General features: G+C 68.5%; 43 protein-coding genes and 1 tRNA gene (1 of these 44 running past the window's edge). 25 read left to right on the plus strand and 19 right to left on the minus strand.

What is annotated here, in order from left to right; translation table 11 throughout:
* From ACFLIT_RS08375 to rpsL, 4 genes are all read right to left on the minus strand, one after another.
* The coding region (locus ACFLIT_RS08375; protein WP_007443273.1) for a hypothetical protein at window positions 1–77 on the minus strand (77 nt) is incomplete at its 3' end.
* 48 nt (window positions 78–125) lie between these two features.
* On the minus strand, window positions 126–2,204 hold the full coding sequence (gene fusA / locus ACFLIT_RS08380) for an elongation factor G (RefSeq protein ID WP_479910767.1): 2,079 nt from the start codon (window positions 2,202–2,204) through the stop codon (window positions 126–128).
* A 101-nt stretch (window positions 2,205–2,305) separates the two neighbouring features.
* Entirely contained in the window at window positions 2,306–2,779 is a 474-nt protein-coding gene (gene rpsG, locus ACFLIT_RS08385) for a 30S ribosomal protein S7 (RefSeq protein WP_479910768.1), read from the minus strand.
* Window positions 2,780–2,791: 12 nt separating this feature from the next.
* Entirely contained in the window at window positions 2,792–3,163 is a 372-nt protein-coding gene (gene rpsL, locus ACFLIT_RS08390) for a 30S ribosomal protein S12 (RefSeq protein ID WP_479910769.1), read from the minus strand.
* A 271-nt stretch (window positions 3,164–3,434) separates the two neighbouring features.
* On the opposite strand from rpsL, the gene ACFLIT_RS08395 reads away from it, so the two are divergent.
* Both ACFLIT_RS08395 and ACFLIT_RS08400 read left to right on the plus strand, forming a co-directional pair.
* Window positions 3,435–4,157 carry a hypothetical protein gene (locus ACFLIT_RS08395; protein WP_479910770.1) on the plus strand — a complete coding sequence of 241 codons (723 nt, stop codon included), beginning with the start codon at window positions 3,435–3,437 and terminating at the stop codon, window positions 4,155–4,157.
* A 105-nt stretch (window positions 4,158–4,262) separates the two neighbouring features.
* Window positions 4,263–4,832, plus strand: coding sequence for a hypothetical protein (locus tag ACFLIT_RS08400; protein ID WP_479910771.1), 570 nt, complete (start codon window positions 4,263–4,265; stop codon window positions 4,830–4,832).
* 85 nt (window positions 4,833–4,917) lie between these two features.
* Here the strand turns inward: ACFLIT_RS08400 and rpoC are convergent, their stop codons facing one another.
* Together rpoC and rpoB are read right to left on the minus strand one after the other, a co-directional pair.
* The gene (gene rpoC, locus ACFLIT_RS08405; RefSeq protein WP_479910772.1) at window positions 4,918–9,102 is read right to left on the minus strand and encodes a DNA-directed RNA polymerase subunit beta'; all 4,185 of its coding nucleotides are present in this window, start codon (window positions 9,100–9,102) and stop codon (window positions 4,918–4,920) included.
* Between the two features lie 107 nt (window positions 9,103–9,209).
* Window positions 9,210–13,280 carry a DNA-directed RNA polymerase subunit beta gene (gene rpoB / locus ACFLIT_RS08410; RefSeq protein ID WP_479910773.1) on the minus strand — a complete coding sequence of 1,357 codons (4,071 nt, stop codon included), beginning with the start codon at window positions 13,278–13,280 and terminating at the stop codon, window positions 9,210–9,212.
* Between the two features lie 361 nt (window positions 13,281–13,641).
* Here rpoB and ACFLIT_RS08415 point away from each other — a divergent pair, with 361 nt between their 5' ends.
* The 3 genes from ACFLIT_RS08415 (at window position 13,642) to ACFLIT_RS08425 (ending at window position 18,138) form a co-directional block, all read left to right on the plus strand.
* On the plus strand, window positions 13,642–15,600 hold the full coding sequence (locus tag ACFLIT_RS08415) for a M61 family metallopeptidase (RefSeq protein ID WP_479910774.1): 1,959 nt from the start codon (window positions 13,642–13,644) through the stop codon (window positions 15,598–15,600).
* Window positions 15,601–15,817: 217 nt separating this feature from the next.
* Window positions 15,818–16,255 (plus strand): four-helix bundle copper-binding protein, encoded by a 438-nt coding sequence (locus ACFLIT_RS08420; RefSeq protein WP_479910775.1) that lies wholly within the window; start codon window positions 15,818–15,820, stop codon window positions 16,253–16,255.
* 239 nt (window positions 16,256–16,494) lie between these two features.
* Window positions 16,495–18,138, plus strand: a complete 1,644-nt coding sequence (locus tag ACFLIT_RS08425; protein WP_479910776.1) for an MFS transporter — start codon at window positions 16,495–16,497, stop codon at window positions 18,136–18,138.
* Between the two features lie 188 nt (window positions 18,139–18,326).
* On the opposite strand, the gene ACFLIT_RS08430 is transcribed toward ACFLIT_RS08425, so the two are convergent.
* A complete protein-coding gene (locus tag ACFLIT_RS08430) occupies window positions 18,327–19,217 on the minus strand; it encodes an NAD(P)-dependent oxidoreductase (RefSeq protein WP_479910777.1) in 891 nt (296 codons plus the stop codon).
* A 171-nt stretch (window positions 19,218–19,388) separates the two neighbouring features.
* Here ACFLIT_RS08430 and ACFLIT_RS08435 point away from each other — a divergent pair, with 171 nt between their 5' ends.
* On the plus strand, window positions 19,389–20,258 hold the full coding sequence (locus ACFLIT_RS08435; RefSeq protein ID WP_479910778.1) for a bifunctional regulator KidO: 870 nt from the start codon (window positions 19,389–19,391) through the stop codon (window positions 20,256–20,258).
* Window positions 20,259–20,286: 28 nt separating this feature from the next.
* Here the strand turns inward: ACFLIT_RS08435 and ACFLIT_RS08440 are convergent, their stop codons facing one another.
* Window positions 20,287–20,493: a hypothetical protein gene (locus ACFLIT_RS08440; protein WP_479910779.1), complete on the minus strand. Its 207-nt coding sequence runs from the start codon at window positions 20,491–20,493 to the stop codon at window positions 20,287–20,289.
* 179 nt (window positions 20,494–20,672) lie between these two features.
* On the opposite strand from ACFLIT_RS08440, the gene ACFLIT_RS08445 reads away from it, so the two are divergent.
* The 7 genes from ACFLIT_RS08445 to ACFLIT_RS08475 all read left to right on the plus strand — a co-directional run bounded on the left by ACFLIT_RS08445 (window position 20,673) and on the right by ACFLIT_RS08475 (window position 33,736).
* Window positions 20,673–21,011 carry a DUF2322 family protein gene (locus ACFLIT_RS08445; protein ID WP_479910780.1) on the plus strand — a complete coding sequence of 113 codons (339 nt, stop codon included), beginning with the start codon at window positions 20,673–20,675 and terminating at the stop codon, window positions 21,009–21,011.
* A gap of 110 nt (window positions 21,012–21,121) precedes the next feature.
* Window positions 21,122–26,188, plus strand: coding sequence for an alpha-2-macroglobulin family protein (locus ACFLIT_RS08450; protein WP_479910781.1), 5,067 nt, complete (start codon window positions 21,122–21,124; stop codon window positions 26,186–26,188).
* 143 nt (window positions 26,189–26,331) lie between these two features.
* On the plus strand, window positions 26,332–28,350 hold the full coding sequence (gene pbpC / locus ACFLIT_RS08455; protein ID WP_479911154.1) for a penicillin-binding protein 1C: 2,019 nt from the start codon (window positions 26,332–26,334) through the stop codon (window positions 28,348–28,350).
* 226 nt (window positions 28,351–28,576) lie between these two features.
* Window positions 28,577–29,365: a TSUP family transporter gene (locus tag ACFLIT_RS08460; RefSeq protein WP_479910782.1), complete on the plus strand. Its 789-nt coding sequence runs from the start codon at window positions 28,577–28,579 to the stop codon at window positions 29,363–29,365.
* A gap of 2 nt (window positions 29,366–29,367) precedes the next feature.
* On the plus strand, window positions 29,368–31,131 hold the full coding sequence (locus ACFLIT_RS08465) for a chloride channel protein (RefSeq protein ID WP_479910783.1): 1,764 nt from the start codon (window positions 29,368–29,370) through the stop codon (window positions 31,129–31,131).
* A gap of 72 nt (window positions 31,132–31,203) precedes the next feature.
* Complete coding sequence (locus ACFLIT_RS08470; protein ID WP_479910784.1) at window positions 31,204–32,304, plus strand: NHL repeat-containing protein; 1,101 nt, start codon at window positions 31,204–31,206, stop codon at window positions 32,302–32,304.
* 268 nt (window positions 32,305–32,572) lie between these two features.
* Window positions 32,573–33,736, plus strand: coding sequence for an alpha/beta hydrolase (locus ACFLIT_RS08475; protein WP_479910785.1), 1,164 nt, complete (start codon window positions 32,573–32,575; stop codon window positions 33,734–33,736).
* Window positions 33,737–33,785: 49 nt separating this feature from the next.
* On the opposite strand, the gene ACFLIT_RS08480 is transcribed toward ACFLIT_RS08475, so the two are convergent.
* The 4 genes from ACFLIT_RS08480 to pseB all read right to left on the minus strand — a co-directional run bounded on the left by ACFLIT_RS08480 (window position 33,786) and on the right by pseB (window position 37,622).
* On the minus strand, window positions 33,786–34,139 hold the full coding sequence (locus tag ACFLIT_RS08480) for a PRC-barrel domain-containing protein (RefSeq protein ID WP_479910786.1): 354 nt from the start codon (window positions 34,137–34,139) through the stop codon (window positions 33,786–33,788).
* A gap of 76 nt (window positions 34,140–34,215) precedes the next feature.
* Window positions 34,216–35,265 (minus strand): pseudaminic acid synthase, encoded by a 1,050-nt coding sequence (pseI, locus tag ACFLIT_RS08485; RefSeq protein ID WP_479910787.1) that lies wholly within the window; start codon window positions 35,263–35,265, stop codon window positions 34,216–34,218.
* Window positions 35,262–36,428: a UDP-4-amino-4,6-dideoxy-N-acetyl-beta-L-altrosamine transaminase gene (gene pseC / locus ACFLIT_RS08490; RefSeq protein WP_479910788.1), complete on the minus strand. Its 1,167-nt coding sequence runs from the start codon at window positions 36,426–36,428 to the stop codon at window positions 35,262–35,264. The genes pseI and pseC overlap by 4 nt, the downstream gene beginning before the upstream one ends.
* A 171-nt stretch (window positions 36,429–36,599) precedes the next feature.
* The gene (pseB, locus tag ACFLIT_RS08495) at window positions 36,600–37,622 is read right to left on the minus strand and encodes a UDP-N-acetylglucosamine 4,6-dehydratase (inverting) (RefSeq protein ID WP_479910789.1); all 1,023 of its coding nucleotides are present in this window, start codon (window positions 37,620–37,622) and stop codon (window positions 36,600–36,602) included.
* Window positions 37,623–37,715: 93 nt separating this feature from the next.
* Between pseB and ACFLIT_RS08500 the strand changes: the two genes are divergently transcribed.
* From ACFLIT_RS08500 to ACFLIT_RS08510, 3 genes are all read left to right on the plus strand, one after another.
* On the plus strand, window positions 37,716–38,138 hold the full coding sequence (locus ACFLIT_RS08500; RefSeq protein ID WP_479910790.1) for a hypothetical protein: 423 nt from the start codon (window positions 37,716–37,718) through the stop codon (window positions 38,136–38,138).
* A 329-nt stretch (window positions 38,139–38,467) separates the two neighbouring features.
* On the plus strand, window positions 38,468–38,941 hold the full coding sequence (locus ACFLIT_RS08505) for a hypothetical protein (RefSeq protein ID WP_479910791.1): 474 nt from the start codon (window positions 38,468–38,470) through the stop codon (window positions 38,939–38,941).
* 325 nt (window positions 38,942–39,266) lie between these two features.
* The gene (locus ACFLIT_RS08510; protein WP_479910792.1) at window positions 39,267–41,633 is read left to right on the plus strand and encodes a TonB-dependent receptor; all 2,367 of its coding nucleotides are present in this window, start codon (window positions 39,267–39,269) and stop codon (window positions 41,631–41,633) included.
* Here the strand turns inward: ACFLIT_RS08510 and ACFLIT_RS08515 are convergent.
* Window positions 41,630–41,914, minus strand: coding sequence for a 4a-hydroxytetrahydrobiopterin dehydratase (locus ACFLIT_RS08515; RefSeq protein WP_479910793.1), 285 nt, complete (start codon window positions 41,912–41,914; stop codon window positions 41,630–41,632). The two genes, ACFLIT_RS08510 and ACFLIT_RS08515, sit on opposite strands and share 4 nt — an antisense overlap.
* A gap of 48 nt (window positions 41,915–41,962) precedes the next feature.
* On the opposite strand from ACFLIT_RS08515, the gene ACFLIT_RS08520 reads away from it, so the two are divergent.
* The 3 genes from ACFLIT_RS08520 (at window position 41,963) to ACFLIT_RS08530 (ending at window position 45,681) form a co-directional block, all read left to right on the plus strand.
* On the plus strand, window positions 41,963–42,775 hold the full coding sequence (locus tag ACFLIT_RS08520; RefSeq protein WP_479910794.1) for a heme-dependent oxidative N-demethylase subunit alpha family protein: 813 nt from the start codon (window positions 41,963–41,965) through the stop codon (window positions 42,773–42,775).
* Window positions 42,776–42,812: 37 nt separating this feature from the next.
* On the plus strand, window positions 42,813–43,343 hold the full coding sequence (locus tag ACFLIT_RS08525; RefSeq protein ID WP_479910795.1) for a hypothetical protein: 531 nt from the start codon (window positions 42,813–42,815) through the stop codon (window positions 43,341–43,343).
* Between the two features lie 214 nt (window positions 43,344–43,557).
* A complete protein-coding gene (locus tag ACFLIT_RS08530) occupies window positions 43,558–45,681 on the plus strand; it encodes an AsmA family protein (RefSeq protein ID WP_479910796.1) in 2,124 nt (707 codons plus the stop codon).
* Between the two features lie 177 nt (window positions 45,682–45,858).
* Here the strand turns inward: ACFLIT_RS08530 and ACFLIT_RS08535 are convergent, their stop codons facing one another.
* A complete protein-coding gene (locus ACFLIT_RS08535) occupies window positions 45,859–46,299 on the minus strand; it encodes a MarR family winged helix-turn-helix transcriptional regulator (RefSeq protein ID WP_479910797.1) in 441 nt (146 codons plus the stop codon).
* A 122-nt stretch (window positions 46,300–46,421) separates the two neighbouring features.
* On the opposite strand from ACFLIT_RS08535, the gene ACFLIT_RS08540 reads away from it, so the two are divergent.
* Both ACFLIT_RS08540 and ACFLIT_RS08545 read left to right on the plus strand, forming a co-directional pair.
* Window positions 46,422–46,847, plus strand: coding sequence for an organic hydroperoxide resistance protein (locus ACFLIT_RS08540; protein WP_479910798.1), 426 nt, complete (start codon window positions 46,422–46,424; stop codon window positions 46,845–46,847).
* Window positions 46,848–46,872: 25 nt separating this feature from the next.
* Window positions 46,873–47,466, plus strand: a complete 594-nt coding sequence (locus tag ACFLIT_RS08545) for a DUF308 domain-containing protein (RefSeq protein WP_479910799.1) — start codon at window positions 46,873–46,875, stop codon at window positions 47,464–47,466.
* A gap of 14 nt (window positions 47,467–47,480) precedes the next feature.
* Here the strand turns inward: ACFLIT_RS08545 and ACFLIT_RS08550 are convergent, their stop codons facing one another.
* From ACFLIT_RS08550 to ACFLIT_RS08560, 3 genes are read right to left on the minus strand one after another with little or no spacing between them, the layout of a single operon-like run.
* The gene (locus ACFLIT_RS08550) at window positions 47,481–48,047 is read right to left on the minus strand and encodes an AAA family ATPase (protein ID WP_479910800.1); all 567 of its coding nucleotides are present in this window, start codon (window positions 48,045–48,047) and stop codon (window positions 47,481–47,483) included.
* A gap of 7 nt (window positions 48,048–48,054) precedes the next feature.
* Window positions 48,055–48,471 carry an ASCH domain-containing protein gene (locus ACFLIT_RS08555; protein ID WP_479910801.1) on the minus strand — a complete coding sequence of 139 codons (417 nt, stop codon included), beginning with the start codon at window positions 48,469–48,471 and terminating at the stop codon, window positions 48,055–48,057.
* On the minus strand, window positions 48,449–49,504 hold the full coding sequence (locus ACFLIT_RS08560; protein WP_479910802.1) for an N-acetyltransferase: 1,056 nt from the start codon (window positions 49,502–49,504) through the stop codon (window positions 48,449–48,451). Before ACFLIT_RS08560 ends, ACFLIT_RS08555 begins: the two co-directional genes overlap by 23 nt.
* Before the next feature lie 307 nt (window positions 49,505–49,811).
* Here ACFLIT_RS08560 and ACFLIT_RS08565 point away from each other — a divergent pair, with 307 nt between their 5' ends.
* Window positions 49,812–51,326: an AlbA family DNA-binding domain-containing protein gene (locus tag ACFLIT_RS08565; RefSeq protein ID WP_479910803.1), complete on the plus strand. Its 1,515-nt coding sequence runs from the start codon at window positions 49,812–49,814 to the stop codon at window positions 51,324–51,326.
* 71 nt (window positions 51,327–51,397) lie between these two features.
* Complete coding sequence (locus ACFLIT_RS08570; protein WP_479910804.1) at window positions 51,398–52,354, plus strand: hypothetical protein; 957 nt, start codon at window positions 51,398–51,400, stop codon at window positions 52,352–52,354.
* A gap of 143 nt (window positions 52,355–52,497) precedes the next feature.
* Here the strand turns inward: ACFLIT_RS08570 and ACFLIT_RS08575 are convergent, their stop codons facing one another.
* Window positions 52,498–53,580, minus strand: a complete 1,083-nt coding sequence (locus tag ACFLIT_RS08575; RefSeq protein WP_479910805.1) for a sugar phosphate isomerase/epimerase family protein — start codon at window positions 53,578–53,580, stop codon at window positions 52,498–52,500.
* Between the two features lie 195 nt (window positions 53,581–53,775).
* Here ACFLIT_RS08575 and ACFLIT_RS08580 point away from each other — a divergent pair, with 195 nt between their 5' ends.
* The gene (locus tag ACFLIT_RS08580) at window positions 53,776–54,894 is read left to right on the plus strand and encodes an SMP-30/gluconolactonase/LRE family protein (RefSeq protein ID WP_479910806.1); all 1,119 of its coding nucleotides are present in this window, start codon (window positions 53,776–53,778) and stop codon (window positions 54,892–54,894) included.
* 57 nt (window positions 54,895–54,951) lie between these two features.
* Window positions 54,952–55,028: transfer RNA gene (locus ACFLIT_RS08585), tRNA-Arg, on the plus strand.
* 168 nt (window positions 55,029–55,196) lie between these two features.
* Here the strand turns inward: ACFLIT_RS08585 and ACFLIT_RS08590 are convergent.
* On the minus strand, window positions 55,197–57,671 hold the 3' portion of the coding sequence (locus ACFLIT_RS08590; protein ID WP_479910807.1) for a TonB-dependent receptor domain-containing protein. It continues 198 nt past the right edge of the window; only the last 2,475 of its 2,673 coding nucleotides appear in the window; the start codon falls outside the window, past its right edge; it ends in the stop codon at window positions 55,197–55,199.

The following is a 57,671-nucleotide window of genomic DNA, read 5'->3' on the forward strand; positions in this document are numbered from 1 at the left end:
GTCTTGCCGTGGTCAACGTGGCCGATCGTGCCAATGTTGCAGTGCGGCTTCGTGCGTTCGAACTTCTCTTTGGCCATTTCAAGCTCCAGCCCTGTTTGGGCTTGTCCTCAGTTAGGGTTGGAAAACTAGGCGTACTTCTTGATCACTTCGTCGGCGACGTGTTGCGGCACCTGCTCGTAGTGATCGTATTGCATCGTGAACTGGGCGCGGCCTTGCGACATGCCGCGCAGGTTGTTCACGTAGCCGAACATGTTGGCCAGCGGCACGAAGGCGTTCACCACCGTGGCGTTGCCGCGCATGTCCTGCCCCTGGATCATGCCCCGGCGGCCGTTCAGGTCGCCGATGACCGAGCCAAGATATTCTTCCGGGGTCACGACCTCGACGGCCATGATCGGCTCGAGCAGCTTCGGGGAGCCCTTCTCGCGCAGTTCCTTGAAGGCCGCGCGGGAGGCGATTTCGAAGGCCAGCACCGAGGAGTCGACGTCGTGGTAGGCGCCGTCGATCAGGGTGGCCTTGAAGTCGATCAGCGGGAACCCGGCCAGCAGGCCGTTGTCCTTCACCGATTCCAGACCCTTCACGACGCCCGGGACGTATTCCTTCGGCACCGCGCCGCCGACGATGGCGCTCTCGAACACGAAGCCCGAACCCGGCTCGCCCGGCTCGAACACCAGCTTCACGCGGGCGAACTGGCCCGTGCCGCCGGTCTGCTTCTTGTGCGTGTAGTCGATCTCCGCCTTGCGGCCGAGCGATTCACGGTAGGCCACCTGCGGCGCGCCGATGTTGGCTTCCACCTTGTAGGTGCGCTTCAGGATGTCGATCTTGATGTCGAGGTGCAGTTCGCCCATCCCCTTGAGGATGGTCTGGCCGCTCTCGTGATCGGTCGAGACGGTGAACGAGGGGTCTTCCGCGGCCAGCTTGGCCAGGGCGACGCCCAGCTTTTCCTGGTCGGCCTTCGACTTCGGCTCCACCGCGATCTCGATGACGGGCGCCGGGAATTCCATGCGCTCCAGGATCACCGGGCTCTTCAACGGATCGCACAGGGTGTCGCCGGTGCGGGTTTCCTTCAGGCCGGCCAGGGCGACGATGTCGCCGGCGTAGGCTTCCTTGATGTCCTCGCGGTTGTTCGAGTGCATCAGCAGCATGCGGCCGACGCGCTCGCGCTTGTCGCGGGTCGAGTTCATCAGGGCCATGCCGGTCTCGAGCTTGCCCGAGTAGATGCGGCAGAAGGTCAGCGAGCCCACGAAGGGGTCGTCCATGATCTTGAACGCCAGGACCGACAGGGGCTCGTCGTCCGAAGCGCGGCGCTCGACGGGCTCTTCGGTCTTGAAGTCGATGCCTTGGGTCGGCGGAATGTCCACCGGCGAGGGCAGGTAGTCGACGACGGCGTCGAGCAGGGGCTGCACGCCCTTGTTCTTGAAGGCCGAGCCGCAGAGGATCGGATAGAAGGCGCCGGTCAGAACCGCCTTGCGCAGGCACTTCTTGATGGTCTCTTCCGACGGCTCGTCGCCGCCGAGGTAGGCTTCCATCGCCTCGTCGTCGAGTTCGACGGCGTTCTCGATCAGGTAGTTGCGGGCCTCGACGGCCTTGTCCATCAGATCGGCGGGGATTTCCTCGTCGCGGAACGACGCGCCGAGGCCGTCGTTGTCCCACAGCACGGCCTTCATGCGGACCAGGTCCACGAGGCCCTTCAGGTTGCTTTCCGAGCCGATCGGGAACTGGATCGGCACGGCCTTGGCGCCGAGACGGTCGCGGATCGATTCGACCGACTTGTCGAAGTCGGCGCCGATCTTGTCCATCTTGTTGACGAACACGATCCGCGGAACCTTGTACTTGTCGGCCTGACGCCAGACGGTCTCGGTCTGCGGCTCCACGCCGGCGTTGCCGTCCAGCACCGTCACCGCGCCGTCGAGCACGCGCAGCGAGCGTTCGACTTCGATGGTGAAGTCCACGTGGCCGGGGGTGTCGATGATGTTGAGGCGCTTGCCGTTCCAGAAGGCGGTCGTGGCGGCCGAGGTGATCGTGATGCCGCGCTCCTGCTCCTGCTCCATCCAGTCCATGGTCGCGGCGCCGTCGTGGACCTCGCCGATCTTATGGCTCTTGCCGGTGTAGTAGAGGATCCGCTCCGTCGTCGTCGTCTTGCCCGCATCGATGTGGGCCATGATTCCGAAGTTGCGGTAGTCTTCGATCTTATGCGTGCGGGGCATAGGGGCGCCTCGATAAAGCGGTGCAGTTTTAGGACGTCAAACGTGCGGCGCGGGCGGTTTAGCCGAAACCGCCCGCGCCTGAAAGGGTCTGGTAAGAGGTCTTACCAGCGGTAGTGCGAGAAGGCGCGGTTGGCTTCAGCCATCTTGTGGGTGTCTTCGCGCTTCTTCACGGCGGTGCCGCGGTTGTTCGAAGCGTCGAGCAGCTCACCGGCCAGCTTCTCGGTCATGGTGTTCTCGCCGCGCTTGCGGGCGGCGGTCACGAGCCAGCGGATGGCCAGGGCGCGACGGCGCTCCGGACGCACTTCGACGGGCACCTGATAGGTGGCGCCGCCGACCCGGCGCGAGCGGACTTCGATCGCCGGAGCGACGTTGTCCAGGGCGCCGTGGAAGGTTTCCAGGGGGCCCTGGTCCTTGCGCTTGGCTTCCAGGATGTCGAAAGCACCATAGATGATGTTTTCGGCGACGGCTTTTTTGCCTTCATACATCACGTAGTTCATGAACTTAGTGACGATGAGATCCCCGAACTTGGGATCCGGCAGGACTTCACGCTTCTCTGCGCGGCGACGACGGGACATATCTTCTGATCCTTACTTCGGACGCTTGGCGCCGTACTTCGAACGGCGCTGCTTGCGATCTTTGACGCCTTGCGTGTCAAGGACGCCGCGCAGGATGTGATAACGGACGCCGGGCAAGTCCTTCACGCGGCCGCCGCGGATGAGCACGACCGAGTGCTCCTGCAGGTTGTGGCCCTCGCCGGGGATGTAGCAGACGGCTTCGATGCCGGAGGTCAGACGGACCTTGGCGACCTTACGAAGGGCCGAGTTCGGCTTCTTCGGGGTGGTGGTGTAGACGCGGGTGCAAACGCCGCGACGCTGCGGGCAACCCTTCAGGGCCGGCACCTTGTTACGGACCGGTTTCGGCTGCCGCGGCTTGCGGATGAGCTGGTTGACGGTAGGCATTCTGTCTCGCTCTGTGGAGGCGTGTGCCGTTGGGCCGGGGCGCCTCGGAAAATCCAAAAACTCGTTTACTGTCGAGGTTCCGATCAAACAAAACTCGCCGGGACGCGGCTTGTACGCGTTCCGGCGGGCCCATCCGCCCTTCGCAGGGGGACCGTTCATCGGGCCGGAGCGAACCCCGGCCTCGAAAGGAGGGCGGTATTTACTCGCGAGCAAGGGTTGGGTCAAGGGCGGAAAGCTCGACCTTGCAAGGACTTGAGTCGCACGGAAGGGGTTGCGGCGCCCATCGCCCGCGGGCCACCATCCCGCCCCCTCGCCGGTCGATGATCCATCGGCCAAGACGCCCCCAAGGAGCACGCCCCTGACGCCGGCCGCCCACCGACGCCTGTGGTTCGTCCGCGCCGGCCTGTTCGTGCTGGTGACCCTGGCGCACGTCCTGGTTCTGGCCTGGCTAGGCCTGCACGCGCCCCAGACCAACATGGTGGTTCCGCCGGAGCCCCAGGTGGTCGAGGCCTTCCTCGTGCCGCCCCCGCCGCCGCGCCAGCCGCGGGACGGCCGCCCCCCGCCCGGGGTCACGCCGTTCCGGCCCCGCATCGTCCTGCCGGTCGCCCCGTCGAACGTCGCGCCCCTGCCCGCCCCGCCGTCGACCGCCGCGGCGGGCCCGACCGGACCGGTCGCCCCGCCGGCCGTCAACCTGCCCCGGAACGACGGGGTGCGCGGGACCCTGCGCCAGACGACGGGCTGCGAATCGCAGGACCTGCACGCCCTCACCCCGGCCGAGCGCGCCGCCTGCGACCGCAAGTTCGGCCTCGCCGCCGACCGGGCCAAGCCGCTGCCCCTGGCCATCGATCCGGCCAAGCAAGCCGAGTTCGACCGCGCCGCCGCCGCCAACGCCCGGGCGCGCCGCGAGCGCGAGGGCTCGATGGGCAATCCGATGACCACCTGCACCGGCGTGAATTCGAACTTCGGGATCGCCTGCAACCCCAGCCCTCAATAACGGCGTCCGCCACCTTTTCGCCCCCTCCCGTCGTCAGGTTCGCCAGGCTTAGCCGCCGGGGGAGGGACGCCGCTGGTCATCGCCGAGCCGACCCACACCTGGCTGGTGCGCACCGCCGTGTTCACGCTGGTCGCGGCCGGTCACGTCGCCTTGCTGGCCTGGCTCGGCCTGCGCGCGCCGCAGACGACCATGGCGACCCTGGACGAGCCGACCGCGGTGGAGGTCTTCGTCCTGCCCCCGCCCCCGCGCCCGCAGGAGCGCTCGTCCCGCCCCACCTCGGTCTTGCGGCCGCGCGTGGCCCTGCCCCCGCCGGTCGGGGCCGTCGCCGTGCCCGAACCGCTGCCGACCGTCGAGACCCCGCCGCCGCCGATCGCGCCCGGCGCTCCGTCGGAGCAGACCCGCACCGCCCTGCGCCGCAGCCTGATCAATTGTCTGGACACCGCCCGCATCGCGCCGGGGGACCGCGCCTACTGCGAGGAGCGCCGCGCCGGCGTCAGGACCACCGACGCCTCGATCGGTCCCGTCCTGGCGCCCGACAAGCAGGCCCGCTTCGACAACACCGCCGCCGCCAAGGGCGCCGTCAAGGCCTACAAGGACTGTAGGACGATGGCCGAGTGCGAGGCGCTCTACCCGGGGCTCCGGGCCATCGCGAAGGACGCCCTCGGCGCCCAGTGAGGGACGCCGGGCGATAGGAGAATACGAAAACGGCCCGGGATCGCTCCCGGGCCGCTCCTTGGTCCTTCGTCCTGGGCGCTGAGGCCTAGGCTTCCACTTCGGCGGTGATCTCCGCCGGCAGCGGCTCCATGGCCTGCTCGCGCTGGGCCGACAGCACTTCGTCGCGCTTGGCGGCGATGCGTTGCAGGCCGCGCAGGTACGAGCCCGTGCCGGCCGGGATGAGGCGGCCGACGATGACGTTCTCCTTGAGGCCTTCCAGGGTGTCGGTCTTGCCGTGCACCGAGGCGTCCGTGAGCACCCGGGTCGTCTCCTGGAAGGAGGCGGCCGAGATGAACGAGCGGGTCTGCAGCGAGGCCTTGGTGATGCCGAGCAGGACGGGCTGGACGATGGCCGGGCGACCGCCGCGGGCTTCCGCCTTGGCGCTCTCCAGATCCAGGTCCGGCTTGTCCATGTGGTCGCCCTTGATGAGGCCGGTGTCGCCGGGCTCCAGGATTTCCACCTTCTGCAGCATCTGGCGAACGATCACCTCGATGTGCTTGTCGTTGATCGGCACGCCCTGCAGTCGGTAGACCTCCTGGATCTCATTGACCAGGAAGTCGGCCAGCGCCTCGATGCCCAGGATGCGCAGGATGTCGTGCGGATCCGGGTTGCCGTCGATGATGTACTCGCCCTTGCGGATCACGTCGCCGTCGTGGACGGCGATGTGCTTGCCCTTCGGGATCAGGAACTCGACCGCATCCGCCTCGTCGCCGTTCTCCGGCGTGATCTTGATGCGACGCTTGTTCTTGTAGTCTTTCCCGAAGGTGACGCGGCCGTCCATCTCGGCGATGACCGCGCAGTCCTTCGGACGACGGGCTTCGAACAGCTCAGCCACCCGCGGCAGACCGCCGGTGATGTCGCGCGTCTTGGCGCCTTCCGTGGGGATACGGGCCAGCACGTCGCCGGGCTTCACCTTTTCGCCGTCGGCCACCGAGAGAATGGCGCCGGCGGGCAGCAGGTACTTGGCTTCACCCCCGCTGGCGATGCGCTTGTAGGCGCCGTCCTCGCCGAGCACGGCCATGGCCGGGCGCAGGTCGGACCCGCGCGCCGAGGCGCGCCAGTCGGCGATCACGCGGTTGGCGATGCCGGTGGCTTCGTCGACTTCCTCGCGGACGGAGAAGCCGTCCACCAGGTCCTCGGAACGAACCACGCCGCCCACTTCGGTGATGATCGGGGTGGTGTAGGGGTCCCAGTCCGCCAGGCGGGCGCCGCGCTTCACCGCGTCGCCGTCCTTGATCTTCAAGCGCGCGCCGTACGGCGGCTTGTAGGTCTCGCGGTCCTTGCCGTCGACCTGAACGGTGACCGTCAGGTTACGGCTCATCACGATCAGCTCGCCGCTGTCGGTCGTCACGAAGGCGCCGCCGGCGATCTTGGCGATCCCGTCGATGCTGGCTTCGAAGAACGACTGCTCGGCCACCTGGGCGGTGCCGCCGATGTGGAAGGTCCGCATGGTCAGCTGGGTGCCGGGCTCGCCGATCGACTGGGCGGCGATGACGCCCACCGCTTCGCCGATGTTCACCGGGGTGCCGCGGGCCAGGTCGCGGCCGTAGCAGGCGCCGCAGCAGCCGATCTTGGCCTCGCAGGTCAGCACCGAACGCACCTTCACCGACGGCACGCCGGCCTTGTCGATCAGCTCGACCTGGGTTTCGTCCAGATAGGTGTCGGCCGGCACGATCAGCTCGCCCGAGGTCGGATCCTTGACGTCTTCCGCCGCGAAGCGGCCCAGCACGCGCTGGCCGAGCGAGACGAGCACGTCGCCGCCCTCGACCACCGCCCGCAGGGTGATGCCCTTGGTGGTGCCGCAGTCTTCCTCGGTGATGATCGAGTCCTGGGCCACGTCGACGAGACGACGGGTCAGGTAGCCCGAGTTGGCGGTCTTCAGGGCGGTGTCGGCCAGGCCCTTACGGGCGCCGTGGGTGGAGTTGAAGTACTCCTGAACGGTCAGGCCTTCCTTGAAGTTCGAGACGATCGGGGTCTCGATGATCTCGCCGGACGGCTTGGCCATCAGGCCGCGCATCCCGCCGAGCTGCTTCATCTGGGCTTGCGAACCCCGGGCGCCGGAGTGGGCCATCATGTAGATGGCGTTGATCTCGCGCTCGCGGCCGTTGGCGTCGACGTGCTTCTCCTGCAGCTCGGCCATCATCTCGTCGGCGACGCGATCGGTGGCCTTGGCCCAGGCGTCGACGACCTTGTTGTACTTCTCGCCCTTGGTGATCAGGCCGTCGGCGTACTGCTGCTCATATTCCTCGGCGAGCTTCTTGGTCTCGTCGACGATGGCGACCTTGCGCTTCGGGATGATGATGTCGTCCTTGCCGAAGGAAATGCCGGCCTTGGCCGCTTCCTTGAAGCCCAGACCCATGATCTGGTCGGCGAAGATCACCGTCGCCTTCTGGCCGCAGTGGCGATAGACCACGTCGATCAGATTGCCGATTTCCTTCTTCGTCAGGGCCTTGGCGACCAGACGGTGACCCACCGCCGGGTGCTTCGGCAGCAGGGCGGCGATCTTCATCCGGCCCGGCGTCGTCTCGATCACCTTGGTGACCAGCTCGCCCGCCTCGTTCATCTCGGCGTAGCGCGCCTTGATCTTGGAGTGCAGGGTCACGACCCCGGCGCCCAGCGCCTGGTCGATCTCGTTGAGGTCGGCGAACGCCTTGCCTTCGCCCGGCTCGTTCTCACGGGCCTGCGACAGGTAGTAGAGGCCCAGGACGATGTCCTGCGACGGCACGATGATCGGGCGGCCGTTGGCCGGCGACAGGATGTTGTTCGTGCTCATCATCAGCACGCGGGCTTCCAGCTGGGCTTCCAGCGAAAGCGGCACGTGCACGGCCATCTGGTCGCCGTCGAAGTCGGCGTTGAAGGCGGCGCAGACCAGCGGGTGCAGCTGGATCGCCTTGCCCTCGATCAGCTTCGGCTCGAACGCCTGGATGCCCAGGCGGTGCAGGGTCGGAGCGCGGTTCAGCAGAACCGGGTGCTCGCGGATCACCTCTTCCAGCACGTCCCAGACCGCCGGCTGCTCACGCTCGACCATGCGCTTGGACTGCTTGACGGTGCCCGACAGGCCCTTGGCGTCCAGACGCGCGTAGATGAACGGCTTGAACAGCTCCAGCGCCATCTTCTTCGGCAGGCCGCACTCGTGCAGCTTCAGCTCGGGGCCCACCACGATGACCGAACGGCCCGAGTAGTCGACGCGCTTGCCGAGCAGGTTCTGGCGGAAGCGGCCCTGCTTGCCCTTCAGCATGTCGGCGAGCGACTTCAGCGGACGCTTGTTGGCGCCGGTGATGACGCGGCCGCGACGGCCGTTGTCGAACAGGGCGTCGACCGATTCCTGCAGCATCCGCTTTTCGTTGCGGATGATGATGTCCGGCGCGCGCAGCTCGATCAGGCGCTTCAGGCGGTTGTTCCGGTTGATCACCCGGCGATACAGGTCGTTCAGGTCGGAGGTCGCGAAGCGGCCGCCGTCCAGCGGCACCAGCGGACGCAGTTCCGGCGGGATCACCGGGATCACGTTCAGAACCATCCACTCCGGCTTGTTGCCGGATTCCATGAACGCCTCGATGATCTTCAGGCGCTTGGAATACTTCTTCTGCTTGATGTCCGACGGGTTGCCCGCCAGCTCCTCGCGCAGCTTGTCGGCCTCCTTGTCGAGGTCGATGGCCTTCAGCAGGTTCTGCACGGCCTCGGCGCCGATTTCGGCGGTGAAGCTGTCGTCGCCGTACTCGTCCTGGGCGCGGATGTAGTCGTCTTCCGCCAGCAGCTGGTGCTGCTTCAGCGGGGTCAGGCCCGGCTCGGTGACGATGTAGTGCTCGAAGTAGAGCACGCGCTCGATGTCCTTCAGCGGCATGTCGAGCATCATGGCGATGCGCGAGGGCAGCGACTTCAGGAACCAGATGTGGGCGACCGGCGAGGCCAGTTCGATGTGGCCCATCCGCTCGCGACGGACGCGCGCGAGGGTCACCTCGACGCCGCACTTCTCGCAGATGATGCCCTTGTACTTCATGCGCTTGTACTTGCCGCACAGGCACTCGTAGTCCTTCGTCGGACCGAAGATCCGCGCGCAGAACAGGCCGTCACGCTCGGGCTTGAACGTGCGGTAGTTGATGGTTTCCGGCTTCTTGATCTCGCCGAACGACCAGGAGCGGATCTTCTCCGGGCTGGCGAGGGTGATGCGGATCTGGTCGAAGGTCGGCGTGGCCGGGACCGGATTGAAGATGTTCAGGACTTCCTGGTTCATCTTGGTTCCTTCTGCGGGGGTTCCCGCGAAAATCGTTCAGAGCGCCTCGTGGGAGGCGATTGCGAAGGCGTTGGCGGGACCGGCGACGCGGTCCCGCCGAGACGCGATCAGCTGTTCTCGAGTTCGACGTTGAGGCCGAGGGAGCGCATTTCCTTGACCAGCACGTTGAAGCTTTCCGGAATGCCGGCCTCGAAGGTGTCGTCGCCGCGGACGATGCTTTCGTAGACCTTGGTCCGGCCGGCCACGTCGTCCGACTTCACCGTCAGCATTTCCTGCAGGGTGTAGGCGGCGCCGTAGGCTTCCAGAGCCCACACTTCCATTTCCCCGAAGCGCTGACCGCCGAACTGGGCCTTACCACCCAGCGGCTGTTGCGTGACCAGCGAGTACGGGCCGATCGAACGGGCGTGGATCTTGTCGTCCACCAGGTGGTGCAGCTTCAGCATGTAGATGTAGCCGACCGTGACCGGACGCTTGAACTGATCGCCGGTCTGGCCGTCGAACAGGATCGACTGGCCGGTGCGCGACAGGCCCGCGCTTTCCAGGCGGTCCTCGATGTCCACGATGTGGGCGCCGTCGAACACCGGGGTCGCGAAAGGCACGCCCTTCGAGAGGTTGCGGGCCAGTTCGACCAGCTCTTCCTCGTTGTCCGGCAGCTCCTGGTCGGGACCGTAGATCTCGCGCAGGCGGTTGGTCAGCTCGGCCTTCTGGCCGCCGTTCTGCCAGGCTTCCAACAGTCCGGCGATCTGCTTGCCGAGACCGGCCGCGGCCCAGCCGAGGTGGGTTTCGAAGATCTGGCCGACGTTCATGCGCGAAGGCACGCCCAGCGGGTTCAGCACCACGTCGACGGCGGTGCCGTCTTCCAGGTGCGGCATGTCCTCGATCGGCAGGATCTTGGAGATGACGCCCTTGTTGCCGTGACGGCCGGCCATCTTGTCGCCCGGCTGCAGCTTGCGCTTCACCGCCACGAACACCTTGACCATCTTCATCACGCCCGGGGGCAGTTCATCGCCGCGCTGCAACTTGTCGACCTTGTCCTCGAAGCGGCGGTCGAGACGCTTGCGGGCCTCGTCGAACTGACGGCGCATGGCCTCCAGCTCGCCCATGGCCTTTTCGTCGTCGAGGGCGATCTGCCACCACAGGCCCGGCGCGATTTCGGCCAGCTTCTCGGCGGTGATCTCGCCGCGGCCCAGGCCCTTGGGACCCGAGAGGGCGTTCTTGCCGGTCAGCAGCTCGCGCAGACGGCCGGTCATGTTGCGGTTCAGGATCGCGAACTCGTCGTCGCGGTCCTTGCCCAGGCGGTCGATTTCGGCGCGTTCGATGGCCAGGGCGCGTTCGTCCTTGTCGACGCCGTGACGGTTGAAGACGCGGACCTCGACGATGGTGCCGGCCACGCCCGGCGGCAGACGCAGCGACGTGTCGCGCACGTCGGAGGCCTTTTCACCGAAGATGGCGCGCAGCAGCTTTTCTTCCGGGGTCATGGGCGACTCGCCCTTCGGCGTCACCTTGCCGACCAGGATGTCGCCCGGTTGCACTTCGGCGCCGATGGCCACGATGCCGGCTTCGTCGAGGTTGCGCAGGGCTTCCTCGCCGACATTCGGGATGTCGCGGGTGATTTCTTCCGGACCCAGCTTGGTGTCGCGGGCCATGACCTCGAACTCGTCGATGTGGATCGACGTGAACACGTCGTCCCGCACGATGCGCTCGGAGATCAGGATCGAGTCTTCGAAGTTGTAGCCGTTCCAGGGCATGAACGCGACGAGCGCGTTGCGGCCCAGGGCCAGTTCGCCGAGGTCGGTCGACGGGCCGTCGGCGATGATGTCGCCGGCGTTGATCCTGTCGCCCACGCGCACCAGCGGACGCTGGTTGATGCAGGTGCTCTGGTTCGAACGCTGGAACTTCGACAGGCGGTAGATGTCGACGCCGGGCTTGTTCGGATCGGTTTCCGCGGTGGCGCGGATGACGATACGGGTGCCGTCGATCTGCTCGACCACGCCGGTGCGGCGGGCGATGACCACGGCGCCGGAGTCACGGGCGACCACGTCTTCCATGCCGGTGCCGACCAGCGGCGCGTCCGACTGGACGAGCGGCACGGCCTGACGCTGCATGTTCGAGCCCATCAGCGCGCGGTTGGCGTCGTCGTTCTCGAGGAACGGGATCAGCGCCGCGGCGACCGAGACCACCTGCTTGGGCGACACGTCCATCAGGTCGACGTCGGTCTTCTGCAGCAGGCCCGGTTCGCCGTTCACCCGGCCGGGGACCAGGTCGTCGGTGATCTGGCCGCCTTCGAGCTTGATGTTCGACTGGGCGATGAAGTGCTTCGGCTCTTCCATCGCCGACATGTAGATGACCTCGCCCTGCGGCTTGCCATCGGTCACGCGGCGATAGGGGCTTTCGATGAAGCCGTACTTGTTCACGCGGGCGTGGGTGGCCAGCGAGTTGATCAGGCCGATGTTCGGGCCTTCCGGCGTTTCGATCGGGCAGATGCGGCCGTAGTGCGTCGGGTGCACGTCGCGCACTTCGAAGCCGGCGCGCTCGCGGGTCAGACCGCCCGGGCCGAGGGCCGAGAGGCGGCGCTTGTGGGTGATTTCCGACAGCGGGTTGGTCTGGTCCATGAACTGCGACAGCTGCGAGGAGCCGAAGAATTCGCGGACGGCGGCGGCCGCCGGCTTGGCGTTGATCAGGTCGTGCGGCATGACCGTGTCGATATCGACCGAGCTCATGCGCTCCTTGATCGCCCGCTCCATGCGCAGCAGGCCGACGCGGTACTGGTTCTCCAGCAGTTCGCCCACCGAACGGACGCGGCGGTTGCCGAGGTTGTCGATGTCGTCGATTTCGCCGCGGCCGTCGCGCAGGCCGACCAGCACCTTGAGCACTTCAAGCACGTCTTCCTTGCGCAGCACGCGCATCTCGTCGGAGACGTCGAGCTCCAGGCGCATGTTCATCTTCACGCGGCCCACCGACGACAGGTCGTAGCGTTCGCTGTCGAAGAACAGGCTCTTGAACATGGCCTCGGCGGCTTCCACCGTCGGCGGCTCGCCCGGGCGCATCACGCGATAGATGTCGAACAGCGCGTCCTCGCGGACGGCGTTCTTGTCGATGCGCAGGGTGTTGCGCATGTAGGCGCCGACCGTCACGTGGTCGATGTCGAGCACATCGACCGTCTCGAAGCCTTGCTCGGCCAGGGCGGCGATCGAGGCCGGGTCCAGCTCGTCGCCGGCTTCGGCGTAGATTTCGCCGGTCTGGAAGTTGACGGCGTCGCGGGCCAGGTAGCGGCCGGTCAGGGCTTCCGGCCCGAGCAGCAGCGTGGTCAGGCCGTTGTCGGCGAACTTCTTGGCGTTGCGGGCGCTGATCTTGATGCCGGCCGGAGCCACTTCCTCGCCGGTGTCGGCGTTGATCAGGGCGAACTCCGGCTTCACGCCGCGCCAGCGCTCGGGCTTGTAGGGCGTGGCCCAGCCTTCGCCGCGCTTCTCGAACGGCACGACGTCGTAGAAGGTCGTGAGGATTTCTTCGCCGTCCATGCCGAGGGCGTAGAGGAAGGTCGTGGCCGGCAGCTTGCGGCGGCGGTCGATGCGGACGTAGACGATGTCCTTGGCGTCGAATTCGAAGTCGAGCCACGAGCCGCGGTACGGGATCACGCGGGCGGCGAACAGCAGCTTGCCCGAGGCGTGGGTCTTGCCCTTGTCGTGGTCGAAGAACACGCCCGGCGAACGGTGCATCTGCGAGACGATCACGCGCTCGGTGCCGTTGACGATGAACGTGCCCTTGTCGGTCATGAGCGGGATGTCGCCCATGTAGACGTCCTGCTCCTTGATGTCCTTCACGGAGCGGGCGCCGGTTTCCTCTTCGGTTTCGAACACGATGAGGCGCAGCTTCACCTTCAGCGGCGCGGCGTAGGTCATGTCGCGCTGAATGCACTCTTCGACGTCGTACTTCGGCTCTTCGAACTCGTACGAGACGTATTCGAGCACGGCGCGCTCGTTGAAGTCCTTGATCGGGAACACCGACTTGAAGACCGCCTCGATGCCCTCGTCGCGGCGCGTGCCCGTGCGCACTTCGCGCTGCAGGAACTGCTCATACGAGGAACGCTGAACCTCGATCAGGTTCGGCATCTGCACGGCTTCGGGGATGCGGCCGAAAGACTTACGGATCCGCTTTTTGCCGGTGAAGGACTGAGCCATTTATATTTCCCTGGCGCCGGATTGGAGAATCCGGGCGTTGTCGTGTCGCTGCGTCCACCCTCGACGCCAGACACCCAATCAGGGAATCCGCCGTCGGACGCTGACGGCCCCCCGGGAGAGGGAGGCTGGCCCCTTCGCGACTGGTCAGGGCGAGACCAGCGCCATCGGGCCGAACGCGAAAGACGGCGACCGGGCGAGCGCGAGGAATCGCGCCTCAGTCGAACGGAAATTTCGCGAGACGCGCGAGATAGTCCTTTTGGACCCTCAAGGGAAGGGGGCGCCGGTTCTTTTTTCGGATGGCGCGCGAGCCCGGCGGCTGCAAAACTGCCACGCAAGATGTAACCCGTCGGGAAAGCTCCTGTTGAAACGTCAATCCCTGCTTCTGGCCGCCTCGGCCGCGGCCATGCTGGCCTTTTCCGCCCACGCGCAACAAGCGGCCGCGCCCTCCCCCGCCTCCCAGCCCGTCGCCGAACCCGCCGCGCCCAATCCGGCCCATCCCGCCCCGCGCGACGTCGCCTATCCGGGCGTCATCAAGGTCGCCATCGACGCCACCGACATCGACCGCCGCATCTTCACCATCAGACAGAGCATCCCGGCCACGCCCGGCCCGATGACCGTGCTCTATCCCGAGTGGATTCCCGGCAACCACTCCGACAGCGGCCAGATCGAGAAGATCGCGGGGATCAAGTTCTCGGCCAACGGCCAGCCCATCAAATGGCTGCGCGACAGCGCCGACGTCTACGCCTTCAACATCGACGCGCCCGCCGGCGCGACCAGCATCGACGTCGAGTTCCAGTACCTGTCGCCGACCGCCACCGCCCAGGGCCGCGTCACGGTGACGCCCGAGATCAGCAACCTGCAGACCATCTCCCAGGTCATGTATCCGGCCGGCTACTACGTCCGCCGCATCCCGATCTCGGCCAGCATCACCTTCCCGGAGGGCTGGAAGTACGCCACCGCCCTCGAGGCCGCCTCCACCAGCGGGAACACCACCACCTTCAAGACCGTGCCGCTCGACGTCTTCGCCGACAGCCCGCTGATGGCCGGCAAGTACGTCAAGACCATCGACCTCGACACCAGCGGCAAGTCGCCGGTGCGCATCAACTTCCTGGCCGACAGCGCTGAGATGCTGGAGTCCAAGCCCGAGCAGATCGACTCCCTGAAGCGGATGGTGACCCAGGCCGACAAGCTGTTCGGCGCCCGCCATTTCGACCACTACGACTTCCTCGCCGCCGTCGGCGACAAGCTGGGCGGCATCGGCCTGGAGCATCACCGCTCCACCGAGATCGACCTCAATGCCAAGACCTTCGAGAACTGGGCCAACCTCGCGCCCGACCGCAACGTCATCCCGCACGAGTACGTCCACTCGTGGAACGGCAAGTACCGCCGCGGCCAGGACCTGTGGACCGCCACCTACAACACCCCGATGCGCGACAGCCTGCTGTGGGTCTACGAGGGCCAGACCCAGTACTGGGGCTATGTCCTGCAGGCCCGCTCGGGCATGGCCACCAACGAGGAAATCCTCGGCTACTTCGCCAGCGCCGCCGCCCTCTATGGCCCCGGCCGGCCGGGCCGCGTCTGGCGCAACGTGCTCGACACCACCAACGACCCGCCGATCGCCCAGCGCAAGGCCCAGGCCTGGAGCAGTTGGCAGCGCAGCGAGGACTACTATGTCGAGGGCCTGCTGATCTGGCTCGACGCCGACACCCTGATCCGCGAGCGCACCGGCGGCAGGAAGTCGCTCGACGACTTCGCCAAGGCCTTCTTCGGCGTCAACGACGGCCACTTCGACGAGCTCACCTACACCTTCGACGACGTGGTCAAGACGCTGAACGACGTCACGCCCTACGACTGGGCCAAGTTCCTCAAGGACCGGGTGGAGGGCAACGGTCCCGTGCCGCTCGATAGCCTGGCCCGCGCCGGCTACAAGCTGGAATGGCAGGAAAAGCCCACTGTCTGGGGCAAGCAGACGGAAGACATCGCCAACTCGCGCCTGCTCACCTACTCCCTGGGCTTCACGGTCAACAACAGCGCCACCCTGACCTCGATCCTCTGGGACGGCCCGGCCTTCAAGCAGGGCCTGACCGTCGGCGCCACCATCGTGGCCGTCAACGGCGAGACCTACAGCATCGACCGCCTGAAGACGGCGATCACCGCCGCCAAGGGCAATGGCCCCGCGCCCGAACTGCTGATCAAGACCGGCGACCGCTACAAGACCTACCGCTTCGACTACCACGACGGCCTGCGCTACCCGATGCTGGTCAAGACCGATCCCAAGGCCAAGTCGTCGCTGGACGACATCCTGGCGGCGAAAAAATAATCCCTCCCCCTCGATGGGGGAGGGGCAGGGGTGGGGGTGACTGCTGACTTTCCGCGACAACGCGCTCGGCAAGTCACCCCAGCCTCACGCCCCACTCACCGCGAGCCGGACCGCTTCCACCCCCATCCCTACCCTTCCCCCATCCAGGGGGAAGGCGCTTGCTGTCCGGAACCTTGACCGCAGACCGGCGCTTCTAGTTCCAGGAGGAGGCGTCCGGATGACCCAACTGCAAGACATGCTCGCCGCTCACCCGCGCTACGGCGGGTCGGTCTGCGGCGCCGCCGCCAAGGCCGCCACCCTGGCCGCCGAGTGCGCCGCCATCTGCCGCTCCTGCGCCGACGCCTGCCTCGCCGAGGCGATGATCGCCGACCTCATCCAGTGCATCCGCCTGGACCTCGACTGCGCCGACATCTGCTGGGCCTTCTCCGGCGTCGCCTCGCGCTACACCGGCCGCGACGGCCCCCTGCTCGACGTCGCCTCCCAGGCCTGCGAGGCCGCCTGCCGCCGCTGCGCCGTCGAGTGCCGCAAGCACGCCGCCATGCACGAGCACTGCCGGATTTGCGCCGAGGCCTGCGCCGCCTGCGCCGACGCCTGCCACGCCCTGCGCCAGTCGCTCGACGACGGCCCGAAGCGCCCGGCGGCCTCGGTGGCCTGAGGCGCCACCGCTTTCGGTCGCAAGTTCACCGCTTCCCTCGGCCTTGTGCCGAGGGCCCCTCTGCCCACTCACGCGGCGCTAAAGCCTGACGCTCAACGGAAACCGAACCAGAGGCCCTCGGCACAAGGCCGAGGGAAGCGATTTGGAGTGCGCGCCTGGAAGCCGGATGTTCCCCGGTCCCGGTTTCATCCCCGCCCATGCTCATGCTAAGCCCGCCTCAAAAGCAGGGGGAACCACGCATGGCCGAACAGGCTGGCAAACGCACTTCGATGACCACGGTCGTCGCCGCCTCGGCGGCGGGCACCGCCTTCGAATGGTACGACTTCTTCCTGTTCGTCCCCCTGGCGACCATCATGTCCAAGACCTTCTTCGCGGGTCTGGACGACTCCACCGCCTTCATCTTCGCCCTCGGCGCGTTCGCGGTGGGTTTCGCCTTCCGCCCGATCGGCGCCCTGATCTTCGGCCGCATCGGCGACCGCATTGGCCGCAAGGCGACCTTCCTCGCCACCATGAGCCTGATGGGCCTGTCGACCTTCGCCATCGGCCTTCTGCCCAGCTACGCCACCGCCGGCATCGTCGCGCCCTGGCTGTTCCTGGCGCTCCGCATCCTCCAGGGCCTGGCCCTCGGCGGCGAATGGGGCGGGGCGGCGATCTATATCGTCGAGCATGTCGACGACGATAAGCGCGGGCGCACCGCCGCCTGGCTGGGCGGCTCGGCCGCCTTCGGCCTCGGCGGCGCCCTGCTGATGGTGCTGATCGTCCGCACCCTCGTCGGCGAGGCCGCCTTCAACGCCTGGGGCTGGCGCCTGCCCTTCCTGTTCTCCCTGGCGCTGCTGGCCATCTCCATGTGGATTCGCCTGAAGCTGCACGAGAGCCCGGCGTTCCAAAGGCTGAAGGACGAGGGCACGCGCTCCGAAAAGCCCTTCGCCGAGAGCTTCACCCAGTGGAAGAACCTCAAGACCGTCCTGATCTCGCTGTTCGCCATCCTGATCGCCCAGGGCAGCGTCTGGTACGCGGTGTTCTTCTACGCCCTCACCTTCATCGAGAAGACCGTGAAGGTCGCTCCGGCCACCGTGAACTGGGTGATGCTGGTCGTCGTCGCCCTCAGCGTGCCGATGTACATCGGCTTCGGCTGGCTGTCGGACAAGATCGGCCGCAAGCCGGTGATGATCGGCGGCATGATCCTGTTCTGCGTCGCCCTGTTCCCGGGCTTCCACCAGCTCACCCAGGCCGGCAGCCCCGCCCTGGCCGAGGCCAACCGCAACGCCCCGGTGACGGTCACCGCCGATCCCGCCGACTGCAGCTTCCAGTTCGACCCGGTCGGCAAGGCCCAGTTCCGCACCAGCTGCGACATCGCCAAGTCCAGCCTCGCGGCCGCCGGCGTCTCCTATGACAACGCCGCCGGCCCGACCGGCTCGCCCGCCGTCGTCAAGGTCGGCGACGCCGCGGTCGAGGCTCCGCGCGGCGAGGCCCTCGCCGCCGCCGACCTCGCCAAGCTGAAAGCCGCCTTCGGCAAGGATCTCGGCGCGGCGCTCACCCAGGCGGGCTACCCCGCCAAGGCCGACCCGGCGACCACCAACCCGGCCATGCTGCTGGTCTGGCTGATCGTCTTCGCCATCTCCGCCACCGCCCTCTACGGGCCGCAGGCCGCGGCCCTGGTCGAGCTGTTCCCCACCAGGATCCGCTACACGGCGATGAGCCTGCCCTACCACATCGGCACCGGCTGGGTCGGCGGCTTCCTGCCCGCCACCGTCTTCGCCATCGTCGCCGCCACCGGCGATATCTACGCCGGCCTCTGGTACCCCTTCGCCTTCACCGCCCTCGCCATCGTCTGCGCCCTGCTGTTCCTGCCGGAGACGAACGGGAAGGATCTGGATGCGTAGGCATCAGAACCGTCCTCGTCCCCTTCGACGCCGCCTTCGGCGGCGCTCAGGACAAGCTTCGAGGCCCGCTCACGCGGGCGCCTCAGGATGAGGACTACTGAGGCGTTTCACTCGAAATCCTCATCCTGAGGTGCGAGCGCAGCGAGCCTCGAAGGACGAGGATTTCGTCGCGAAAGTGCGAGCCGCCCCTACTCCGGCGCCGCCAGCAGCACCTCGACCTCGATCCCCGCCTCGATCAGCGCCAGGATCGAGGCCTTGTCCGGCACGGCGGTGATCAGGCGCACCACCTGGGCCCCCGCCCGCCCCAGCGCGATCAGGTCCGCATCCGGCGCCAGCCGCTCGGCGTCCCGCCGCACCAGCCCCAGCACGCCCGGATCGACGTCCGCGTCCGCCACCAGCACGTCGGCCGAGGCCAGGGCCCGCGAGGCCCGCAGCGTCAGCAGGTCCACCGGCCCCCGCCCGGCCACGAAGCGGATGCGCCCCCGCAGCGGCGGCCCGGCGTCGGCCGTCGCGATCGCCTCGCGCATCAGGGTCTCGGCCTTGTCCATGTCGCCGGCCAGGGCCGCCCCGGCCGCCGGGCCGGAGACCACCTGCCGCAGGAAGGCCCGCCGCTCGCGCAGGTCCGGCATCGCCGCCCGCACCTCGTCCTGGAACCGGCGCAGCAACACGGCCACGCGCCCCGCGCCCTCCGGCACCTGGGCCTCGATGTCGTTGCGCAGCAGGGTCGCCAGCACCGGCGCCGCCCCGCCCGTGCCCACGGCGGCCACAACCGGCCCCCGGTCGATCACCGCCGGGGTCACGAAGTCGGAAAGGTCCGGCCGGTCGACCACATTGACTAGCGCTCGCGCCGAGCGCGCCGCCGTCGCCGCCGCCTGCACGAACAGGTCGTCGCCGCCGGCGATGAAGGCCAGGATCGCCCCGGCGTAGGTCCCCGGCAGCCAGGCCGCCTGGTCCTCCACGCGCACCACCACGGCCGGCGAGCCCTCGAATAGGCGCGCCTTGGCCTCGGCGGCGGGACCGGACCCGGCGATCACGACCTTGCGTCCGGTCAGCGGAAAATAGGCGGGGAAGCTGTCCACGAAGGCTTTCTACGGCGCCGGACCTGCCCGGCGCCAAGTGTTTCTCGCGACAGGTGATGACCAGATCATGACCGCTCGCCGCCCCCGTTTACCTCCCGGCAAGGTTACGGAAACGGCTTCTTCAACCCTTTGCCGTTCTATGCGCCTCCGATCCGCGTTCGCAGGCGTCCCATGTCCCTTCTGCCCAAGCTCGGTCTTTCCGCCGCCCAGTTCGGCCTCGACTCCGCGTCGACCCTGCGTGGCCGCCCGCCGGAAGCCGAGGCGCGGGACATGCTGACCATCGCCGCCCGCGCCGGCCTGTCGGTGCTCGACGCCTCGCATGTTTTCGGCCGCGCCGAGCTGGCCATCGGCCAGATCGTCCCGCGCCCCGTCCCCTTCAACCTCGTCATCGCCATCGCCCGCGCCGACCGCGGTCCGGACTTCGTGGAGGCCGAGGCCCGCGCCTCGCTGCGCCGCCTCGGCGTCGAGCGCGCCCACGCCATCGTCGTCCCCAATGTCGGCGACCTGTTCGGCCCGCACGGCCCCGCCCTGTGGGACCGCCTGCAGCGCCTGCGCGACGAGGGCCTGGTCTCCAAGGTCGGCATCGGGGTCCACGCCACCGATGATCCGGTCGGCGTCGTCCGCCGCTTCCGCCCGGAACTCGTCCAGGCTCCCGGCAGCCTGCTCGACCAGCGCCTGCTGGTCTCCGGCGCCCTCGCCCAGATCGCCCAGATGGGCGTCGAGGTCCAGCTGCGCTCGATCTTCCTCAACGGCCTGCTGTTCCTGCCGCCGGACCGCGTGCCGGCCCAGCTCAAGGGCGCCGCCGGCCGCCTGTCGCGCGTGCGCCGCATGATCGCCGAAGGCCGCTCGGACCCGCTGCAGGCCGCCCTCGGCTTCGCCCTCTCCCGCCCGGAAGCCTCCAGCGTCCTCGTCGGCTGCACCTCGGCCTCGGAACTCTCCGCCGTCGTCGCCGCCGCCTCGCGCCCCTGCCCGGACCTCGACTGGGACGACATGGCCATCGACGACCCGGTGGCGCTCGACAACCGCTGGGCCGCGGCCTGAGCTGAGCTCACGCCTCATCCGCGTGCGGCTAGTCCGCGCCGGGGTTCGCCGGAGGCGGGTCCGAGGCCGGGAAGGTCTCCTTCAGGCCCTTGTCGATCTGCTGCTCTGACCGCTCAGCCTCATGATCCGCCTTCGGCTGGGAGTCTTCGGCGTCATCGCGCAGGTCTTCCGCGCCCTCGCCGAGATCCTGGTCCCCGGGCAGTGTATTGCCGGCGGCGTCGGTATCCGAGGCCATGATCGCTTCTCCCTGTGAGGCCTGGTCCTTTCCTGACCAACTCGCGTCCGAGGCCGATGTTCCGGCCTCGGCGCCTCAATCAGCGGACGGCTCGCCAGCGCGCCAGGGGAGCGGCGCTCCCGCCGAAGCATGCTAAGCGGACCGCCCGCGCTTCTACGCTCCGGATTCTGGAAGGCCCGATGCTTCAGCCCGCCGCGACGTTCAAGGATAACCTCCAGGACCTGCCGCCCATCGACGGCGTGCAGCGCATCGACCTCATCGACGCCGCCGGCGCCGTGGTCGCCACCATCGAGAACCAGCCCGGCAAGCAGGGATCCCTGGCCGTCTACCAATACCTGCGGCAACGCTTCGGCGCCCTCGACGCCCCGGCGGCCGAGCAAGGCCTCGCCCTCTTCGCCGAACATGTCGCCGACGCCCGCAGCCGCCCCGGCGCCCACCCCAACATCGACCGCCTTCTCGCCATCGCCGCCGGCGCCCCGCCGCTGACGATCGCGATCATCGCGGCCGAGGCGCGGTAAGTCCGTCGGGCGGGCCGGAGCTCCCCGCAATTCTGCGACCGTCGCACTCCAGCGATTGACCCCGCCGCCCCGCCGTCGTTCGATCCCCCGCGAGAACCGGGGGGAGCCGAATGTCCGAGACGCCGAACGCGCCTGAGCACGAGACGCCCCCGGCCTCGAAGCCCAGCTTCCTTTCCCGCCTGCGCGCCCGCGCCAATGCCGGAAACTGGGCCGGCTTCGCCCGCCGCAATGTCACCCCCATCGCCGTGGTCGCCGCCCTCGCGGTCGGCTTCGGCGGCGGTATCGTCGCCGCCAAGAGCGGCCTGTTCGCCCCGCGCGCCGCCCCCGGCGCCTCCACGCCCGGCCTGCTCAGCTGGGCCGGCTTCGGCAAGCCGCGCGACGCCAACGCCAGGCGCGCGGGCGTCGCCAAGCCCGCCGGTTTCGCCGTCTGGCGCACCCGGCTCGACACCTCCGGCGCCGAGCCGGCCGCCTGCGTCGAGCTGACCCGCCCGCTCGACCCCGGCAAGTCCTACGCCGACTTCGTGCTGGTCTCGCCCGACCTCGGCCACGCCCCGGCCGTGAAGGTGAACGGCGCCGAGCTCTGCCTCGCGGGCGTCGGTTTCGCCGACCGCCGCGTCACCCTGCTGAAGGGCCTGCCCGCCAAGGGCGGCGAGACCCTCTCGGCCAACGCCGACGTCGACTTCACCTTCGGTGAGAAGCCGCCCTACGTCGGTTTCGCCGGCGACGGCGTCATCCTGCCGCGCGAGGATTCCGATGGCGTCGGCATCGAGACGGTCAACGTCCAGCGGCTCTACATCGAGGTCTGGCGCGTGCCCGACCGCAACCTCGTCCGCCGCTCCATCGGCGCCCCCGACCCCACGGCCGAGGGCGAATACGCCTACGACTACGGCGACGACAGCGCTCGCGGCGAGGGCCGCATCGTCTGGAAGGGCGAGGTGGCGGTGGGCGCCGGCGGCGACCGGCGCGCGACCACGGTCTTCCCGCTCGGCGCCGTGCTGAAGGACATGAAGCCCGGCGGGTACCTGCTGAAGGCCAAGGACGTCACCGGCGGCCGCGATCCCGATGAGGACGGCGACAACCCGCCCGCCCAGGCCCGCCGCTGGGTGATCTTCACCGACATGGCCCTGCTGGCCTACCAGGGCTCGGAATCCCTCGACGTCGCCGTCCGCTCGCTGAAAACCGCCAAGGTCGTGCCCGGCGTGAAGGTCTCCCTCGTCGCCTCCAACGGCGAGGATCTCGGCGAGGCCACCGCCGATCGCGACGGCCGCGTGAAGTTCCCCGCCGCCCTGCTGAAGGGCGACGGCGGGGTCAGCGCCAAGATGGTCATGGCCTATGGGCCGCAGGGCGACCTGGCCGTGCTCGACCTCGAGCGCCCTCCGGTCGATCTTTCCAAACAGGGCGTCGGCGGCCGCACCACCGACGCCGACACGGCCAAAAACGAGACTGGGGGCCGCGACGCCAAGACCGCCGTCGACGGCTATCTCTACGCCGACCGCGGCATCTATCGTCCGGGCGAGACCGTCCACCTCGCCGCCCTGATCCGCGACCGCCAGGCCCGCGCCGTAAAGGACCGCAAGGGCGCCATCGTGGTCTCCCGCCCCTCCGGCGTGGAGTTCGCCCGCTACGGCTTCGACAAGTCGGCGGGTTCGGCGACCGCCGACGTCGCCCTGCCCCGCAGCGCCCCGCGCGGCCGCTGGACCGCCCGGCTCGAAATCGAAGGCCTCACCGAGGCGGCCGGCCAGATGAGCTTCTCCGTCGAGGACTTCGCGCCCCAACGCCTGGCCGTCACCGCCGTCGGCCAGCAGACCGTCCCGGTCGCGAGCGGCGAGACCCGGCGCGTGGAGGTCAACGCCCGCTTCCTCTACGGCGCGCCCGGCGCCGGGTTGCAGACCCAGGGCGAGGCCCGCCTGCGTATCGACCACGACCCCTTCCCGCAGCTGAAGGACTACCGCTGGGGCGACGCCGCCCAGCCCTTCGACGAGACCTATGTCGAGCTCGGCTCCAGCGTCACCGACGGCGACGGCCGCGCCGTCCTCGCCTTCACGCCCGAGGCTGACACCGCCCAGCCGCTGGAAGCCGCCCTCACCGCCTCGGTGTTCGAGCCCGGCGGTCGCCCGGTCCGCGAGGGCCTGGAGCTGAAGGTGCGCACGCGCCCGCTCTACCTCGGGGTCAAGATCGACGAGGGCCAGCAGGGCGAGAACACGCCCCAGATGACCTTCAACCTCGCCGCCGTGAACGCCGCCGGCGCCCGCGTCGCCGCCCAAGGCGTGCGCTGGACCCTGATCTCCGAGAACTGGGACTACGACTGGTTCCAGCAGAACGGCCGCTGGCAGTACCGCCGCACCAGCCGCGACGCCGTGGTCGCGCAAGGCGTCACCAGCATCGCCGCCAACGCCGACGCCCGTCTCAACCGCCGTCTCGGCTGGGGCGACTATCGCCTGGTGCTCGAAGGCCCCAACGGCGCCAGGACCGTCGTCCGCTTCGCCGCCGGCTGGGGCGCCCCCGCCAAGGAAGGCGAGACCCCCGACTACGTTCGTGTCAGCGCCGGAACCAAGACCTATTCGCAGGGCGACACGGTCGAGATCACGCTGAAATCGCCCTACCCCGGCGAGGCCCAGGTCGCCGTCGCCACCGACCGCCTGATCGACTTCAAGACCCTCACCGTCGGCAAGGACGGCGCCTCGCTGAAGCTGAAGACCTCGGCCGAGTGGGGCGGCGGCGCCTATGTGCTGGTCACCGTCGTCCAGCCGCGCGACCCGGTCGCCTCGCCCAAGCCGCGCCGCGCGCTCGGCCTCGTCTACGTGCCGCTCGATCCCGGCAAGCGCCGGCTGACCGTCGATCTCGGGACGCCGGTGAAGCTGGACAGCAAGGCCCCGGTGGAGGTGCCCGTCGCGGTCAAGGGCCTCGGGCTCGGCCAGAGGGCCCGCGTCACCCTGGCCGCCGTCGACGAGGGCATCCTGGCCCTGACCAAGCAGGCCAGCCCCGACCCGGTGAAATGGTACTTCGGCAAGCGGGCGCTGACCGTCGACTATCGCGACGACTACGGCCGCCTGCTCGACCCCAACCTCGGCGCTCCCGCCAACGTCAACTTCGGCGGCGACGAGATCGGCGGCGAGGGCCTCACCGTCACCCCCATCAAGTCGGTTGCCCTGTGGTCCGGCGTGGTCGAGACCGGCCTCGACGGCAAGGCGACGATCAAGCTGCCGCCCGCCGACTTCAACGGCGAGCTGCGCCTCATGGCCGTGGCCTGGACCGACGAGGCCGTCGGTTCGGCGTCCAAGCCGATGACCGTGCGCGAGCCGGTGGTCGCCGACCTTGCCCTGCCCCGCTTCCTCGCCCCGGGCGACAGCGCCACCGCCACGCTGGAGCTCCACAACGTCGAGGGCAAGCCCGGCGCCTATACGGCGGAGGCCACCTCCAGCGGCGGCTTGGCCGTCGCCTTCCGCAAGGTCTTCAACCTGATCCTCGGCCAGCGCATCGCCGAGCGCATTCCGTTCATGGCCCCCAGCCGCACCGGGATCGGCGCCATTGGCTTCAAGGTCGTCGGCCCCGGCTTCACCACCGCCAAGTCCTACCCGATCCAGACCCGCATCGGCTGGGGCCCGGTGGTCCGCACCACCGTCGAGGCCCAGGCCCCCGGCCAGAGCTGGACGCCGCCCGCCGCCCTGATGAGCGGCCTGGCCGCCGGCGACGTGAACCTGCAGGTCAGCTACTCGCCGTTCCGCGGCTTCGACCCCGGCCCCATCGCCCTGGCCCTCTCGCGCTACCCCTACGGCTGCTCCGAGCAGATCGCCTCGGTCGCTTATCCACTGCTCTACGCCCAGGAGGTCTCGGCCGATCCAAAGCTGCGGCGCGTCCCCGCCGCCCTCAGCGACGCCGTCGGCAAGCTGATCGACCGCCAGACCCTCGACGGCGCCTTCGGCCTCTGGCGGGTCGGCGACGGCGAGGCCGACGTCTGGGCTGGCGCCTACTTCACCGACTTCCTGATCGAGGCCAGACGCCAGGGCGCCCCGGTCCCCGACGCCGCCATCGACCGCGCCCTCAATGCGATGCGCCAGGTCAGCCGGCCCGAGGGCTGGAGCTCGGTCTCCTACCGCCTCACCTATCCGGGCTGGTGGGCCTCCAGCGAGGACGCTTCCAAGAAGGCGACCGAGCGGATGCGCAGCCGCGGCTCGGCCTACGCCCTCTACGTCATGGCCAAGGGCGGCAAAGGCGACCTCGCGCGCCTGCGCTGGTGGCACGACGTGCAGATGAAGAAGGAGGGCTCGCCCCTCGCCAAGGCCCAGGTTGGGGCGGGTCTGGCCATGATGGGCGACCGGGCCCGCGCCCGCTCCGCCCTGCAGCAGGCGTCGCGCGGCCTCGGCTATCGCGACGAGAACGACTGGTACCAGAGCCCCCTGCGCGACCTCGCCGGCGTCATCGCCCTTGCCTACGAGGCCGGCTTCCCGGACATCGCCAAGGGCCTCACCGGCCGCCTCGACGGCGCCGTGAAGGATCCCGACGCGCTCAATACCCAGGAGCAGGCCATGCTGCTGCGCGCCGCCCACTTCATGCTCAAGGCCGCCGGGCCGGTGAACGTGAAAGCCGCCGGCGCCGCGCCCATCGGCGGCGTGGCGGCCTCGCCCCGCTGGTCGGTCGGCCGGCTGGAGGACGCCCGCTTCGTCAACCAGGGGCGCGGCGCGATCTGGCGCACGACCACCGTGCGCGGCACGCCCGTCGCCGCCCCCGAGGCCTCGTCCAGCGGCGTCTCGGTGTCCAAGCGCCTGCTCAGCTTCACCGGCGGCGCGGTCGATCCCAACGGCCTGCGCCAGGGCGACCGGGTCATCGTGCTGATCACCGGCCGCTCCATGCAGTCGCGCTCCACCGCCCTGGTGGTCGACGACGCCCTGCCCGCCGGCTTCGAGATCGAGACCACGCTCGGCGCCGACGACGCCCAGTCCGGACCGTTCAAGTTCCTCGGCGAACTCTCGGCTCCCGACGCCCAGGAATCCCGCGACGACCGCTATGTCGCGGCCATGGACCTGCAGGGCGGCAAGCCGTTCGCCTTCGCCTACGTCGCCCGCGCGGTCACCCCCGGCGCCTTCTTCCTGCCCGCCCCGGAAGCCCGCGACATGTACCGCCCCACCATCAACGCCCACGGCGCCAGCAGCCGCATCGCCATCGCGGCGGGGCCGTGAGCAGGAACGAAGCCCCCTTCCCCCCTGGAGGGGGAAGGGTCGGGGATGGGGGGGACAGCAGCCGTTCAACCGGCGGCGACCTTTCCGGGCAGTCTGCACCCCCATCCCCCGCCCCTTCCCCCTTCAACAGGGGGAAGGGCGTTCTGCTGGCTTGCTGCGCCCTCCTCGCCCTCGAACTCCTCCTCTTCACCGCCGACGCCCTCTTCCCCCCCGACCTCGCCCGCGGCGAGCACGCCTCGCCCGTCACCCTCGACCATCGCGGCGCCTGGTTGCGCGCCCTGCCCGTCGAGGACGGCCGCTGGCGCATCCGCGCCGACCTCGACCGCACCGATCCCAGCTTCGTCCGCCGCCTCACCGCCGTGGAGGACGCCCGCTTCCGCTGGCACCTCGGCGTCGACCCCATCGCCGCGACCCGCGCCCTCGCCCAGGCCGCCGTCACCGGCCACGTCTCCTCCGGCGCCTCGACCCTCACCATGCAGACCGCGCGCCTGCTGGAGCCGCGTCCCCGCACCCTGGCCTCCAAGCTGATCGAGATGGTCCGCGCGACCCAGATCGAGGCCCGCCTGACCAAGCGCGAGACCCTGGCCCTCTACCTCACCCTCGCCCCCTACGGCGGCAACCTCGAGGGGGTCCGCGCCGCCAGCCTCGCCTATTTCGGCCACGAACCCGAGAGCCTCACCGACGGCGAGCAGGCCCTGCTCATCGCCCTGCCCCAGGCCCCCGAGGCTCGCCGCCCGGACCGTCGCCCCGAGGTCGCCCGCCAGGCCCGCCGCGCCGTCCTCGACAAGATGATCCGCGCCCATGTGCTTACTGAAGCCGCGGCTTTGGAGGCGGAAGCCGAACCCCTGCCCCAGCGCGCGCCCTTCCCGTCCCTCGCCTGGCACGCGGCCGGCGAGCTGGCCCGCTCCGCCCCCGTCCGCCAGGCCACCGTCGTCTCCACGATCGACGCCGGCCTGCAGTCCCGCCTCGAACCCCTGGCCGCCTCCGTCGCCGCCGCCCAGGGCCCCCAGGCCACCGCCGCCATCCTCGTCGTCGAGGTGAAGTCCCGCGCCGTCCGCGCCGCCGTCGGCTCCGGCGGCCTTTCCCGCCCCGGCGGCTGGATCGACATGACCACCGCCCTGCGTTCGCCGGGCTCGGCCCTCAAGCCCTTCATCTACGGCTTCGCCTTCGACGACGGCGCCGCCGCCCCCGACACCCAGATCGACGACGCCGCCCGCCGCTTCGCCGACTACCAGCCGGAGAATTTCGACCGCGTCTTCCACGGCAAGGTCACCGCCCGCGAGGCGCTGATGCACTCGCTCAACGTCCCGGCCGTCGCCATGCTGGAAAAGGTCGGCCCCGCCGCCTTTCAGGCCCGGCTTGAAGCCGCCGGGGTCACCCTTGCCCGCGCCAAGCAGGGAACCGTCGACCCCGGCCTCGCCCTGGCCCTCGGCGGCGACGGCATCACCCTGCGCGATCTCGCCGTGCTCTACGCGGCGCTGGCCGACGGCGGCGTCGCCAAGCCCCTGGCCTGGACCGAGGCTGAGGCCGCCAAACGCGAAAGATCCGGCGGCGCCCGCATCATGCGCTCCGAGGCCGCCAACACCGTCCTCGACATCCTGCGCGAGACCCCGCCCCCGGCCGGCCGCGCGCCCGTGGCCCTCATGCGCGGCGGCGGCCCCATCGCCTTCAAGACCGGCACCTCCTACGGCTTCCGCGACGCCGTCGCCGCCGGGGTCGTCGGCGGCCATGTCGTCGTTGTCTGGACCGGCCGCGCCGATGGCGGCGCGCGGGGCGGCCTCACCGGCCGCGACGCCGCCCTGCCCATGCTGTTCGACGCCGCCGACCTCGTCGCCGCCCCGCCCTCGGCCCCGCGCCCCATCGCCCCACGCGCCGCCCCGCCGGCCCTGCAGCGTCTCGACCGGGCTGACGCCGGCCCCCGCCTGATCTTCCCGCCCAACGGCGCGACCATCCAGGTCGACGCGTTCGGCCCCTCGGCCCGGGGCCTCGCCCTCGCCGCCGGCGGAGATGGTCTTAGATGGTACGTCGAAGGCCAGCCCCTCGCCCCCGACGCCCTCAGCGGCAAGGTCATCTGGCGCCCCGCCAGCGCGGGGTTCTACCGCCTGATGGTGGTCGACGATCAGGGCCGGCGGGTGACCAGCAAGGTGCGGGTGAAGGGATAGCCTCCCTCTCCCTGGATGCGGCGTCGACCAGGATGGTCAAGACCGTCCCCTTCCCCCTGTTGAAGGGGGAATGGCTAGGGTTGGGGGTGCACCGGTTCAGAACGCCTACCGCCCACGAAGCACCACCAGCCTCCGACTGACAACAACCGGGACTACTCGGACACTCTGCACCCCCATCCCCACCCCTTCCCCCTTCAACAGGGGGAAGGGAGTGCTACAGCGAGGCGTGCACCTCGCTCCCGAAGTCATCGCCCTGCTCGTCGCCGTCGCCGTCCTCGCCGGCTTCATCGACGCCATCGCCGGCGGCGGCGGGCTGATCACCCTGCCCGCCCTCCTGGCCGTGGGCGTCCCGCCGGTTCAGGCCATCGCCACCAACAAGGTGCAGAGCAGCGTCGGCACCGCCTCCGCGACCTGGAGCTTCTGGCGCGCCGGCAAGATCGACTTCCACCACATCAAGATCCCGCTCGCCGCCACCCTGGTCGGCGCCGCGCTGGGCTCGCTGCTGCTCTCGGTCGCCGATGCGCGCTGGCTGATGGTGCTGCTGCCCGTCCTCCTCATCGCCATCGCCCTCTACTTCCTGCTCGGCCCCAAGGCGTCGAACGAGGACAGCCACGCCCGCCTCACGCCCTTGGCCTACGCCGTCGTCGCCGGCGGCATCGGTCTCTACGACGGCTTCTTCGGCCCCGGCACGGGCTCGTTCTTCGCCCTCAGCCTCGTTACCCTGATGGGCATGGGCCTCACCCGCGCCACCGCCCACACCAAGGCGCTGAACCTGATGAGCAACGTCGTCTCCGTCGTGGTCCTGGCGGCGGGCGGCCACGTCCTGTGGCTGCTCGGCGGCTGCATGGCCGCGGGCCAGTTCCTCGGCGGCCGCCTCGGCTCCCACGCCGCCATGCGCTTCGGCCCGCGCCTGATCCGCCCGCTGCTGGTGGTCATCTGCCTGGCCATGGTGGCCAAGCTGCTGTCCGACCCGGCCAACCCGCTCCGCGTGATGGTCTCCACATGGCGGGGCTAGGCATGGTCGATCTCACCGCCCCGATCTCGATCAGCCGCCGGCCGCTCAGCTGGCTGCGCGGGCGCCTGCGCGCCAGCGAGATCTGGTTCATCGGCCTCGCCGTCGTCGTCGGGGCGCTCGCCGGCCTTCTGGCGGTGACCCAGGCGGCGCTGGCGCACGGCCTCCAGGCGCGGCTCTACGGCTTTTCGCTGGACGACCGGCTCAGCGCCCTGCCGCGCGTCGATCCGCTCACCGTCCTCTGGCTCCCTGTCGGCGGCGCCCTGCTCGGCCTGGTCACCTGGCTCGCCGGGCGCTGGAAGGCGGCGCGCCAGATCGACGTCGTCGAGGCCAATGCGCTCTACGGCGGGCGTCTGTCGCTGCGCGGCAGCCTCGTCGTCTGCCTTCAGACCCTGATCTCCAACGGCTTCGGAGCCTCGGTGGGGCTGGAGGCCGCCTACGCCCAGGCGGCGGGCGCGACCGCCTCCTGGCTTGGGCGGACCTTCAAGCTGCGGCGGCAGGACCTTCGCACCCTCGTCGGCGCCGGAGCCGGCGCGGCCATCGGGGCCGCCTTCGGCGCGCCCCTCGCCGGCGCCTTCTACGCCTTCGAGATCGTCATCGGCTCCTATACCCCATCGATGATCGCCCCGGTCGCCGCCGCCGCCCTGTCCGCGGCGCTGGTGGCCGAGATGGCCGGCGCCGCCCCCTATTCCCTGCAGATCGTCATCGCCGAGCCGCCGGACGCCGTCGGCTATCTGATCTACGCCGTCCTCGGCGTGGTTTGCGCCGTCGTCGGCATCGGCCTGATGCGGCTGACCGCCGTCACCGAGCAACTCGTCCGCCGCACCGGCCTGCCGCAGCCCGTCCGCCCCGTCGTCGGCGGATGCCTGCTGGCCGGCCTCGCCCTCGTCTCGCCCCAGGTGCTGTCGTCCGGCCACGGCGCCCTGCACGCCGACCTCGCCGCCGGCATCGGCCTCTCGGCCCTGGCGGTGATCTTCGTCATCAAGGCCTGCGGCTCGGTGGTCTCGCTCGGCCTCGGCTTTCGCGGCGGGCTGTTCTTCGCGGCCCTGTTCCTGGGATCGATCCTCGGCCAGGTCTGCGCCGGCCTCGTCGCCCTTGGCGGCCTTCCCATCCACCTGCCGGTCGAGAACGCCGCCCTCGTCGGCATGGGCGCGCTGGGCGTGGCCGTGGTCGGCGGCCCGCTGACCATGTCGTTCCTGGTGCTGGAGGCGACGCACGACTTCGGCATCGCCGCCGCCACCCTGGCGGCCTCGCTGATCGCCAGCACCATCGTGCGGGAGCGGTTCGGCTACTCCTTTTCCACCTGGCGCCTGCACCTGCGCGGCGAGACGATCCGCAGCGCGCGCGATGTCGGCTGGGTGCGCAGCCTCACCGCCGGCCGCATGATGCGCCCGGACACCGCGACGGTGGCGGCCTCGATCACCGTGGCGGAGTTTCGCCGCCGTTTCCCGCTCGGCTCGACCACCCGGGTGATGCTGGTCGATGACGCCGGCCTCTACGCGGGCATCGTGCCCACCGCCGACGCCTACCTCGACACCGCCTCGGTGGAGATTCCCGTCGGCGCCCTGGCCATCAGCACCGATATCTGGCTGACGCCGGAGATGCACATCGAGCAGGTGATGCAGGCCTTCGACCGCACCGAGACCGAAGAACTTGCGGTTCTCGACGACGACAAGCGCCCGCTCGGCCTCCTCGCCGAGGTCTATGTCGCCAAGCGCTACGCCAAGGAGCTGGAGCAGATGCAGGCGGGCCTGTTCGGCGAGCGCTGACGCGAATTCAAAACGGCGATGGACGCGCCGCCGCATCCGCGCCACGGTCCGGCCGGGCGACGGGAGAGCGACATGGCCGGGATCGACATCAAGGCGCTGGCGATTTTCGGGGCGGCGGCTCTCCTGACGGCCTCGGGCCCGGCGGCCCTGGCGCGGCAGGCCGCCCCGCGCGGCGACCGCCCGGCGTCCATCGAGACCCCGGCGACCAACGCCATCGCCAACCCCTACCGCATGGTCACGGACTACCCGAAGCTCGGCGACATCAAGCCCGGCGGCGCCATCGGCATCGTGCCCGACGGCCGGGGCGGCGTCTGGCTGCAGCATCGCTCCGACCCCGGCATCGTCCATCTCGACGCCCAGGGCCGCGTCGTCTCCCGCATCGACGTCACCTTCGGCGCCGCCCACGGCCTCTGCCGCGATCGCGACGGAAACTTCTGGGCGGCCGACAGCGGCCCGTTCGGCGGCGGGGCTCAAGCCGGCGCGAAGGGCAATCAGGTCTTCAAGTTCACGCCCGACGGCAAGCTGCTGCTCACCCTCGGCAAGGCGGGCGTCTCCCAGGCGGGCCCGGACACCTTCGTCCAGCCGGCCGCCTGTATCGAAACGCCCGACGGAAACATCCTCATCGCCGACGGCCACTGGCCCCGTCCCGCCTCCGGCCCGCAGGATGGCGACCGCCTGGTGCTCTACTCCCGCGACGGCAAGTTCCTCCGCCAGATCGGCGGCTTCGGCCGCAAGCCCGGCGAGTTCATGGGGCCGCACGGCCTGGCCTACGACTCCCAGGGCCGCCTGTTCGTCGCCGACCGCGGCAACAACCGCATCCAGATCTTCGACAAGGACTTCAAGGTCATCGACGAGTGGCGCCACTTCGGCCGCCCCAGCGGCGTCTGGATCCTCAAGGACGACACCCTGATCGTCGCCGACTCCGAGTCCAACAACCCCATCGGCGGCCCGGCCTCCGCGCCGGAAGGCGGCGGAAACGCCATCCGCAACCCCGGCTGGAAGACCGGCGTCCGCATCGGCGGCGCCAGGGACGGCTCGCTCAAGTACTTCATCGAAGGCGTCCGCCCCGAAGGCCTCGGCGCCGACGAAACCGGCGCCATCTACACCGGCCTCTCCGGCGGCTGCGACTCCAGCCCCACCAAGAACTGCCTGCAGAAGTTCGTGCGGAAGTAGGGGGCGAAACCCTCGCCCTTCGAGGCTCGCTTCACTCGCACCTCAGGGTGAGGATTTCGACTGATCCGCCGAGCCAAAAGTAGCCCTCATCCTTAGGCGCCCGCGTAGCGGGCCTCGAAGCTTGTCCTGAGCGCCGCCGCAGGCGGCGTCGAAGGGGACGAGGGCGGCCCCCGCCCAAAACCTCATCGAACGCCACTATTCCACCATCCTCCCAAGCGTCACTATCGGTTGAACGCCGCGCCAGACGGCCACCCAGGGAGGACACGCCATGCGCCATCGCGCACTTGCCATCGCGGCGGCGGTGCTGGCCGCGCTCCTCGCCCTACCCGCCATGGCCGAGCCGATCTTCCCCAACCTCGGTCCCGGCCCGTTCAGGGACTGCGGCGCACCCGGCGCCCTCCCCGATGTCTGCCGCGAGCGTCGCGACCTCAGCGTCGCCGAGGCGGAGAGGCGCCTCGGCGCCGACAAGGTGGCGCTGTGGACCGACGGCGACGTCTTCACCGTCGCGGCCCGCAGCCGGGCCGCCGCCCCGCGCATGTCCGGCGCCCTCAACGCGCCCCTGGCCCAACTCCCCGGCAGCGACATCTGGACGATCAGCGCCCGCACCCCCGGCCTCGACGCGGCCCTGCTCGACGTCATGGTCTTCGATGACGCGCCCGTCCGCCCCACCCAGTGGCGCGGCCCTCACGCCGAACCCCGCCCCGCCATCGCCGCCCGCCTCACCGGCCAGGTGCTCAACGTCCCGTTCGACAGCCGCAACCTCGGCCAGACGCGCATGGTCACCGTCTACCTGCCGCCGGGCTTCGACCCGACGCGGCGCTACCCGGTCGTCTACGAGGCCGACGGCCAGAACACCCGCGTCCATGCCGGCATGGTCGAGCCGCTCATCCTCGCGGGCGCCATCCGCCCCGTGGTGCTGGTCGGCCTGCACAGCGGCGACAGCGAACGCCGCTCGGGCGACTACCTGCGCGACTTCCCCACCGTCGGCGCCAACCAGCAGTTCGACAGCCACGAGCGCTTCTTCCTCGAGGAGGTGATCCCCCGCGCCGAGCGCGAATGGGGCGCCTCGCCGAAGGCGGCCGACCGCATGCTGATGGGCCATTCCAACGGCGCCGCCTGGGCCGTGGAGACCGCCTTCCGCCATCCAGCGATGTTCGGCAATGTCTACGCCGTCTCCGTCGCCGGCCGCGACCGCACCGACTTCCGGCGCGCCCCGCAAATCCGCTTCTTCCTCGCCGCCGGCCGGCTGGAAACAAGTTTCCTGTCGGGCACCCGCAACATCGCCGAGGGCGCCGCCGGCGTCGGCCATCAGGTCACCTTCAAGACCCCCGTCGCCGGCCACAGCCAGATGGTGGTCGAGGCCTACCTCGACGATGCGCTGATCGGAGCGTTCGGCGCGTCGGGACCAAGGCCGCAGATCGCGGCGCGTTGACGTTTATGCGCGGGCTTCGGGGCTCGCGCGGACCTTCACCCTGACGACGTCACCAGATCTGCATGTCGGCCTCCTCGGCCGACATGCGCCCGCGCGCCTCCATGATCTCCTTGGTCAGGTTCGTCCGGTAACCGCCAAGGTGGGGATCGTAGGTGAGTTCGGCCCAGGGTACGCGGACGAAGCGATCGCCGCCGAGGCCGAAGAAACCGTTGTCGGAGACGATGACGTGGGCGACCTGTCCCGTCCGCTTGTCGACCATGAAATTCCGGACGTGGCCGACCTTCTCGCCCTCGGGACTATAGACCCCCGTACCCTCGACGCGATCCGAAGCGACCAGGTCATGGTCGCCCACGGTCTCTATAGGCGCATCGGGGCCGCTCATATCGACTTCATGGTCGGGCATGGGTTCCCTCCTGGGCGTCGCTTCGGAAAGCACGCCGCGCCGGGGCGGTTCCCTGGGATGAACTGAAAAGCTCCCCCTACCTCACCATTTCCCAGCTCAGCCGCTCGCCCTTCACCAGCGCCCGCGTCGCCCGCTTGCCCAGCACCTCCGGCAGGTGTTTCGGCGCCAGGCCATAGCCCGGCCGCACCGAGCGGATATTGGCCTCGGTCAGCAGCTCCCCGGCCGCCACGTCCTCGGCCACATAGAGCGAGCGCCGGTGCCCCGCCGCCGCCGCCTCGCTGCCCAGGTCGTCGTAGTGCACCCGGCCGAGGGCCGCCCAGGCGGCCTTGCAGTCGGCCACCAGCCGCGCGAACTCGCCGGGCTCCAGGCTGAAGGCCGAGTCCGGGCCGCCGTCGGCCCGCGCCAGGGTGAAATGCTTCTCGATCACCGAGGCGCCCAGGGCGACCGCCGCCACCGAGGCCGCCACGCCCGGCGTGTGGTCCGACAGCCCGCCGACGCAGCCGAACCGCGCCGCCAAGTCGGCCACCGTGCGCACATTGGCCTCCTCGATCGGGGCCGGATAGCTGGAGACGCAGTGCAGCAGCGCGATCTGCCTCGCCCCCGCGCCTCGCGCCGCGTCCACCGCCTCGCCGATCTCCTCCAGGTTGGCCAACCCCGTCGAGATGATCATCGGCTTACCGGTCGCCGCCACCCGCCGGATCAGCGGCAGGTCCACCGCCTCGAAGCTGGCGATCTTGTAGGCCGGCGCATCCAGGCGCTCGAGCAGGTCCACCGCCGTGGCGTCGAACGGGGTGGAGAACAGCGTCACCCCCAGCCGGCGCGCCCGCTCGAACAGCGCCGGGTGCCAGTCGTAGGGCGTATAGGCCTCGGCATAGAGGTCATAGAGCCGCCGCCCGTCCCACAGCCCGCCCTCGATCATGAAGTCCGGTCCCTCGGCGTCGAGGGTGATGGTGTCGGGCGTATAGGTCTGCAGCTTGATGGCGTCGGCGCCCGTCGCGGCGGCGGCGTCGATCATCGCCAGCGCCCGCTCCAGGCTGCCGTTGTGGTTGCCCGACAGCTCGCAGATCACGAACGGCTCGTGGTCCGGCCCCACCCTGCGCCCGGCGATCACCAGCTCGGCGCTCATGCCCCGATCGCCTCCGCCAAGGCCGCCGCCCCCCGCGCCACGTCCGCCTCGCTCATCCCCGGATGCAGCGGCAGCGACAGGCAGCGGTCGTACCAGGCCTGCGCCCCCGGCAGGTCGATCTCGCCGTAGCGCTGGCGATAGTAGGGCTGGGTGTGCACCGGGATGTAGTGCACCTGGCTGGCCACGCCCCGCGCCGCCAATCGCGCGACCACCTCGGCGCGGCTCACGCCCAGCGCCGCGAAGTCGATCAGCACGGTCATCAGGTGCAGGGCCGGATTCGACCACGGCATGGCCGCCGCCACCGTCACCGCCGGGGCCAGGGGCGCCAGCGCCGCGCCCCACGCCGCGGCCAGCGCTCGGCGCTTCTCGATGAAGCCGGGCAGCTTCCTCAGCTGCGAGCGTCCGAGCGCGCAGTTGATGTCCGGCAGGCGGTAGTTGAGGCCGAGATCGGCCATCTCATAGACCCATGGGTCCGCGCCCTCCGGCCGGCTCATGCCATGGCCGCGGAAGCTGCGCAGGCGCTGGGCCAGGGCCGCGTCGCCGGTCGTCACCACCCCGCCCTCGCCGGTGGTGATGGTCTTCACCGGATGCAGCGAAAAGGTCGTCGCCGCACTGTGGGCGTTGTCGCCGACGCGCTCGGGCTCGGCGCCGTTGAACGTCATGGTCGACCCCAGCGCATGGGCCGCGTCCTCCACCAGCACCCCGCCGGCCGCCTGGGCCAGGGCCTTCAGGGCCGGCAGCTCGCAGACCTCGCCGCGCAGATGCACCGGCAGCACCGCCCGCACCCGCCGCACCCCCGCCCGGTGGATCGCCACCGAAAGCGTGTAGGGAGTCATTAGCCCGCTGGCCGGATCGACGTCGGCGAACAGCACCTCGGCGCCCACGTAGCGCACGGCGTTGGCGGTCGCCAGAAACGTGGTCGAAGGCGCGATGCAGAGGTCTCCCTCCCCGACCCCCAGCGCCAGCAGCGCCAGGTGCAGCGCCGCCGTGCCGTTGCTGCACGCCACCGCGTGCCGCGCCCCCACGGCCTCGGCGAACTCGGCCTCGAAGGCGGCGACCTCAGGGCCGGTGGTCAGAAACTCGCCCCGCAGGGCCGTGGTGACCGCCGCGATATCGTCCTCGTCGATGACCTGGCGGCCGTAGTGGGAAAGGGGGTCGGTCATTGAACTCCCCCTTCCCCCTCGAAGGGGGAAGGGCCGGGGATGGGGGTGGGTGCAGAGCGATGATGGGTGGGCTCAACAGGCCGCGCCCAATTGTTCCTGACCGGAACGACCGAGGAAATACCCCCACCCCTGCCCCTCCCCCTTCGAGGGAGAGGGGTTTTCTTTAGAACCTCACCCATAGCTCGCCAGCATCGCCCGCAGCGCATCCGGCGTCAGCCAGTCGCTGTTGCTGTCGCTGGCGTAGGAGAAATCCTCCGGCACCGGCCGCGCCCCATCCTCCGCCCCGAACGCCTTGCGGGTATACTCCACGAAGCTCGGCTCGATCACATAGCGGTCGGCCAGCTCCACCGTCTGGCGGGCGTCGTCGGCGCTGACCATCACCTCGTGCAGCTTCTCGCCCGGGCGCACCCCGACGATCTCGTGCGGCAGGTCCGGGGCCATCACCTTGGCCAGATCGACCACGCTCATCGACGGGATCTTCGGCACGAACACCTCGCCGCCGCGCATGATCTCCAGCGACGACAGCACGAAGTCGACGCCCTGATCGAGCGTGATCCAGAACCGCGTCATCCGCGCGTCGGTGATCGGCAGCCTGGCCGCCCCCTGGTCGATCAGGCGCTGGAAGAACGGCGCCACCGAGCCCCGGCTGCCCATCACATTGCCGTAGCGCACCACCGAAAACCGCGTGCCGATGTCGCCCGAGAGGTTGTTGGCCGCCACGAACGTCTTGTCCGACGCCAGCTTGGTCGCCCCGTAGAGGTTGATCGGGTTGCAGGCCTTGTCGGTGGAGAGCGCCACCACCGACTTCGCCCCGTTCGAGAGGCAGGCCCAGACCACGTTCTCGGCCCCGAGCACATTGGTGTGGATGCATTCCGACGGATTGTACTCCGCCGCCGGCACCTGCTTCAGCGCCGCCGCGTGGATCACGATGTCCACCCCGCGCAGGGCCAGGGTCAGGCGCTGGCGGTCGCGCACGTCGCCGATGAAGAAGCGGGTGCGCCCCACCGTCTCGGCGTCGAATTTCTCGCGCAGCTCGATCTGCATGTCGTGCTGCTTCAGCTCGTCGCGCGAATAGACGATCAGCTTGCGCGGCTTCCAGCGGCTCAGCACCGCGTCGCAGAACCGCCGCCCGAACGAGCCGGTGCCGCCGGTGACCAGGATCACCTTGCCGTCGAGGTTCAAAGGAGTGGTCAAGCCGTGTTCGCTCCGGTGCTTGCCGAGTCTCCCGCGAGTCCCCGGCTTTGTCACGTCAACCGGGCATCCACCTTTGCGCGTCATACCGTCCGCATGGACCGCCGCCGCCTGATCCTCGCCCTCGGCCTCGCCCCCGCCTTCCTGGCGGCCGGCGCGCCGGCCCCAGAGGCCTTGGCGAACGAGGCCCCGAAGGAAGACCGCAAGAAGGGCGGCGGAGAGACCTTCCTTCAGATCCAGGCCCTCACCGCCACCATCAACCGCATGGGCGGCCGTCGCGGCGTGCTCACCGTCGATTGCGGCCTGAACATTCCCGACGAGAAGCTGCGCCAGCGCGCCACGCTCTCGGTCCCGCGCCTGCGCGCCGGCTTCGTCCAGTCGCTGTCGATCTACGCCGCCAGCCTGCCCGCCGCCCGCGCCCCCGACGCCGACTACATCTCGGGCCTGCTCCAGCGCGAAGCCGACAAGATGCTCGGCCCTGGGACCAAGCTCCTGCTCGGCGCGATCCTGATCAACTGAGCCGCGGGTTCTTGCTGGGCGCGATCCTGGTCAACTAGCGTCGAGCGGCCAGTTTGGGCGGTCTTGATCAAGGAGGCCGTCAATCCAAAGCCTCAGCGATCTACTAGACGCTCGCGGCGATGATGAGATCACCGGCCTTTGCTTGCGATGCGCCGCCACGACGCGGGTAGGGCGTAAACAAGCGCGGCGCTCGGCTCGGGATCGCAGTCGGGTCAATGCTCGCGTTTCGTCCCGATAAACGCACGCTAGCGTCTAGGCTCGCCAGCGGCCCCCACTTGTGAACCGAGCGGCGCTTTGATGGAATGCCTGCCTGGTTAGGGGCAAGCTCGATGCGTTACATCATTTGCACGGCGGCGATGTTCGCCATCGCAGGTCCGGCATTGGCCCAAGAACCTCAGCCGCCGTTGCGGCTGACATGCACCGGCCAGGCGCAGGTCGCTTCAGGCGGCGGATCTCAGTATCGAAGTGGGATCAATCCAGTCACCGGCAAAGCGGAGATCACCACCACCTCAGCGCCAATAACCAGATCATCGGTCGCGGGAAGCGTGCTGGTGGAAATTGCAGGCGCTCAATCTCGCATCCGCCTGCCCGACTTTCTCATCCCCTCCATCAATGCTGGCGGGAAGGACGGTTGGTGGCCGCTCACCGATGTCAACCTGACAAGCGACACCTTCACGGCGCGCTTCAAACTCAATCCGATTGATCGGCGCTGGGTCAGAATCGACCGGCGATCCGGCGTTATCGATGCCGACAGATTCAGCGGAACCTGCGAGCGTGACGAGCTTGCCGTCCTAAAATTCTAAAGTTGCGGGCGCCGCCAAGGGCTAGCGGCGCCAGCGAGCGTGAGGCCGACAAGCGTTTGCCGGCGATCTTGACCAACTGAGTCGCCAAGCGGCGGCGCCACCTCCGCGCGCAGCCCTCATTCACTGAGACCCACCTCCGGTAGGGCGTCGCCCCCTTGCAACAGGTGACAAACTGTTTCCCAAGCACCTTGGGATTCCAGCAAAACCGTCATCGAAACACGGACGAAACGTCATCGACGCGTGAAATGGCAGCGCTCCTGAAGTGGCCGACGTCGGGGATTCAAGTCTCCACGGCGTCTTGAATACCCCGGGGGCAAAAGTGCTGATGAAATCCGCTAGCGCGCTGGCGATCGCCGCGTGTCTTTCCATTGCTACGCAGGCGCGCGCCGCCGACGACGTCACCGCAGCCGAAGCCGGCCAGGTCGAGGAACTGGTCATCATCGGCAGCGGCCAGGCCCGCTCGGTCTCGACCCTGGTCCCGTCGCAGCTGGAAACCCTGCCGCCGGGCACGAGCGTGCAGAAGGCGCTGAACTTCCTGCCCGGCGTCAGCGCCCAGTCGATCGACGCCCTGGGGACCAACGAGCAGTCCCTGACCCTGCAGGTGCGCGGTTTCAACACCACCCACCTCGGCTACACCCTCGACGGCATGCCGCTCGGCGACGGCGCCTACAACAACTACAACGGTCTCACCATCAGCCGCGCCCTGATCTCCGAGAACCTCGGCGGCGCCGAGCTGGCCACCGGCATCGCCGGCCTGGCCATTCCGTCGACCAGCAACCTCGGCGGCGCCCTGACCTACACCTCCAGCGATCCGCGCGCGCAGATGGGCGCCTCGGCCAACGTCACCGTCGGCAGCGAGAACAGCAAGCGCGGCTTCGCGCGCTTCGACACCGGCGAGCACAACGGCTTCTCGGCCTACATCTCGGGCCAGTATGTCGAGCAGGACCTGTTCGTGAACCAGCCCGCCTGGAACACCTCCACCGGCAAGCAGCTGAACGCCAAGGCCCAGTACGAATTCGAGCGCGGCAAGATCGTCGCCTTCGCCGATCTCTCGCGCACCAACCAGGCCGACGATCCCTACATCTCGAAGGAAATGCTGGGCCGCCGCGGCTGGGATCTGGGCGGCTACGCGCCCGACTGGCTGTCCTATCTCAACCGCGCCTACTGCGCCGTCACCGCCCCGACCGCGCCGGGCAAGTGCGTCGACTCCGTCCTGCCGGAAAAGCGCGGCGACGTGACCTTCACCAACGGCCAGATCCTGCGCGACGACGATCTCTACTACCTGGCCGGCGACTACGACCTGACCGACAGCCTTCACGTTCGCGGCCAGGTCTACAAACACACCGACAAGGGCGCCGGGAACAACTGGATCACCGGCTGGTCCACCCAGGGCACCCCGGACACCGCCGACGACATCCCCGTCCAGATCCGCGACACCCGCTACACCATCGACCGCAAGGGCGTGCTCGGCAGCCTCGGCTGGGACGTCGGCGTCCACCATGTCCAGGGCGGCTTCTGGCTGGAGGACAACACCTCCAGCGCCGCGCGCTACATCTGGACCAACGTCACCGGCCCGTTCGACCTCGGCCAGTTCCTCAAGGGTCAGCCCAACACCGCCCAGTGGGTGCAGGCCACCGACTGGACCACGCGCCAGTTCTACATCCAGGACACGGTGAAGCTGCTCGACGACGCCCTGAGCATCGATTTCGGCTTCAAGAGCACCTACTCGAAGTCGGCCGCCCAGGGCCAACGGGGCATCGCCAAGGCGCCGGTCACCGCCTCCAGCCAGTTCGCCTCCGGCGCGCTGGTCGCCGAGGACAACTTCCTGCCGGAAGTCGGCGTCCACTGGCAGGTCGCCCCGAGCCACGAACTGTTCGCCAGCTACGCCGAGAACATGGCCATGTTCCAGGGCGGCTTCAAACTCGGCCCGCAGTCGGTCTCGCAGGCCGTCTGGGACGCCCAGGGCAAGTACCTCGAGCCGGAAACCTCCAAAAGCCTGGAAGCCGGCTACCGCTACGTGACCGGCCCGCTGCAGGTCTCGGTCGCCGCCTATCAGGTCGATTTCGACAACCGCCTGCTGCAGTACAACCCCTGCCCGACCAACCAGCAGCAGAACCCGGGCTGCGGCAACTCCTTCCACAACGCCGGCAGCGTCACCAGCAAGGGCTTCGAAGTCGGCGCCCTGTGGCGTCCGGTGGAGTGGCTGAGCTGGTACAACTCCGCCTCGTTCAACAAGTCGACCTATGACGAGGATCTGGTCTGGAGCCTCGGCGCCACCACCTCGGTCCTGCCGACCGCCGGCAAGCAGCAGGTCGACACCCCCAAGCAGATGTACGCCAGCGTGCTGACGCTCAAGCAGGGCGGCTTCTCGGCCTCGCTGCAGGGCAAGTACACCGGTGAGCGGTTCTACACCTACCTCAACGACCAGGGCTTCGGCGGCTACACCACCTTCGACCTCGGCCTCAGCTATCGCTTCGCCGAGACCAGCACGATGAGGGGCGCGAAGCTGGCCTTCAACGTCACCAACCTCACCGACAAGCGCTACGCCTCCAACCTCGACAGCAGCGTCTTCGCCCCGAGCGACTCCGGCGTGGTGGCCAACGGCGACAACAACACCACGGCCCGCGACATCGTGGTCTTCCACGCCTCCGCCCCGCGCCAGATGTTCCTGACGTTGAGCTACGAATTCTAGGCCGACGCCTTGGCGTCCATGATGCGGGCGAGGGCGACGTCGCGCTCCGTCACCCCGCCCGCGTCATGGGTCGTCAGCACCACCTCCACCCGGTTCCAGACGTTCGTCCACTCCGGGTGGTGGTCCAGCTTCTCGGCCGCCAGGGCGACGCGGGTCATGAAGCCGAAGGCGGCGTTGAAGTCGGCGAAGTGGAAGGTGCGCGTGATCGCGTCGCGGCCTTCGACGGCCGTCCAGTCGCGCAGGCCTTCCGCCGCCGTTGCGGCCCCGATCAGCTTGCTCATGCCCCGACGCTAGAGACGCCGGCCGCCGTTCACAAGTAGAACCGGCCCATGACCCCGCGTCACGCGCCCTACGCCGACGGCCCGCCGGACTTCGCCATCGGCCTGAAGCCCATCGCCGCCGAGGCGTGGCTGGAAGGCGGCGAGCCCGACCCCGCCGCCCGCAAGGACCCGCTGTTCGAGACCGCCCGCCCCCTCGTCTGGGGCGAGACCGAGGGCTCCCGCCCCGGCCAGGCCGAAGTCCTCGACCTCGTGGCCGCCGCGACGCCCGTCCAGCCCCGCCCGGACCTGCCGCCGCTCTACGCCGCCGCCCGCGCCGTCGCCGACGACCTCTGCCTGATGGAGAAACGTAACGACGCCTGGACGCTCACGGCCCTCTCCCTCTCCGCCGGCAGCTTCTTCACCGCCGCCGAGGCCCTGGGCCGCCGCCTCGACCAGCTGCACGCCCCCGTCCCCGGCTTCGAGGCCCGCTTCGGTCCCCGCGTCGAGCGGATGTTCGACAACCTGCCCGAGCCCGTGCTCCTCGAGCGCCGCAACTGGACGCTCGTCAATTCCGACGCCCTCCACGCCCCCGACGTCGCCGCCATCCGCGCCGAGATCCCCGCCATCGCCCCCGAAGACGCCGCCGACCGCCTCCACCTGCGCATCGAGCGTCAGACCCTGCGCCGCCTGCCCCGCACCGGCGGCGTCCTCTTCACCATCCGCGTCTGGACGCACCCGCTCGCCGCCTTGCGCGACCGACCCGCACACCTCGCCGCCTTCGCCCGCGCCTGGCGCGCCGCCCCGGAGCCCTTCCGCGCCTACAAACAGCTCGCCCTCTACGACGCCCTGGTCGAGGCCTTCCTTCGCGCCGAAGGCGAATGACCGCGCCAAGCGGGCAAAACCGGAGTTTCCTGCCGCCATGATCCTGCGCGCCCTCCTGCCCAGCCTCGCCGTCGCCGCGCTCCTCGCCGGATGCGCCTCGCACCCGCGTCCCCAGGCCCTCGCCTACGCCGAACCGGCCGAGGTCGGCCCCGCGCCCCTGCCCTTCGACCCGGCGCCCCTGCCGGCCGACGCCCGCCCCGGCGACTGCCTCGACCGCCTGGGCGAGCCTCCCAACCACGTCTGGCGCCGCTGCGGCGACCCCGGCTCGGCCTACGCCTACGCGGACGGCTCCAGCTACGCCTACGAGTCCGGCTCCGGCTACAGCGCGCACTACGCCGACGGCCACGGCTCCACCTCGGGCTACGCCTACGGCCCGGGCTATGCCTACAGCTACGGCCCGCGCTACACCCAGTCCTACGGCCACGACTACGGCTCGACCTACAGCAGCGGCTACTCCACCTACGGCTACGGGTCCTACGGCTACGCCCAGCCCTACCGCCCCTACCCGCTCGCCGGCCGCGACGCCTACGGCTACCTCACCTGGCCGAGCAAGACGCCCGGGTACTAAAAGAGCCCTTCCCCCTCGAAGGGGGAAGGGTTGGGGATGGGGGTGCACGCAGTGAGTTTCGGCAAGACGCTCAACAGGCGGGCCCGCCGCGCCCCGCCCTGAACCTCGGCATTCACCCCCACCCCTGACCCCTCCCCCTTCAAGGGAGAGGGGATCTCAAATCGGAACCAAGCCCCCTCCCCGCGATTAACAAAACCACGCGCGGAGTAAGCCCTTGACCGATCACACGATCGCGCCCCGCCGTCCCGCGGCGCGCGCAGCCCTCAGCGACATCGCCCACGCCTGGCGCGCCGCCTCCGGCCGCTCCCGCGTCGGCGTCACCCTCGGCCTGCTGCTCGTCGCCGCCATCGTCGTCTTCCTGATCCTGTTCGACTGGAATTGGCTGCGCGGCCCGGTCTCCCGCATCGCCTCCGCCCGCCTCAACCGCGAGGTCCAGATCCTCGGCGATCTCGACGTCCACCCCTGGTCCTGGTCCCCCCGCGCCGAGGCCGCCCGCGTCCGCATCGGCAACCCGGACTGGGCGACGAAGGGCGGCGCCGGCCGCGACATGGTCACCGTCGACAAGCTCTCCATCCAGGTGAAGGTCCTGCCCCTGCTGAAGGGTGACGTCATCCTGCCCCTGCTCCAGATCGACCGCCCCGCCGTCGGCCTCCTGCGCGAGAAGGACGGCCGCGCCAACTGGACCTTCGGCGACCCCGACAAGAAGTCCGACAAGCCGATGAAGCTGCCGGCCATCCAGCACCTCATTCTCAACGACGGCCGCCTCCGCATCGAGGACCGCGACCGCGACATCACCTTCGTCGGCGTCGTCTCCACCAACGAACAGTCCACCGGCGCCGGCCCCAATAGCCCCGAAAAGGGCGCCTTCCGCCTCGTCGGCGACGGCCGCCTCAACCGCGCCCCCTTCACCGCCCTGGTCACCGGCGGCCCGCTGCTCAACGTCTCGCCCGACCGCCCCTACCCCTTCGAGGCCCACGTCAAGGGCGGCGCCTCCAGCCTCGACGCCGTCGGCCGCATCGACAAGCCGTTCGACCTCGGCCGCTTCGGCGGCCAGATCACCCTCGCCGGGCCGGACCTCAACGAGCTCTACCGCCTCACCGGCCTCGCCCTGCCCAACACCCCGCCCTACCGCATCTCCGGCGCCCTGCGGCGCGACGGAACGCGCTGGTCCTTCAACCGCTTCGCCGGCCGCGTCGGCGACAGCGACCTCAACGGCGACGTCTCCGTCCAGACCGGACGGGAGCGCCCCCTGCTCACCGCCGACGTCCACTCCCGCAAGCTGGACTTCGACGACCTCTCCACCATCCTCGGCGGCGCCCCCTCCCGCGCCCGGGGCGAGACGGCCAGCGCCGAGCAGAAGGCCGTCGGCCAGACCATGGCCGCCCGCCAGCGCCTGCTCCCCGACGCCACCCTGCAGGTCGACCGCCTCCGCTCCATGGACGCCGAGGTGAAGTATCGCGCCGCCGATGTCCTGGCCCCCGGCCTGCCCATGCAGAAGGCCTCGCTCGACCTCTCCCTCAAGGCCGGCGTGCTCACCATGCACCCGGTGGCCTTCACCTTCTCGCGCGGCTCCCTGGTCGCCGACGTCAGGCTCGACGCGACGAAGGACACCCCCGTCACCGCCCTCGACGCCCGCCTCACCAACGCCCGCCTGGAGGACTTCGTCACCATCAAGTCCCAAGGCGCCGACGGAACCAGCAAGCCGGCCGTCGAGGGCGTCATCGCCGCCCGCGCCAAGCTCACCGGCGCCGGGAACTCCGTCCACCGCGTCGCCGCCGCCTCCAACGGCACGGTCACCGCCGTCATCCCCCGAGGCCAGATCCGCCAAGCCTTCGCCGAGCTGCTGGGCGTCAACGCCTCCAAGGGCCTGATCCTCCTCCTCTCGAAGGACAACCGCGAGACCTCGCTGCGCTGCGCCGTGGCCGACTTCAAGGTCACCGACGGCGTGATGCGCGCCAACCGCATCGTGCTCGACACCGGCGTCGTCCTCGCCTCCGGCCAGGGCGCCATCAACCTCAAGGACGAGACCCTGAACCTGCGCATCGAGGGCGACAGCAAGCGCCCCCGCCTGGTGCGCCTGTTCGTGCCGATCAACGTCAACGGCACCCTCGCCAAGCCCGGCTTCGGCGTCGACGCCAGCCGCGCCATCGCCCAGGGCGGCCTCGGCGCCGCCCTCGGCTCCCTGCTCTCGCCGATCGCGGCCCTGCTGCCGTTCGTGGACCCGGGGCTGGCGGACGACGCCGATTGCGCGGCGCTGGTCGGCAGCGCCAAGGTCAAGGGCGCGCCGGTCACCACGGCGACGACGGCGGCTGAGCCTAAGGGCAGGAAGGCCGGCTAGCCGGAATCTCGCCTTCTCCCCTTGCGGGAGAAGGTGGCCCGCGCAGCGGGTCGGATGAGGGGTCTCCCAGAAGGCGCGGCTTAGGATCGAGGTCGGGCGGATGAGGCGGCGCGACCCCTCATCCGTCGGCTCCGCCGACACCTTCTCCCGCAAGGGGAAAAGGACAAAGCCGAGCCCCTACGCCCCCTCCGCCTGGGTCAGCGCCTCCCGCAGCCGCCGCACCTCACGGTTCAGCGCCATCAGCTCCGCCCCCTGCATGCCCGAGCGGGCGAACAGGGTCTCGCCCAGGCAGCGGCTCTCGTCCTTCAGCGCCCGCCCGCGCTCGGTCAGCGAAACCAACACCCGCCGTTCGTCGTCCGCCTGCCGCGCCCGCGTCACCAGCGACGCCGCCTCCAGCCGCTTCACCAGCGGGGTGATGGTGCTGGATTCCAGCGACAGCCGCTCGGCCAGCCCCCCCACCGTCCGCCCGTCCTCCTCCCACAGGGCGCTCAGCACCAGATACTGCGGATAGGTGATCCCCAGCCGGTCCAGCAGCGGCTTGTAGGTGCGGTTGATCGCCATGGACGTCGCATAGAGCGAGAAGCACAGCTGGTCTTCCAGGGTCAGGTCATGGCTCATGACCTCTCCTTAGCACGAAATCCTATATCGCGATAACAAATCGCTGGACACGCCGCCGCCCCGTCGCTAGACGGTCATTTATCGCGATAAGGAATATCGCTAAAAGCAACAAGGAGCGCCCCATGTCCGTCAATGTTCTCTACCGCACCCGCGCCACCGCCACCGGCGGCCGCGATGGCCACGCCCGGTCCGAGGACGGCCGCCTGGACGTCCAGCTGTCCACCCCGCGCGAACTCGGCGGCGCCGGCGGCGAAGGCGTCAATCCGGAGCAACTGTCCGCCGCCGGCTATTCCGCCTGCTTCCTCGGCGCGCTGAAGGTCGCCGCCCAGCAGGCCAAGGCCAAAATCCCCGCTGACGCCGCGATCACCGCCACCGTCGGCATCGGCCCGCGCTCGGAAGGCGGCTTCGGCATCACCGCCGATCTCGCCATCAGCCTGCCCGGCGTACCGCGTGACGAGGCCGAGGCCCTGGTCGCCGCCGCCCACCAGATCTGCCCCTACTCCAACGCCACGCGCGGCAACGTCGCCGTCGGCCTCACCGTCGCCTGACCCCAGCCGATCCGGAGCCACACCGATGTCCCGCCCCGCCAAAGCCGCCCGACCCACCCAAACTGCCCAGTCCGCCTGGCTGCGCAACTATTACGCCGTCCGCTTCGCCGTGGCCGCCCTCTGGGTGGCCGCCGCCTTCACCCTCGCCAAGGCCGCGCCCCCGCTCGCCGTCGTCATGCTGGTCGCCTACCCGCTGTGGGACGCCGCCGCCAACCTGGCCGACGCCCGCCGCAACGGCGGCCTGGCCGCCAACCGAACCCAGGCCATCAACGCCGCCATCAGCCTGCTCGCCGCCCTCGGCCTCGTCGCCGGCGCCGTGGCCGGCATGAACGCCATGCTCGCCGTCTTCGCCCTCTGGGCCCTGGTCGCCGGCCTGCTGCAACTGGCCACCGGCGTCCGCCGCTGGAAGACCTACGGCGCCCAGTGGGTGATGATCCTCAGCGGCGCCCAATCGGCCCTCGCCGGCCTGTTCTTCGCCAAGATGGCCGCCGGCCCCCAGGTCGACACCCTCACCACCGTCGCCCCTTACGCGGCTTTCGGGGCGGCGTACTTCCTGGTCTCGGCGTTGTGGCTTACGGCGCGGGGGGCGAAGTCGGTGAGGCCGCCGGCTATGGGGTGAGACTCTGACCCAACCTACTCACTAGGCAGCGTCGTTAGCCCCAGAACTGTCACGGCATACCGAACGAGTCCTTCAGCATCCTCGCTGTCGAAGGTTGCAAAGGGCGTTCCAAGAGCGACGGCATGCAATCTTGCGATCGTCAGCGCTCGGGCTTGATGTTGCGCTAGTTCCTCGATCGAACGGGCAGGGCGTACTCGTGCACTCCGGCTCCGCCTTTCCACAATGATGGTTGGATCCGCCGTTAGCATTGCAACGCCTGCGGGATGCAACGGCGTAAACGCCTCCAGGGGGATATCGACAAGCGTCCTATCGTTGTCGATGACGCTATGCGCATCCAAGATCACCGGCCGGTGTTCCACGCCGTAACGCGCCGCCGCCAATGCACTGGCCAAGACCCCTTGGTTTAAGGCTATCTGGCCTTGCTCGGCTGTTCTTAGGGCCTCCCCCGTATGAGCGAGAGCTGCTTTCAGCAAAGCGCTAGCTTGGAACGTCAGCACCTCAGGAAAGCGCGCTACAATCGCCTGCGCTGCGGTCGTCTTTCCTACCGCAGATATTCCGAAGAGGACGAGGAGCGGCGCCAAGGTAGCGTTAGATAAGTTGTAGTTGCTGAGGCCCTTCTAGAAGTGGGCCGTCTTGAACATACATGTACGACTGTGGCGGCGTGAACTTTTCCAGCACGGCTTCTGGCGAGATGGGCTCAGCGTACGGTCGTACCTCACCGATCTTCAAGGCATAAGCGATTTGCCGGCCTTCAAAGTACGCGTCGAAAAAGGCGCGGGAGATTCCGGAAAGCGCTGCGGTACGAATCCAAAGGTCGTCGGGCGCTTCTCCTAGGATGCCGTCGACGTCGAACTCGCCCACGATCTTCCCTACGGGCTTCGTCGCGTACACCACGACGGTCCGAATATCCCGATTGCCGTAGGGCCTGCGGCGGAACTCATAGCGCTTCGTGCCATCGAATATCCGCTCTACATACTCGGGCCTAATCGACAATAATACTTTCATTGACCTTGCCCATCTCCATCACCTTGTCGAACTCGGCATCGGTGAGCGGATAGAAATTGATGTACGCGCGCGGACTCTTTCCAAGCTCGTCGAGCAGCTTGCCCCGAGTCGTCCGCTTTCCGAATGCGGCATTGTACATCATACGGATCACGAAAAATGGCTTCCCTGACTTCCACCACTGCGACTCAAGTTCTTCGCGGTCAAACACGCTATGTGGTCGAGCATACTTGAGGAAATCTCCGAGATTGGAGAAGTCCTTACTCGGGCGAATTTCTTCAACCACGCATACAGAAGTAACGACGGATCGGTATTTTGCCGGTGCCTTCCCATCTGTACATCGGTACATTACTACGATATCGCCCGCCTTCATGCCACCGACGCGAGTGAAGGTGAGATAAACCTTATGTATGGAATTCGTGTGAGACAGGTCCTCCACAATAGAAGGATGTTCGTTGTCGAGAATTGAGTCAGGAAATAGGCGGGTGTGATACTCGGGATAAATTGCGAGCAAATGCTTCTTCCGGCCCTTCGTGTGAATGATCGGATAGTCACGACGAATGTCGCCGGTGACGTTGACGAGCGAGCGAACGAACACCAGTTCGGTCCCGTTCGGCGTCGTCTTTATGGAGTGCTGTATGAAGCCGTAACGCTTTAACAGGCGGATGAGCGGTGCGTGCACCTCGAAGACAGTGACGTAGATTTCTTCGACACCCTTCTCGATGGCGTTGTCGAAAACCTTTTTTACGAAACGCTCTCCGAGCTTAGACCCATGAGCAACAATCTTCAGTGTGCCGACCTTGAGGCGTTCGGCCGGAGGCAGCGGAGGGTCAACGTCAGTAACCGCGCCACTTTCCTTCTTCAGGTAGAGAAATCCCTGCAAAGCACCTGCAGCGTCCTCACTGACATAGACCGGCTCTTCAGCCTTGCTGGCAAACCACACCGGAAACTCTTCGTAAGCCGCCTTTAGGCTGTCGAAGAACGGATCGGAAAGGTCAACATCCTTGAACGTTGTCAGTTTCATTGCGCTAGGCATGGGGAATCTCGCCGACTCGCCAGAAAGCTAGACCTTAAAGCTCTTACATTTCGCTGATAAGTCGCAATCGTCCCAACAATCCCGCCTCGCGAGAAGGCCTTTCATGCGTTGCGACACTCGCCACCTTAATCCGTCACCTCAAACGTGCCCGCTTGCAGGCATAGACCAAGCAGACCAACGCGGGGGAAGTGGGCTCAAGAGCGACAGGCAGAGGGATGTCGACATTGAGCGGCAGCATTATTGCGCAGCGCGCCTTTACTGAACGAGGTAGTATGCGTGAAACCTCGCTCTAGACTCGGCTCGACAAATGGCAAAACGCGGCCTTCAAGATTGGGAAATCGGCCTCATCAAGCGGATGATGGAGGAAGACTACGCGCGCGACAAAATGCACGCCTACTTCAATCGGCCCGAGCGGACGCTGACCCCAGCTGCATTTAGTGAGATCAAGCTTGGCCGGTTCGGAGCCAATGTGCCTTCTGCCTCGGCCGGAGAACTAGCTCGCTTCGTCGAGGCCTTTAGCAAATCCCCCTCGGCCGCCGAAAGCGATCCGCTAGGTCCGGCCACGATGGCAAAGCTTCTCGCTACTGAGTCGGGGGCCCTACTGCTTGCCGAAAACGACCAGCTTGAGTTTAAGGCCTCATTCTCATTCGCCGACAACACCTTCTCGAAGATCGCACGCGCTATAGCCGCCCTTGCCAACCATCGTGGTGGCTACATTCTTTGCGGCATCGAAGACCGAACAGGTCGGGTCTTAGGCTTGTCGAGTCCAGAAGCATTTGATTGCGATCCAGCCCGGTGGACTCAAGTTATAAAAGGCTGCCTCATGCCAACACCCGCGTTCGAGCGCGTGACCGCGACGATCGACGGGAAAACAGTTGGCGTTATTTACGTGGATACAGCCGAAAACAAGCCAGTAATTGCCACCAAGACATTTGGCGACAAAATCAAGGACGGCGCAATTTACTTTCGATATCCCGGACAATCGACGTCGATTGGCTATGGCGAGATGGTAACGTTGCTCGCGCAGCGCGATCGGCATTCACAACGCGCTCTGCTCAACCACCTCAACATCTTTGCGGAACGATCCCCAGAAGATTTGGCGCTTATCGACTTGAAGGAGGGGCGGCTGGTCGATCCGACTAAACCCATCGCGCTTTCGTCGGACATGATCTCGCGCCTAAACCTCATCAAGCAAGGCGAGTTTGTAGAGAAAGAGGGCGCACCCGCGTTGCGTTTGATCGGCGACGCAAAGGCCACGATAGAAGTGGCTACGCCTGAGATCGTAAGGGGCTTCGTTAGCGATGGGGCGTTGATAAAGAATTTCGCCAAACGCCTGCCCGTGGCAGAGCCTGGTCAATACTTCCTCGCCGCCATAAATTCCTCTTCTGACTGGCTACCGATGTTTCGCTGGATGCGTGAAGCCAATATTTCGCAGGATCAAGCGGTCGCCCTGATTGAGAACGAGGGGCTGACGCCGGCAAAACGCCGCCGCGCCTTGGGCCGACTTAATGGCGAGCGGAGCGCATATGCTGTTGAGAACACGATCAGCTTGAGACTTCTGCGCGACCGCCTTCTCGCACTTGAAGTGCCGGAGATCACATCAGCCACCGATCTACGCCGCGTGATGTTAGCAGTCCGCGCAATCAAGACCGCCACATCTGATCAGCTAAACACGCTTTGGTCGACAGTTGAACGCGGCTTCGACTTCGCTTGGGATGCGTCAAACGGCGGCGATTTGCAGTCTTACGTGAAGGCAGCTGCGGCGAGAGTAGACGAGTTAGTGGCCGCAACACGCATGTCGGTCGCAACAAACGCAGCCTGACCGATACGTAGGGCCTCCAATGCCCCCCTACGTCCGTTCCCGACGCAGCGCCCCTCCACGCTGGTCTCTAGATGACCGTCGCCGCCCGCCCCTCTGACGCCCACGCCCCGGCCTCCGCCGACGGCACGCCGGTCGAGCGGCAGATGGCCATGTTCGAGCGGCTGTCCGAGATCTGCATGCAGGTGGTCGAGGCGACCGGCGAGCGGGTGCTGGCAGAGGCCGAGGCGGCGCGTTCAGCACGCGACCTGGCCGCGCGGGTGGTGGAGGTCGAGGATGCGGAGGCTGCGGAGCCCCTCCCCGCCGCCGCTGCCACCAGCTCCCCCACCACCGATCCCATCCTGGCCTTCACCCGCGCCACGCGGGCGGCGCGGCTGTCGCTCAGCCTGTGGCGGCGGGCCTGCCGCGAGAACGAGACCCAGGCCGCCGTCGCGGCGCGCGAGGCGCTGGAGGCGCGCCGCGCCGAAGCGGCGTCGCGTCAGGCGCGGGCCGGGCGGGTGGTCGAGCGCGTCGCCCACGATCATTTCGAAGCCGCCCTGCCGGGCGCGGAGCGCGACGCCGAGGCCATGGCGCGCGTGCGCGAAGCCTGCACGGAGGCCCGCGAGCGGCTCGCCGACGAGGATCTCTACGGCGATCTTTCAGCCGCGCCGCTCAGCGCCCTGGTCGCCCGCGTCTGCGCCGATGTCGGCCTCTCGCCCGACTGGCCGCGCCTGGCCGAGGAACACTGGGCCCTGGCCGAGATCGCCGAGGCGCCCGGCGGCTCCGCCCGCGATCTGGTGGTCGCCGCCCGCCTGGGGGCGCTGGCCGCCGCCGGCCCGGACCCGGCGAGCGCGCCCGGCCGGAACCACCCGCCGAGACTGCGCTCGGCCCGCTGGCGACGGCGTCATGAGCCGGTCGACGAGACCGCCCCGCCGCCCCAGACCCTGAAGGTGGTCTTCGTCGATCCGAACAACCCCGAGCCGGGGATGCAGTACGGCAAGCCGCCGCCGCGCCCGGACCGGCCGCCGAAGCTCAACGTCGATTGGCGGTGAATAATAAGAACCCCTCCCCCTCGAAGGGGGAGGGGCAGGGGTGGGGGTGCATGCTGAGTCTGGATTCACGAGGAACGCGCGGTCTGAACCGCAGCGTCCCCCTCATCCCCAACCCTTCTCCCTCCAGGGGAGAAGGGAGCGCGTTACGCCCTCGGGAACGTCAAATTCTTCAGCCCCCACGCAATCGTGGCCCGGTGGTTGTTCTCCTCGGCCTTCATCTGGCCGGTCGGGTCGAGGTTGGAGACGGTCGGCAGCTTGGTCTGCTTGGCCTTCACCATGTCCATCCACCGGTCGCGCCGGGCCCGCATCTCGGCCGGGAACGAGCGGTAGTAGTCGTCCTTCAGCACCGGCACCTTCAGCGGATCGCGGGTGATCAGCTCCTCGGTCGCGTTGATCCTGGGGTTCACCTTGCGCATGATCTCGAACAGCGCCTTCTGGTCGGTGCAGCCGGTGCCGAACACCACTTCCGAGAGCAGGAAGCCGTCCTCATAGGGCGCCACGCCCATGTCCTTCAGCGAGGTCGCCTTCACCCAGGGGGCCAGCTTGGTCACCGTCTCCACCGGCTCTTCCATCAGGCTCATGTTGTTGCCCGGGTCGATCAGGGTGCCGAGGTATTCGCTGGAGGTGGTCTTCAGGAAGGCCACCGCGTCGTCCACCTGGCGATCCTTGTGGTTCTCCATGGCGATGGCGATCTTGTGCTTCTCGGCGATCGGCAGCACCTTCAGGATGATGGCGTTGGCCATCTTCTGCCACTCCTCGAACTGGGCGTAGGAGGTGAAGGTCTCGTAGCGGCGGCCGGTGCCGCCCGGCAGCGAGCGGCTGACGGCCCGCACGCAAGTGGCGCCCAGTTCCTTGGCGGCCAGCACCGAGGCTTCGAACGGCGCGGTGTCGGCGTCCAGCGTGGCCGGCAGGGCGGCGTTGCCCTCGTAATACATGCCCAGCTGGTCCAGCTTGGCGCGGATCTCCGGCAGGCGGGTGGTGAAGCCGGATTGGATGCCGCCGGCGCCCATGCTGCGGATGAACTCGATGTAGCGGATCGGGTCCTTGCCCAGGCCTTCGAACACGCCCGGCACGCCGCGGTTCAGCGCGCCCATGGCGGCGCCGCCGATGCCGATCGGGCTCTTGGGCGGCAGCGTCCCCTGGGCCAGCGCCTCGGCGAAGGCGCCCGAGAAGCCGAGGCCCGCGACGGCGACTCCGCCGATCATCAATTGCCGCCGAGTGGTCATGCGTCTCTCCCGTTTGGCCCGCCCGGGGCCTTGTCTTTCGCGCGCCTTGTCCGGTCGCGTCGTCCCGCGTCGTTCTTAAGCGACAAGCTGCACTCTGTATACGATTTCAGCTCTCACTTAGCGAAAAGCCCGCGATTGAGAGTCAGCGGGGCCGTGGGCATAGTGGGCGTAACGATGAGGGGGAAAACAAGCCCAATGAAGACGACCTTCGCCATGCTCGCCGCGGCCGCCCTGCTGGCCCCGCTGGCGGCTCAAGCCCAGGCTCCGGCCGCCGCGCCCGGCGCCGCCCCGACCACGCAGCCGCCGCGCCCGCCGGTGCCGCCCGGCCCGCCCACCTCCAACGGCTATTTCCCCGGCCTCGAGCGCCCGATCCCGGCCTCGCAGCCCAACGCCGTGATCCGCAACGATCCGGCCATGGACCAGATCATCGCCCCCGGCGTGCTGCCCGAGCTGGTGGCCACCGGCTTCAACTCCACCGAGGGCCCCCTGTGGTGGAAGGGCAAGATCACCGTCTCCGACCAGCGCGCCGGCCAGATCTATTCGATCGACGCCAACGGCCAGAAGTCGATTTTGGCCCAGAACACCGGCTGGGTTTACACCCCCACCGTCACCGTCAACCAGGGCCCCAACGGCCGCATCGCCGACAAGAACGGCGGCATGCTGGTGATGCGCCAGGGCGCGCGCGACATCGGCCGCATGGACGCCAGGGGCAAGTTCACCTCCTACCTCTCCAAGTATGAGGGCAAGCGGTTCAACAGCCCGAACGACATGGTCTACACCGACGACGGGACCCTGTTCTTCACCGACCCGGCCTACAGCCTGCCCGGCGGCCAGAAGGGTCCGAACGACGAGCTGCAGTTCGACGGCGTCTACAGCTACAAGAACGGCAAGCTGACGCTCATCGACGGCACGCTGATGCGGCCCAACGGCATCGGCCGCTCGCCGGACAACAAGACCCTCTACGTCTCCACCGCCTCGCCCAGCCCGCGCATCATCGCCTGGGACATCCAGCCGGACGGCACGGCGACCAACAAGCGCGACTTCTACAACTGGGTGCTGCCGCCCGGCACGCGCGGCGGGGTCGACGGCCTGAAGGTCGACAGCCAGGGCAACATCTGGGCGACCGGCCCGGGCGGCGTGAACGTGATCTCGCCCCAGGCCAAGAACCTAGGCGTCATCCAGAACGCCGGCCGCGGCGGCTCCAACGTCGCCTTCGGCGGCCCCGACAACCAGACCGTCTACATCACCGGCGGCACCAACCTCTACAAGATCGAGACCCTGGTGAAGGGCCAGAAGGCCACCTACAGCGAGTAAGTTTCTAAGACTGGCGCGGAGGCGGGGCTTCGGCTAGAACCCGCCTCCGCTTCCCACGCACCCGTAGCTCAGCTGGATAGAGCGTTGCCCTCCGAAGGCAAAGGTCACACGTTCGAATCGTGTCGGGTGCGCCACTTCCTCCCCTCCTGAAAATTCAAGACGACCGAAGCTGACGCCGCGCGCGTTCAGACTGGACGGCGCTCGTCTGTCGCGGACGCAAAAAAGGGCCGCCCCGGCACAGGGCGGCCCTAGTCATGCAGACGCGGAAAAAGGGGTAAACGCCTGCAAATACTGTCCCTGGCTTAGAACTTGCCGCGCAGGGTCAGGGTGTAGCTACGCGGATAGGGCGAAGCCCAGCTCGCGTTGTAGCCGTTGGCGTTGTCGAAGAAGGGCGGATCCTTGTCGAACAGGTTGTTGACCTGTCCTTGCAGGGTGATGCCCTTCATCAGGTTCGGGAACTCGTAGGCCAGCGACAGGTCGACGGTCTTGAACGCGTCCACCTTCTGGTTGGGAACGACCACCGAGTTCTGGTTCGTGTATTCGCCGGTGTAGTTGTAGAAGACGTTGGCCGTGATGTTGTTGTAGATCCACCCGGCGTTGAAACGCGCCTTCCACTCGACGACGTCGCTGGTGTTGAAGCGATCCTGGAACGGCTGGTTGGCCAGCACCTTCTGCTTGTACTGAAGCTGCTGGTTGGCGGTCACGCCGACGCGGAACTGCCCCAGGGTCTCGGTGCTGAACGAGTAGCTGATGTCGTAGTCGAGGCCTTCGTAGATCCGCGTGCCGAGGTTCACGGCCTCGGTGTGCGGCACGTAGTCGAAGTTATCGACCAGGATCGCGTTCGACGGCGGATACAGGCGCAGGATTTCCTGCATCCGTTCCGGCGTCGGGTAGAACTCGGCCAGGCCGGCGAAGGCGGGGTTGGTGATCAGGTCGCTGCCCGTAACCTTGAAGAACAGGTTCGAGTAATCGATGTAGTACCAGTTCACGCCGGCGCGCAGGCCGGGCAGGAACGCCGGGGTCCAGGTCACGCCCACCGACTTGGTCTTGGCCTCTTCCGGCGTCAGCAGGTTACCGCCTTGGCCCGAGAGGGTGTACTGGTTGATGTTGGTGAGCGTCGTGCCCTTGTACTGGCCGTACCCGATCACGTTGTTCGGGTTGGCGTTGTAGTTGGGCTGGCCGAACAGGCCGGTCAGCAGGCCGACGTTCGGGGCGTTGAAGTTGGTGCCGTACGACGCGTTGAAGCGCAGGTCCTCGATCGGCGACCAGACGATGCCGAACTTCGGGTTGAAGGTGCCTTCGTAGCGGTCGTAATAGTCGTAGCGACCCGAGATCGAGGCCGTCAGCTCGCGGACCAGCGGCAGGGCGTTGCCCGAGCCGACCAGCGGGATGTTGGCTTCGAAGAAGGCGGCCGAGACCTGCTGGCGCGGGTGGTCGTCGCGGACGACGGCGTTGTAGCCGGCGTTGGCGGCGCGCGAACCGGCGAGCTGCAGGGCGTTGGCCTGGGTGGCGCGGAACGAGGCGCCGACGGCCATGCGGACGGTGCCGCCCGGCAGTTCGAACAGCGGACCGTCAGCCTTGAACTGCAGTTCCTGCAGGCCCTGCTGACCCCAGTTGTACTGGCCGGTCTTGTTGTTGATCCGGGCCAGCGTGGCCGGGTTGTTGTTCGAGGCGTCGCCGAAGATGTTGAACGCGGTGGCCGGGTTGGTGTCGGCCAGTGCGTCGCGCAGGTTGATCAGGTCCGGCTCGTTGCCCCAGTTGTAGTCGCGGGTCCGCGAGATCACCAGCGAGGCGGTGCCCTTCCATTCCGCGCCCAGGTCGATGTCCAGGCCCGAGACGAAGGTGGTGGCCGTGGCGCTGCCGCCCGAGACGAACTGTCCCGGGAAGAACGGAATGCCGCTGCGGTTGACGAACACCGAGTCGATGGCGCCCGACTGCAGCTGGTTCCAGAGCGCCGGCGGCGTGTTGGCCTGGGTCAGGAACGGGTTGGATTCGGGCACAGCGATGTTGAGGGCGAAGGCGCCGCCGAGCGAGCGGCCTTCGAAGTGGCTGTAGTTCAGCTCACCCCAGACCTTCACGTTGTCGGTCAGCTGGTGCTCGATCGTGCCCAGGAAGGCGTGACGCTCACCGTCGCTGATGATCGTGCTGGGCGCGAGGACGCCGCAACGCTGATCGACGGTCGCGGTGCTGTAGGCCGGGCCGGCGCCGTAGGTCGGACCGGTGACGGCGTTGGTCGTCGGACTGATCGCCCGATAGGTCGGCGTCAGGCAGGTGGTGCCGCGGTTGTCACGACCGCCGCGCGAGCGCTGGTCGCCGCCGAGGGCCAGGTACGGGATTTCCGTGTTCAGCGGCGACTTGTTGGTCGAGTAGTCGTAGGCGAGCATGAAGCCGCCGCCGTCCCAGGTCTTGCCGCCGATGAGGCCGAGGTTCTGGCGCTGATAGCGGGTTTCGCTGTCGAACGAGTGGGTGGCGGTGAATTCCATGCCGTCGAACGGCTTGCGGAAGATGAAGTTGACCACGCCGGCGGTGGCGTCCGAGCCGTAGATGGCCGAGGCGCCGTCGGCGATGATTTCCGTGCGCTGCACGGCGATCGGCGGAACCGACGACGGGTCGGGGAAGGAGCCTTCCGTGCCGGTGGCGGCCACGCGGTGACCGTTGATCAAGGTCAGGGTGGCGTAGATGCCGACGTTGTGGATGTTGGCCAGGTAGCCCTGGGTGCGGAAGCGGTTCGGGGTCGACTGTTCGGCGTTGGTGCCGAAGTTGCCGAGGGTCGGCAC

It is taken from the genome of Caulobacter sp. HJHS_5, assembly GCF_056683955.1.

Bases quoted from the DNA above. Each gene is read 5' to 3' on its own strand.
- fusA (WP_479910767.1), bottom strand. From the start codon at position 2,204: ATGCCCCGCACGCATAAGATCGAAGACTACCGCAACTTCGGAATCATG.
- rpsG (WP_479910768.1), bottom strand. From the start codon at position 2,779: ATGTCCCGTCGTCGCCGCGCAGAGAAGCGTGAAGTCCTGCCGGATCCC.
- rpsL (WP_479910769.1), bottom strand. From the start codon at position 3,163: ATGCCTACCGTCAACCAGCTCATCCGCAAGCCGCGGCAGCCGAAACCG.
- rpoC (WP_479910772.1), bottom strand. From the start codon at position 9,102: ATGAACCAGGAAGTCCTGAACATCTTCAATCCGGTCCCGGCCACGCCG.
- rpoB (WP_479910773.1), bottom strand. From the start codon at position 13,280: ATGGCTCAGTCCTTCACCGGCAAAAAGCGGATCCGTAAGTCTTTCGGC.
- ACFLIT_RS08420 (WP_479910775.1), top strand. From the start codon at position 15,818: ATGACCCAACTGCAAGACATGCTCGCCGCTCACCCGCGCTACGGCGGG.
- ACFLIT_RS08425 (WP_479910776.1), top strand. From the start codon at position 16,495: ATGGCCGAACAGGCTGGCAAACGCACTTCGATGACCACGGTCGTCGCC.
- ACFLIT_RS08435 (WP_479910778.1), top strand. From the start codon at position 19,389: ATGTCCCTTCTGCCCAAGCTCGGTCTTTCCGCCGCCCAGTTCGGCCTC.
- ACFLIT_RS08440 (WP_479910779.1), bottom strand. From the start codon at position 20,493: ATGGCCTCGGATACCGACGCCGCCGGCAATACACTGCCCGGGGACCAG.
- ACFLIT_RS08445 (WP_479910780.1), top strand. From the start codon at position 20,673: ATGCTTCAGCCCGCCGCGACGTTCAAGGATAACCTCCAGGACCTGCCG.
- ACFLIT_RS08450 (WP_479910781.1), top strand. From the start codon at position 21,122: ATGTCCGAGACGCCGAACGCGCCTGAGCACGAGACGCCCCCGGCCTCG.
- ACFLIT_RS08465 (WP_479910783.1), top strand. From the start codon at position 29,368: ATGGTCGATCTCACCGCCCCGATCTCGATCAGCCGCCGGCCGCTCAGC.
- ACFLIT_RS08470 (WP_479910784.1), top strand. From the start codon at position 31,204: ATGGCCGGGATCGACATCAAGGCGCTGGCGATTTTCGGGGCGGCGGCT.
- ACFLIT_RS08475 (WP_479910785.1), top strand. From the start codon at position 32,573: ATGCGCCATCGCGCACTTGCCATCGCGGCGGCGGTGCTGGCCGCGCTC.
- ACFLIT_RS08480 (WP_479910786.1), bottom strand. From the start codon at position 34,139: ATGCCCGACCATGAAGTCGATATGAGCGGCCCCGATGCGCCTATAGAG.
- pseI (WP_479910787.1), bottom strand. From the start codon at position 35,265: ATGAGCGCCGAGCTGGTGATCGCCGGGCGCAGGGTGGGGCCGGACCAC.
- pseC (WP_479910788.1), bottom strand. From the start codon at position 36,428: ATGACCGACCCCCTTTCCCACTACGGCCGCCAGGTCATCGACGAGGAC.
- ACFLIT_RS08500 (WP_479910790.1), top strand. From the start codon at position 37,716: ATGGACCGCCGCCGCCTGATCCTCGCCCTCGGCCTCGCCCCCGCCTTC.
- ACFLIT_RS08505 (WP_479910791.1), top strand. From the start codon at position 38,468: ATGCGTTACATCATTTGCACGGCGGCGATGTTCGCCATCGCAGGTCCG.
- ACFLIT_RS08510 (WP_479910792.1), top strand. From the start codon at position 39,267: ATGAAATCCGCTAGCGCGCTGGCGATCGCCGCGTGTCTTTCCATTGCT.
- ACFLIT_RS08515 (WP_479910793.1), bottom strand. From the start codon at position 41,914: ATGAGCAAGCTGATCGGGGCCGCAACGGCGGCGGAAGGCCTGCGCGAC.
- ACFLIT_RS08520 (WP_479910794.1), top strand. From the start codon at position 41,963: ATGACCCCGCGTCACGCGCCCTACGCCGACGGCCCGCCGGACTTCGCC.
- ACFLIT_RS08525 (WP_479910795.1), top strand. From the start codon at position 42,813: ATGATCCTGCGCGCCCTCCTGCCCAGCCTCGCCGTCGCCGCGCTCCTC.
- ACFLIT_RS08535 (WP_479910797.1), bottom strand. From the start codon at position 46,299: ATGAGCCATGACCTGACCCTGGAAGACCAGCTGTGCTTCTCGCTCTAT.
- ACFLIT_RS08540 (WP_479910798.1), top strand. From the start codon at position 46,422: ATGTCCGTCAATGTTCTCTACCGCACCCGCGCCACCGCCACCGGCGGC.
- ACFLIT_RS08545 (WP_479910799.1), top strand. From the start codon at position 46,873: ATGTCCCGCCCCGCCAAAGCCGCCCGACCCACCCAAACTGCCCAGTCC.
- ACFLIT_RS08555 (WP_479910801.1), bottom strand. From the start codon at position 48,471: ATGAAAGTATTATTGTCGATTAGGCCCGAGTATGTAGAGCGGATATTC.
- ACFLIT_RS08560 (WP_479910802.1), bottom strand. From the start codon at position 49,504: ATGCCTAGCGCAATGAAACTGACAACGTTCAAGGATGTTGACCTTTCC.
- ACFLIT_RS08565 (WP_479910803.1), top strand. From the start codon at position 49,812: ATGGCAAAACGCGGCCTTCAAGATTGGGAAATCGGCCTCATCAAGCGG.
- ACFLIT_RS08570 (WP_479910804.1), top strand. From the start codon at position 51,398: ATGACCGTCGCCGCCCGCCCCTCTGACGCCCACGCCCCGGCCTCCGCC.
- ACFLIT_RS08575 (WP_479910805.1), bottom strand. From the start codon at position 53,580: ATGACCACTCGGCGGCAATTGATGATCGGCGGAGTCGCCGTCGCGGGC.
- ACFLIT_RS08580 (WP_479910806.1), top strand. From the start codon at position 53,776: ATGAAGACGACCTTCGCCATGCTCGCCGCGGCCGCCCTGCTGGCCCCG.